This is a genomic window from Paraburkholderia sp. GAS206C, from assembly GCF_050435645.1.
Taxonomy (GTDB): domain Bacteria; phylum Pseudomonadota; class Gammaproteobacteria; order Burkholderiales; family Burkholderiaceae; genus Paraburkholderia; species Paraburkholderia phenazinium_B.
Genome location: NZ_JBNDKR010000016.1, coordinates 1 through 55,937 on the forward strand (window position 1 = coordinate 1; position 55,937 = coordinate 55,937).

Annotated in this window: 57 protein-coding genes (1 of these 57 running past the window's edge); 18 read left to right on the forward strand and 39 right to left on the reverse strand. The window is 59.7% G+C overall.

Going from position 1 to position 55,937, the window contains the following annotated elements; translation table 11 throughout:
• Window positions 1-38: 38 nt before the first annotated feature.
• Window positions 39-461, reverse strand: coding sequence for a DUF1275 family protein (locus tag P3T20_RS34255; RefSeq protein ID WP_429289195.1), 423 nt, complete (start codon window positions 459-461; stop codon window positions 39-41).
• A gap of 244 nt (window positions 462-705) precedes the next feature.
• Here P3T20_RS34255 and P3T20_RS34260 point away from each other — a divergent pair, with 244 nt between their 5' ends.
• Complete coding sequence (locus P3T20_RS34260) at window positions 706-1,395, forward strand: TetR/AcrR family transcriptional regulator (RefSeq protein ID WP_429289196.1); 690 nt, start codon at window positions 706-708, stop codon at window positions 1,393-1,395.
• A 9-nt stretch (window positions 1,396-1,404) separates the two neighbouring features.
• Here P3T20_RS34260 and P3T20_RS34265 read toward each other — a convergent pair whose 3' ends face one another.
• Window positions 1,405-2,115: a GntR family transcriptional regulator gene (locus tag P3T20_RS34265; protein ID WP_429289197.1), complete on the reverse strand. Its 711-nt coding sequence runs from the start codon at window positions 2,113-2,115 to the stop codon at window positions 1,405-1,407.
• Between the two features lie 368 nt (window positions 2,116-2,483).
• Between P3T20_RS34265 and P3T20_RS34270 the strand changes: the two genes are divergently transcribed.
• The 6 genes from P3T20_RS34270 to P3T20_RS34295 all read left to right on the forward strand — a co-directional run bounded on the left by P3T20_RS34270 (window position 2,484) and on the right by P3T20_RS34295 (window position 7,432).
• Window positions 2,484-2,885, forward strand: a complete 402-nt coding sequence (locus P3T20_RS34270) for a non-heme iron oxygenase ferredoxin subunit (protein ID WP_429289198.1) — start codon at window positions 2,484-2,486, stop codon at window positions 2,883-2,885.
• A 101-nt stretch (window positions 2,886-2,986) separates the two neighbouring features.
• Complete coding sequence (locus tag P3T20_RS34275; RefSeq protein ID WP_429289199.1) at window positions 2,987-4,234, forward strand: aromatic ring-hydroxylating oxygenase subunit alpha; 1,248 nt, start codon at window positions 2,987-2,989, stop codon at window positions 4,232-4,234.
• Window positions 4,235-4,321: 87 nt separating this feature from the next.
• The gene (locus tag P3T20_RS34280) at window positions 4,322-4,798 is read left to right on the forward strand and encodes an aromatic-ring-hydroxylating dioxygenase subunit beta (RefSeq protein ID WP_429289200.1); all 477 of its coding nucleotides are present in this window, start codon (window positions 4,322-4,324) and stop codon (window positions 4,796-4,798) included.
• Window positions 4,799-4,810: 12 nt separating this feature from the next.
• Window positions 4,811-5,986: an FAD-dependent oxidoreductase gene (locus P3T20_RS34285; protein WP_429289201.1), complete on the forward strand. Its 1,176-nt coding sequence runs from the start codon at window positions 4,811-4,813 to the stop codon at window positions 5,984-5,986.
• A gap of 125 nt (window positions 5,987-6,111) precedes the next feature.
• Window positions 6,112-6,924: an AraC family transcriptional regulator gene (locus tag P3T20_RS34290; protein ID WP_429289296.1), complete on the forward strand. Its 813-nt coding sequence runs from the start codon at window positions 6,112-6,114 to the stop codon at window positions 6,922-6,924.
• Window positions 6,925-7,141: 217 nt separating this feature from the next.
• Entirely contained in the window at window positions 7,142-7,432 is a 291-nt protein-coding gene (locus P3T20_RS34295; protein WP_074266539.1) for a hypothetical protein, read from the forward strand.
• 68 nt (window positions 7,433-7,500) lie between these two features.
• Here P3T20_RS34295 and P3T20_RS34300 read toward each other — a convergent pair whose 3' ends face one another.
• From P3T20_RS34300 to P3T20_RS34320, 5 genes are all read right to left on the reverse strand, one after another.
• Window positions 7,501-8,457: an alpha/beta fold hydrolase gene (locus P3T20_RS34300; protein WP_429289202.1), complete on the reverse strand. Its 957-nt coding sequence runs from the start codon at window positions 8,455-8,457 to the stop codon at window positions 7,501-7,503.
• Between the two features lie 129 nt (window positions 8,458-8,586).
• Window positions 8,587-9,351 carry a hypothetical protein gene (locus P3T20_RS34305; protein WP_429289203.1) on the reverse strand — a complete coding sequence of 255 codons (765 nt, stop codon included), beginning with the start codon at window positions 9,349-9,351 and terminating at the stop codon, window positions 8,587-8,589.
• A 231-nt stretch (window positions 9,352-9,582) separates the two neighbouring features.
• Entirely contained in the window at window positions 9,583-10,431 is an 849-nt protein-coding gene (locus P3T20_RS34310) for an SDR family oxidoreductase (protein WP_429289204.1), read from the reverse strand.
• A 72-nt stretch (window positions 10,432-10,503) separates the two neighbouring features.
• Window positions 10,504-11,265 (reverse strand): SDR family NAD(P)-dependent oxidoreductase, encoded by a 762-nt coding sequence (locus tag P3T20_RS34315; RefSeq protein WP_429289205.1) that lies wholly within the window; start codon window positions 11,263-11,265, stop codon window positions 10,504-10,506.
• Between the two features lie 36 nt (window positions 11,266-11,301).
• Complete coding sequence (locus tag P3T20_RS34320) at window positions 11,302-12,042, reverse strand: SDR family oxidoreductase (protein ID WP_429289206.1); 741 nt, start codon at window positions 12,040-12,042, stop codon at window positions 11,302-11,304.
• Window positions 12,043-12,341: 299 nt separating this feature from the next.
• On the opposite strand from P3T20_RS34320, the gene P3T20_RS34325 reads away from it, so the two are divergent.
• Complete coding sequence (locus P3T20_RS34325) at window positions 12,342-13,250, forward strand: AraC family transcriptional regulator N-terminal domain-containing protein (RefSeq protein ID WP_429289297.1); 909 nt, start codon at window positions 12,342-12,344, stop codon at window positions 13,248-13,250.
• Window positions 13,251-13,267: 17 nt separating this feature from the next.
• On the opposite strand, the gene P3T20_RS34330 is transcribed toward P3T20_RS34325, so the two are convergent.
• The gene (locus tag P3T20_RS34330; RefSeq protein WP_074266532.1) at window positions 13,268-14,182 is read right to left on the reverse strand and encodes a LysR family transcriptional regulator; all 915 of its coding nucleotides are present in this window, start codon (window positions 14,180-14,182) and stop codon (window positions 13,268-13,270) included.
• A gap of 211 nt (window positions 14,183-14,393) precedes the next feature.
• On the opposite strand from P3T20_RS34330, the gene P3T20_RS34335 reads away from it, so the two are divergent.
• Both P3T20_RS34335 and P3T20_RS34340 read left to right on the forward strand, forming a co-directional pair.
• Complete coding sequence (locus P3T20_RS34335) at window positions 14,394-15,260, forward strand: NmrA family NAD(P)-binding protein (protein ID WP_429289207.1); 867 nt, start codon at window positions 14,394-14,396, stop codon at window positions 15,258-15,260.
• Between the two features lie 91 nt (window positions 15,261-15,351).
• Window positions 15,352-16,374, forward strand: a complete 1,023-nt coding sequence (locus P3T20_RS34340) for an aldo/keto reductase (protein ID WP_429289208.1) — start codon at window positions 15,352-15,354, stop codon at window positions 16,372-16,374.
• Between the two features lie 62 nt (window positions 16,375-16,436).
• Here P3T20_RS34340 and P3T20_RS34345 read toward each other — a convergent pair whose 3' ends face one another.
• Window positions 16,437-16,835 carry a hypothetical protein gene (locus tag P3T20_RS34345; protein ID WP_074266530.1) on the reverse strand — a complete coding sequence of 133 codons (399 nt, stop codon included), beginning with the start codon at window positions 16,833-16,835 and terminating at the stop codon, window positions 16,437-16,439.
• 133 nt (window positions 16,836-16,968) lie between these two features.
• Window positions 16,969-17,565 carry a uracil-DNA glycosylase family protein gene (locus P3T20_RS34350; protein WP_429289209.1) on the reverse strand — a complete coding sequence of 199 codons (597 nt, stop codon included), beginning with the start codon at window positions 17,563-17,565 and terminating at the stop codon, window positions 16,969-16,971.
• Window positions 17,566-17,984: 419 nt separating this feature from the next.
• Between P3T20_RS34350 and P3T20_RS34355 the strand changes: the two genes are divergently transcribed.
• Window positions 17,985-18,746, forward strand: coding sequence for an SDR family oxidoreductase (locus P3T20_RS34355; protein ID WP_429289210.1), 762 nt, complete (start codon window positions 17,985-17,987; stop codon window positions 18,744-18,746).
• A gap of 205 nt (window positions 18,747-18,951) precedes the next feature.
• On the forward strand, window positions 18,952-19,323 hold the full coding sequence (locus tag P3T20_RS34360; protein ID WP_074266526.1) for a hypothetical protein: 372 nt from the start codon (window positions 18,952-18,954) through the stop codon (window positions 19,321-19,323).
• An 85-nt stretch (window positions 19,324-19,408) separates the two neighbouring features.
• On the opposite strand, the gene P3T20_RS34365 is transcribed toward P3T20_RS34360, so the two are convergent.
• Window positions 19,409-19,834, reverse strand: a complete 426-nt coding sequence (locus P3T20_RS34365; protein ID WP_429289211.1) for an organic hydroperoxide resistance protein — start codon at window positions 19,832-19,834, stop codon at window positions 19,409-19,411.
• A 489-nt stretch (window positions 19,835-20,323) separates the two neighbouring features.
• Window positions 20,324-20,662, reverse strand: coding sequence for a hypothetical protein (locus P3T20_RS34370; protein WP_429289212.1), 339 nt, complete (start codon window positions 20,660-20,662; stop codon window positions 20,324-20,326).
• On the opposite strand from P3T20_RS34370, the gene P3T20_RS34375 reads away from it, so the two are divergent.
• Entirely contained in the window at window positions 20,661-20,849 is a 189-nt protein-coding gene (locus P3T20_RS34375) for a hypothetical protein (RefSeq protein WP_429289213.1), read from the forward strand. The genes P3T20_RS34370 and P3T20_RS34375 overlap by 2 nt on opposite strands.
• Before the next feature lie 132 nt (window positions 20,850-20,981).
• Here the strand turns inward: P3T20_RS34375 and P3T20_RS34380 are convergent, their stop codons facing one another.
• The 5 genes from P3T20_RS34380 to P3T20_RS34400 form a co-directional block, all read right to left on the reverse strand.
• Window positions 20,982-22,118: an amidase gene (locus P3T20_RS34380; RefSeq protein ID WP_429289214.1), complete on the reverse strand. Its 1,137-nt coding sequence runs from the start codon at window positions 22,116-22,118 to the stop codon at window positions 20,982-20,984.
• The gene (locus P3T20_RS34385; protein ID WP_429289215.1) at window positions 22,115-22,648 is read right to left on the reverse strand and encodes a nuclear transport factor 2 family protein; all 534 of its coding nucleotides are present in this window, start codon (window positions 22,646-22,648) and stop codon (window positions 22,115-22,117) included. Before P3T20_RS34385 ends, P3T20_RS34380 begins: the two co-directional genes overlap by 4 nt.
• A 108-nt stretch (window positions 22,649-22,756) precedes the next feature.
• Window positions 22,757-23,143 carry a tautomerase family protein gene (locus tag P3T20_RS34390; protein ID WP_429289216.1) on the reverse strand — a complete coding sequence of 129 codons (387 nt, stop codon included), beginning with the start codon at window positions 23,141-23,143 and terminating at the stop codon, window positions 22,757-22,759.
• A gap of 63 nt (window positions 23,144-23,206) precedes the next feature.
• A complete protein-coding gene (locus P3T20_RS34395; protein WP_429289217.1) occupies window positions 23,207-23,707 on the reverse strand; it encodes an aromatic-ring-hydroxylating dioxygenase subunit beta in 501 nt (166 codons plus the stop codon).
• Entirely contained in the window at window positions 23,704-24,987 is a 1,284-nt protein-coding gene (locus P3T20_RS34400) for an aromatic ring-hydroxylating oxygenase subunit alpha (RefSeq protein WP_429289218.1), read from the reverse strand. Before P3T20_RS34400 ends, P3T20_RS34395 begins: the two co-directional genes overlap by 4 nt.
• Window positions 24,988-25,156: 169 nt before the next feature.
• On the opposite strand from P3T20_RS34400, the gene P3T20_RS34405 reads away from it, so the two are divergent.
• Window positions 25,157-26,077 carry a LysR family transcriptional regulator gene (locus P3T20_RS34405; RefSeq protein WP_074266518.1) on the forward strand — a complete coding sequence of 307 codons (921 nt, stop codon included), beginning with the start codon at window positions 25,157-25,159 and terminating at the stop codon, window positions 26,075-26,077.
• Between the two features lie 17 nt (window positions 26,078-26,094).
• Here the strand turns inward: P3T20_RS34405 and P3T20_RS34410 are convergent, their stop codons facing one another.
• The 6 genes from P3T20_RS34410 to P3T20_RS34435 form a co-directional block, all read right to left on the reverse strand.
• Entirely contained in the window at window positions 26,095-27,405 is a 1,311-nt protein-coding gene (locus P3T20_RS34410) for an MFS transporter (protein WP_429289219.1), read from the reverse strand.
• A 163-nt stretch (window positions 27,406-27,568) separates the two neighbouring features.
• Window positions 27,569-28,489, reverse strand: coding sequence for a LysR family transcriptional regulator (locus P3T20_RS34415; RefSeq protein WP_429289220.1), 921 nt, complete (start codon window positions 28,487-28,489; stop codon window positions 27,569-27,571).
• Window positions 28,486-29,220 carry an ethyl tert-butyl ether degradation protein EthD gene (locus P3T20_RS34420; protein ID WP_429289221.1) on the reverse strand — a complete coding sequence of 245 codons (735 nt, stop codon included), beginning with the start codon at window positions 29,218-29,220 and terminating at the stop codon, window positions 28,486-28,488. The genes P3T20_RS34415 and P3T20_RS34420 overlap by 4 nt, the downstream gene beginning before the upstream one ends.
• A 2-nt stretch (window positions 29,221-29,222) precedes the next feature.
• Window positions 29,223-29,759, reverse strand: a complete 537-nt coding sequence (gene hpaC, locus P3T20_RS34425) for a 4-hydroxyphenylacetate 3-monooxygenase, reductase component (RefSeq protein WP_429289298.1) — start codon at window positions 29,757-29,759, stop codon at window positions 29,223-29,225.
• Window positions 29,760-29,790: 31 nt separating this feature from the next.
• Entirely contained in the window at window positions 29,791-31,008 is a 1,218-nt protein-coding gene (locus P3T20_RS34430) for an acyl-CoA dehydrogenase family protein (protein WP_429289222.1), read from the reverse strand.
• Between the two features lie 61 nt (window positions 31,009-31,069).
• Entirely contained in the window at window positions 31,070-32,410 is a 1,341-nt protein-coding gene (locus P3T20_RS34435) for an MFS transporter (protein ID WP_429289299.1), read from the reverse strand.
• 388 nt (window positions 32,411-32,798) lie between these two features.
• Between P3T20_RS34435 and P3T20_RS34440 the strand changes: the two genes are divergently transcribed.
• Window positions 32,799-33,920 (forward strand): porin, encoded by a 1,122-nt coding sequence (locus P3T20_RS34440; RefSeq protein WP_429289223.1) that lies wholly within the window; start codon window positions 32,799-32,801, stop codon window positions 33,918-33,920.
• Between the two features lie 51 nt (window positions 33,921-33,971).
• Here the strand turns inward: P3T20_RS34440 and P3T20_RS34445 are convergent, their stop codons facing one another.
• The 8 genes from P3T20_RS34445 to P3T20_RS34480 form a co-directional block, all read right to left on the reverse strand.
• On the reverse strand, window positions 33,972-34,907 hold the full coding sequence (locus P3T20_RS34445) for a 3-hydroxyacyl-CoA dehydrogenase NAD-binding domain-containing protein (RefSeq protein WP_429289224.1): 936 nt from the start codon (window positions 34,905-34,907) through the stop codon (window positions 33,972-33,974).
• Between the two features lie 28 nt (window positions 34,908-34,935).
• Complete coding sequence (locus P3T20_RS34450) at window positions 34,936-36,141, reverse strand: acyl-CoA dehydrogenase family protein (protein ID WP_429289225.1); 1,206 nt, start codon at window positions 36,139-36,141, stop codon at window positions 34,936-34,938.
• A gap of 23 nt (window positions 36,142-36,164) precedes the next feature.
• Window positions 36,165-36,920: an acetoacetate decarboxylase gene (locus P3T20_RS34455; RefSeq protein WP_429289226.1), complete on the reverse strand. Its 756-nt coding sequence runs from the start codon at window positions 36,918-36,920 to the stop codon at window positions 36,165-36,167.
• Between the two features lie 86 nt (window positions 36,921-37,006).
• A complete protein-coding gene (locus tag P3T20_RS34460; RefSeq protein WP_429289227.1) occupies window positions 37,007-38,236 on the reverse strand; it encodes a CaiB/BaiF CoA transferase family protein in 1,230 nt (409 codons plus the stop codon).
• A gap of 92 nt (window positions 38,237-38,328) precedes the next feature.
• Window positions 38,329-39,258, reverse strand: a complete 930-nt coding sequence (locus P3T20_RS34465) for an enoyl-CoA hydratase/isomerase family protein (RefSeq protein WP_429289228.1) — start codon at window positions 39,256-39,258, stop codon at window positions 38,329-38,331.
• Between the two features lie 89 nt (window positions 39,259-39,347).
• Window positions 39,348-40,589: a PucR family transcriptional regulator gene (locus P3T20_RS34470; RefSeq protein ID WP_429289229.1), complete on the reverse strand. Its 1,242-nt coding sequence runs from the start codon at window positions 40,587-40,589 to the stop codon at window positions 39,348-39,350.
• Window positions 40,590-40,882: 293 nt separating this feature from the next.
• Window positions 40,883-42,502 carry a phospholipase D family protein gene (locus P3T20_RS34475; RefSeq protein ID WP_429289230.1) on the reverse strand — a complete coding sequence of 540 codons (1,620 nt, stop codon included), beginning with the start codon at window positions 42,500-42,502 and terminating at the stop codon, window positions 40,883-40,885.
• Window positions 42,503-43,171: 669 nt separating this feature from the next.
• Window positions 43,172-43,411 (reverse strand): hypothetical protein, encoded by a 240-nt coding sequence (locus P3T20_RS34480; RefSeq protein ID WP_429289231.1) that lies wholly within the window; start codon window positions 43,409-43,411, stop codon window positions 43,172-43,174.
• 473 nt (window positions 43,412-43,884) lie between these two features.
• On the opposite strand from P3T20_RS34480, the gene P3T20_RS34485 reads away from it, so the two are divergent.
• Window positions 43,885-46,662 (forward strand): sensor domain-containing protein, encoded by a 2,778-nt coding sequence (locus tag P3T20_RS34485; RefSeq protein WP_429289232.1) that lies wholly within the window; start codon window positions 43,885-43,887, stop codon window positions 46,660-46,662.
• 139 nt (window positions 46,663-46,801) lie between these two features.
• Window positions 46,802-47,593, forward strand: a complete 792-nt coding sequence (locus tag P3T20_RS34490; protein ID WP_429289233.1) for an SDR family NAD(P)-dependent oxidoreductase — start codon at window positions 46,802-46,804, stop codon at window positions 47,591-47,593.
• A 90-nt stretch (window positions 47,594-47,683) separates the two neighbouring features.
• Here P3T20_RS34490 and P3T20_RS34495 read toward each other — a convergent pair whose 3' ends face one another.
• The 5 genes from P3T20_RS34495 to P3T20_RS34515 form a co-directional block, all read right to left on the reverse strand.
• Entirely contained in the window at window positions 47,684-48,445 is a 762-nt protein-coding gene (locus tag P3T20_RS34495; protein WP_429289234.1) for a DUF4410 domain-containing protein, read from the reverse strand.
• Between the two features lie 165 nt (window positions 48,446-48,610).
• Window positions 48,611-49,966 carry an ATP-binding protein gene (locus P3T20_RS34500; RefSeq protein ID WP_429289235.1) on the reverse strand — a complete coding sequence of 452 codons (1,356 nt, stop codon included), beginning with the start codon at window positions 49,964-49,966 and terminating at the stop codon, window positions 48,611-48,613.
• Complete coding sequence (locus P3T20_RS34505; RefSeq protein WP_074266501.1) at window positions 49,963-50,676, reverse strand: response regulator; 714 nt, start codon at window positions 50,674-50,676, stop codon at window positions 49,963-49,965. The genes P3T20_RS34500 and P3T20_RS34505 overlap by 4 nt, the downstream gene beginning before the upstream one ends.
• Window positions 50,677-50,702: 26 nt before the next feature.
• Window positions 50,703-50,993, reverse strand: coding sequence for a hypothetical protein (locus P3T20_RS34510; protein ID WP_074266500.1), 291 nt, complete (start codon window positions 50,991-50,993; stop codon window positions 50,703-50,705).
• A 67-nt stretch (window positions 50,994-51,060) separates the two neighbouring features.
• On the reverse strand, window positions 51,061-52,059 hold the full coding sequence (locus P3T20_RS34515) for a hypothetical protein (RefSeq protein WP_429289236.1): 999 nt from the start codon (window positions 52,057-52,059) through the stop codon (window positions 51,061-51,063).
• A gap of 302 nt (window positions 52,060-52,361) precedes the next feature.
• Between P3T20_RS34515 and P3T20_RS34520 the strand changes: the two genes are divergently transcribed.
• On the forward strand, window positions 52,362-53,288 hold the full coding sequence (locus P3T20_RS34520; RefSeq protein WP_429289300.1) for a sterol desaturase family protein: 927 nt from the start codon (window positions 52,362-52,364) through the stop codon (window positions 53,286-53,288).
• Between the two features lie 12 nt (window positions 53,289-53,300).
• On the opposite strand, the gene P3T20_RS34525 is transcribed toward P3T20_RS34520, so the two are convergent.
• The 3 genes in view from P3T20_RS34525 to P3T20_RS34535 are tightly spaced (at most 11 nt apart) and all read right to left on the reverse strand, a layout consistent with a single transcriptional unit that may run on beyond the window.
• Complete coding sequence (locus tag P3T20_RS34525; protein ID WP_429289237.1) at window positions 53,301-54,842, reverse strand: efflux transporter outer membrane subunit; 1,542 nt, start codon at window positions 54,840-54,842, stop codon at window positions 53,301-53,303.
• Window positions 54,839-55,915, reverse strand: coding sequence for an HlyD family secretion protein (locus P3T20_RS34530; protein WP_074266496.1), 1,077 nt, complete (start codon window positions 55,913-55,915; stop codon window positions 54,839-54,841). The genes P3T20_RS34525 and P3T20_RS34530 overlap by 4 nt, the downstream gene beginning before the upstream one ends.
• 11 nt (window positions 55,916-55,926) lie before the next feature.
• Window positions 55,927-55,937, reverse strand: partial view of an MFS transporter gene (locus tag P3T20_RS34535; protein ID WP_429289301.1) — the 3' end only. 1,561 nt of this gene lie beyond the right edge of the window; 11 of the gene's 1,572 nt are visible here — the last part of the coding sequence; its start codon lies beyond the right edge, outside the window; its stop codon occupies window positions 55,927-55,929.

The following is a 55,937-nucleotide window of genomic DNA, read 5'->3' on the forward strand; positions in this document are numbered from 1 at the left end:
GGTGCTCAAAAGCCCTCTAACATAGATATTTCTGAACCTTAAAACCGGACATTTCTAAAAAGTCCCAACCCCGACATCTGAAAGAAGCCTCGACAGGCAATGCACGCGTACGCAAGGATTATGACAAGCTCCAGGATGAGGCAATAAAACGCGCAACTGGTCTGAGCCTTCCCTTTTCGCCTGGCTGCTAAATGATGACCCAACACCATCATTAAAAATCCAGCTACCGTCGACAGGTGCAATATGGCGTCGTGAATATTTGTGTGATGAATTATTCCAATAATGCCGATCATGGTGTTGACAGTCATCACGCCCAGCAGGACATGAAAGAGCAGCAGGTAACTTACACAGTCCATGCATCCACCCACGAAGCAGAGCGTGAAAACGGTCAATGCCCCTTCGTCCGGAAGCCATTTCCTGGGATGTCTCTGCATGATGCAAACCGGTTGCTTATCTGTCATTCGTACCTGGACCAAGGACGTTCAGTCAATATTATACGATTGAATAATTACGTCTGCTCAGGGTATAGGTATGCGATAAATGCGCGGGATGTGAACTCGTTGTCCAGGGTAATGGTCGGCTGGGTTGCACTATGGTGGTGCTACGAGAGGCGTTCTTTACTGTGCGGCCGTATAATTCCATTTGCGCGGCTCAACAGAGGCGCGGGCAATCGTTTCCGCAAAGTGGATTTTCAAAACTACAGCCATGAATAAATCAGAACACCCTCAGGGTGCTTTGCGGCGTCGCGGGGCACTGGGCCGGCCCGCAGGGGCTACTGAGAACCAGAAAGAAAGCATCCTGGACGCCGCGGAGGTCGATTTTTCTCACCGCGGATATGCGGGTACGACGCTACGCGAGGTTGCGGTGTCGTGTGGTGTGACCCAGGCGCTGATCACCTATTATTTCGGCACCAAGCAGCAGCTGTTTGAAGAGGTTTTTCTGCGTCGCGCGACGAAGATATCGGCTGACCGGGTGCAGCTACTCGAACAGATAGAGGCACACGGCGACAATGCCAAGCTCGAGCAAATCGTCCGTGCCTTTCTGAAGCCGATCGTTGACTTGCGCGCAACGGTTTCGGGACGGGCCTTCATCAGGCTGCAGGCGCGGCTCCACACCGAACCGCCGGAAGTGTCGTACAAGCTGCGTAGTCTGGCGTATAGCGAATCGACAAAGGCTTACGTGGACGCGCTGCGCAAGGTGTTGCCGGGATTGCCCGAAAAAGATCTGTACTGGCGTGTGACGCTAATGATCGGCGCCTATCTTTACGCATTCTCAGACAGTCACCGGCTAGAAGTGCTTGCCAAGGATATTTGCAATCCCGGAGATCCGGTCGAGGTGCTTGAGCAATTGACGAGCTTCGTGGTGGGCGGCCTGCAGGCGGCAGCTGCGAAATAAGCTTGCGCCTCAGGCAGACTCGCCTGCAGCCTCGGGTTGAACCAGTCCGGCGTTGGTCAGAGTCGCGGCACCCACGCCCAGTAGATGCGCGCGCGAAAGCGCAAAAGCGCGTCCCGCGTCTCCATCGAGAATGGCCTGAATGATTGCCTGATGCTCTTCGCCCGTTCCGGCCTCACGGCTGAATGGGCGGTGGCGGTTGATTGTGTGCCGGATGCGGTGCACGTGCCACATCAGATGCTCGTGAGTCTGTCGCATGACGGGGTTGTCAGCCCCTTCGACGATCGCGTAATGGAAGTCGTCATTGAGCTCGAAGTACCGGCGATGATTGCCTTTTTCCAAAGCAATCTGCATAAGTTCGGTCGTCTTGCTGAGCTTTTTCAGCACCTCGGGGGGCTGCCTGCGCGCGACGGATTCGGCGGCGGCGCCCTCGATCAATGCCAGCACCTCGAATGCACCAGTGATGTCCGAGGCATCGGGTGCCGTCACCACGGCACCGACGTGCGGTATCAGCTCGACTAGCCTTTCTGCTTCCAGAATCCGGAACGCGTCACGTAGCGGCGTGCGCGATACGCCAAATTCCTCACAAAGCAGGGGTTCCGGCAGGCGCTCGCCGGCTTGCCAGCGGCCTTCCACGATATCGAGCCGAAGCTGTTCCAGAATGGCAACATGCATCGACTCGCGGCGCGCAAGCGCGCGCCCGATTCGAGCTTTTACTGGCATTTCTCTCAACCCATCCTAGTCATGTCCGGATCATTGATGTTCTGGATAAGCTCCGGCGCAGACCGAAATTATACGGGCTCGCTCGCACACGCGACAGCCGAGCGGATCATTGCGCTTTCCTCCACAGGATGCAGTACCAGTCAGAACGCTCAGCCTGCTCGTCAGCCGGCAATCCGGTCCTTTTGCCCTCGCGGCACCCATCCGCCCAGATTGTAGCCGAATATTTATACATCGATATAAATATGCGGAAATCGAACGGTCTTCCTCTGGATCTCGCCCAAAAATGCCTTTAGAACCCCTGCAAATAGGGCTTCAGCTGAGCCGTAGTGCCAAAATAACTTGCGATCCAAAAAAATGCGATATACGATATGTCGAAAGAGCAGCACGGACACAAGCCGTTGTCGTCACGTCTGTTCGCCGCACTGCGGCTTTCCTTGGGAGGGGTGAACGTGTCCTGGCTGAATGTTGTGAAACTGTCCGAGCTATCGCCGGACTATCCGGCGGCCTGCAGTGTGGGGCGGCATCGAATCGCGGTGTATCTCGTCGGTGACGCCGTGTATGCAACGTCGAATATCTGTACTCATCAGTTTGCTCTGCTAAGTGATGGATATCAGGAGAACGGCGAAATCGAGTGTCCGTTGCATCAGGGGCGCTTTGACATCCGGTCGGGTAAGGCGCTTTGTTCGCCGCTGACTGTCGATCTGGCGACCTATGAGGTAGACGTCCGGGGCGACGAGGTCTGGGTGGACCTTCCGGACGCCGGAAATTAAGCATCGGCTCAGGCGCTCATCAACGAGTGCGGGGCAGCAACAGGGTGAACGCGGATGTCGCGAAAGGCGGCCCGCGCTCAATGTAACTTCAGGAGGCGAGGATGGGCGACGTAGTTTTACAGGATCAACGTATCCAATGGCCGGAAGCAGGCGTGAGCCGGGTTCCGTTCGAGATCTATACGGACGATGCGCTTTACGAAAATGAACAGGATGCCTTGTTCAAGGGGCCGATATGGAACTTTGTTGGCGTCGACGTGGAAGTGCCTGCCGTCGGCGACTTCAAGACAAATTTCGTCGGCGACACGCCCGTCGTGGTCGTGAAGAGCTCCGCCAACAGCTATAGCGCCTTCGTCAACCGTTGCGCGCATCGGGGTTCAACGCTGTGCTATGAGAAAACCGGTAATCGCGATGCTTTTACATGTGTCTACCATAACTGGTCGTACGATCTTGAGGGAAACCTGAAGACCGTTGCGTTCCATAAGGGTGTGCGCGGCAAGGGCGGCTTGCCCGAAGATTTCCGTACCTGCGATCACAATCTTCAGAAACTGCGTGTCCAAACGCTCTGCGGCCTCCTGTTCGTATCTTTCGACGAAACTGCGCCAGACCTCGAAGAGTTTCTTGGGCCAAAGATGTGCGCCCATATCCGGCGTATTTTTGCCAAGAAGATCAGGATTCTCGGTACGTTTTCGCAATACATGCACAACAACTGGAAGTTGTACATGGAAAACGTAAAGGACTCCTATCACGCAAGCCTGCTTCATACGTTCTTCACCACTTTCAAGCTGAACCGGCTTTCAATGCAGGGCGGCCTGATTCTTGAGGGCGATGGTGGCCACCACATCAGCTACTCGAAAATGGCGACCGACTCCGGTAGCGGTACAGATTACGAGAGCGGCGGCATTCGCGCGCAAAACGACGAATTTGCGCTGCACGATGGTCGGATTCTCAAAAGCTGGCCTGAATTCGAAGACGGCATCACGCACGCCATTCAAGGCATTTTTCCCAACCTGATCGTCCAGCAAATCCAGAACTCGCTTGCATTGCGTCTGCTCATTCCGCGTGGTGTGAACGGCTGCGAGCTCGTATGGATCATGTTCGGCTACGAATCGGATACTCAGGAAGAGACCGATATCCGCGTAGCCCTGAGTAACCTGGTGGGGCCAGCGGGCCTCGTTTCGATGGAAGACGGTGTGATCGGAAGCTTCGTCCAGCGTGCGATCGTCGGCAACCAAGGCCGTGAGACAGTGCTCGAAATGGGCGGGCGAACTGTTGAAAGCCAGGAATCACGCGTCAGTGAAGCGTCAGTCCGCGGATTCTGGCAGACGTATCGCAAGTACATGCAACTGTGACCTTTTCACGCAAATAGTTCTACAGTTCGCGCGGCGCCGCCGCGGTGCGCCGCGCACATAAGATCTACTTATTCAAGGAAGGCAATCGTGTCGGGATCCACCGAACTTTTTCATCGCGTAAGGCCGCTGTACGACGCCTACGCTGACTGCATCGACGAAGAACGCTATCAGGAGTGGCCTGACTTTTTCGAAGATGTCTGCTTTTATCAGATCACGACGCGAGAAGCGCGTCGCAAGTCGTTGCCTATCGGCATTATTCAGTGCAACAGCAAGGGCATGCTGATTGACCGGATCAACTCGATGAAAAAGGCAAATATCTTCGAGCCACAACGGTATCGACATTTGCTCGGTGCGTTGCACGTGGAGACCACCGAAGATGGGACGATCCGTACGCGCATGGGGTTTGCCATCGTGCGGATTATGGAGAGCGGAGACAGCATGTTGTTCCTTTCCGGCGTATGGCATGACGAAATCGTCGAGACTACGGAAGGTCTGCGCTTTCGCGAGAAGATCGCCGTACTCGATTCGAGCTGCGTGGACACACTCATTGTCGTACCCGTCTGAAATGGTGACACCATGAGCCGCGGCACCGAATACCCTATCGTTATCGTTGGCACCGGCTTCGCGGGTTATACAGTGGCCCGCGAACTACGACGTCGCGACCGGAACGTAGGTTTGTTAATGTTGAGCTGCGATGACGGCAACCAATATTCAAAGCCGATGTTGTCCAATGCTTTTGCCCAGAAGATGAGCCTGGCGCAATTGGCGGGCACGCCCAGGGAGCAGATGGCGAAACGGCTCAATGCCGAGATCGAGCCGAACCTGAGCGTCGAGTGGATCGATCCGGTCGCGCACAGTCTGTATCTGTCCGAGGGTGGGCAGATCGGGTACGGCAAGCTCGTGCTGGCAGTCGGGGCGCAGGCACGGGTTCCTCAGTTCGGTGGAAATGCCGTTAGCCGGGTGCTATCTGTTAACAGTCTTTCGGAGTACGAGACGTTGCTTGCCGCGCTTGACGGCGCGTCAAAGGTAGCGATAATCGGCGCAGGACTGGTGGGGTGTGAACTCGCAAACGATTTGCTCGCTGGAGGCTATAGCGTCGACCTGCTCGACGTGTCGATGCGTATGCTAGACCGATTCTTGCCGCCCGAAGCGGCCGACACGGTGACGCAAGCATTGGTCGCCGAGGGCGTACAGTGGCATCCCGGTGCGATCATCGAATCCATCGATACCGCAGAGACTGATGGACGCCAGCTTGTGATAACGGGCGACAACGGCCTTCATATCGTGTGCGATGTAGTGATTGCCGCAATCGGACTCATTCCGCAACCCGTCCGCGCCGAGCCGCCATTACAGATCAACCGGGGCATCGTTGTCGATCGCTATTTGCAAACATCCGCACCGGACATCTACGCAATCGGAGATTGCGCAGAACTGGACGGCAGCGTGTTGCCGTTCCTCGAGCCAGTTCAGCATGGGGCGCGAGCATTGGCCGCAACGCTGACCGGAGTGGCCACTCCGGTGCACTATCCCCCGATGCCTATCGACGTCAAGACTCCAGCGCACCCAGTACGCGTCGTCTTGCCTCCGGTCGGTACCCGTGGTGGGTGGCAGATGCAGAATAGCGATAGCAAGGGCGTGTACGCGATATTTGTCGAAGAGGGTGGAGCAATGGCTGGATACGCACTGTCTGGTGATCAGGTCAGTCGGGAAAGCGAGCTAACATCGGTATTTGAGGCGCGGATGTCTGCCTGATCGGTTGCAATAGCGAGCCTCGTCTTCGTGTTCACTGCATGTCGCGGCCCATGCGACATGCGGGAACTGGCGCTTGAATGTTTGCCAGCAGCAAACGTATCGCGAGTAAAGATCGCAGTCGAAAAATGACGTCCAATTCCTTCATCTCTGAGCTTAATCCCGACAGGAGCGATCGGCCCGCATTAGCGTTTCGGCTTCAGGTCAAGGAATATGAAGCGGAGATCCCGGTGCATCAGCACCGCAAGTGTCAACTGGTGCTTGCGCTGCATGGCGCGGTAACGTGCCAGGTGGACAAGGCATTGTGGATGGTGCCCCCGCATTGTGGCGTATGGATTCCCGGAGGATTACCCCACAGCAATCGCACAACGGCAAACGCAAAACTGTACTACCTCTTCGTCGAGCCCGACCTCGTTGATTTGCCGAAGCAGTGTTGTACGCTCGCGATTTCGCCGGTGGTGAGAGAGATGATCCTGCATCTGGCCAGCATTGATCAAGAATACGAACCAGATAGCCATACTGATCGTCTTGCACGTGTGCTGCTGGATGAGTTGGCACGAATGCCAATGGAAAGGCTTTGCCTGCCGGTCAGCGACCATCCAAAAATAACTGAGATTGAGAACGCGTTGCGTGCCAACCCAGGTGACCGCCGCACAATCGAGCAATGGGCCAGGCGTGTGGCGATGAGCGAGCGATCATTGGCCCGCTTGATCGTTGCCGAGACGGGGCTGACTTTCGGTCGTTGGCGGCAGTTGTTCCATTTGCTCTTCGCCATCAGAGAACTGGCGGGCGGGGCATCGGTACAGCGGGTATCCGGTGATCTCGGCTATGAGTCCGTGACTGCATTCATCACCATGTTCAAAAAAGCTCTTGGGCAACCCCCTGCACGGTACTTTGCGTCGATCTCGCGAATGAGGGAAACCAGCTCACCGTCTGAGTGACGGTCGGAACTTGCCCTCTGCGCATAGACAAACGAATCGCAGACGCCGTGAATCGGGCAGAAACGAGGGACATATGTAGCACCGTCTCAACGAATTACGTCGCGATCCACGGCCGTTTCATCCATCAACAGTCCTCATTCTCTCCTCACTTTCATCGACCAGAATGCATGTCAACCGATGCAGTCAATGCGCTGCGCCGGAGGTCAAGGAGAAAGACATGAAAGGGATTCGCCAGGCGGTAGTCGCCGCCGTATTAAGCGTCGGCCTCGTGAGTGTTGCCGAGGCTCATGTATTCGTCGGTTTGAGCGTCGGAGTGCCGGCGGTGCCAATGATGCCGATGGTGGCCGCGGTGCCCGTCGCGCCCGTGGCGGTCTATGCACCGCCGCCTGCGCCCATCTATTACGCGCCCCCGCCGCCCGTGTATGCGCCGCCCGTGGTCGTCGGTTATTACGGCCGCCCGGGCGGATGGTATGGGCACTATGGATATGGATACGGCTACTGGCGCTAATGATCGGACGCGCGGCGTAACGTCCTCTATCCCCGTTCGCCGCTTTTCGCGTCCTCAATTGCAGCACATCAGTGACGTGCAAATGAATCGATCGCACGCGCCAGTGCGACCGGGTATTGATACATCATCGCGTGTCCTCCGTGCTCAACCAGCAGAAGATGAGCATGCGGCAATAAGTGCGTGAGCGCCAAGGCGTTCTCTTTGGCGACGACGGCATCGTCGGTTCCCGACAGCATTAACGTATCGATACGCACCGAGCGCAACGCATCAGCGGCTGCATCGTCCGTTTCCCACTCTTTGAGCGAGGCGGATTGGCCATCCGTAACCGCGTTCGAAATGGCGGATGAGTGGTAGCCGGACGGCTTGAACATATCCTTGGCGAAGCACCGTTCGGCGTCTTGTACGCTTGGTGCCGGGAACAGAACGGCCATGATGTCGTTGAACGTGACGCCAGGGCTGCCCGCCAGTTTCGCCATGACGTCCGCAGGCACCGGCGAGCCGGCTCGGCCCGGCGCCAACGCACTCATCAGCACCATTTTGCCGATCGCCTTGGGCTTGTCGATCGCGAGTTGCTGCACGATCGAGCCGCCCATCGACCATCCGACGACCGTCGCATGCTTTAGCGCCAACGAGTCGATCAATGCGGCAGTATCGCTCGCCATGTCGTCGATGGTGAAGTTCGACGCGTCCGGCATCGAACGTCCGATGCCACGATTGTCGAAGACGATGACGTCATGGTGTTTCGCGAGTTCGGCGAGAAACGCTGCGTCCCATTCGGACACCGTCGCGCGATAGCCGGTGACGAGCAGAAGCGGACTGCCATGACCAAACCGGTAGTAGGCGAGCGGACCGCGTGGTGTGTTCGCGATCTGTTCGCGATGACCTGCATAGATCGATGACGTAGCAGACGGCGCCACGCACGCCGCTTCATGCGGATAGCTCACGGTTCGCGCGTGAGCGGCGGTTGACAGCGTGACACACGCCAATGTAATCGCGAGTGCCGTGGATCTTAGCGGCTTGTTCATATGGACGCTCCTTGACTCGATGATGATCGACGCAACACGTCAAGTGTATTGATCGACTATTAGCGTCGAATGAGGAGGGGAGTCGTCAGCCTGGGCCCCGATGTCTTTAGAGGGAGCATGTCATGCGCCCTAGGAGTTGCCGATGAACTTGAGTGCATCCATCATCGGCGTCTTCGATACATTGACCATGCCCTGGAAGGGTGTGTCGAGATCGAGGACAACGAACACGGCAGTTGTAGTCGATAGGGCGCAAAGAAGAAACACGACGCACATGCTCCAGTTTCTTGGGGCGCTGAAACCAAATATGCCGAATATGACCACCAGCCAGCCGACGAGGACCGCAATCAAAGGAGTTGGAATCAGGCCCTTTCTGTGTTCGAACGCGAGCCAGCGGCCGGCGAATATGTCGTCCCAAAGTTCCATCGCGTGGTCACGGAATCTCTCCTGTGAGGGGCCGGCAGCCTGCAAAGCGAAAATGCGTCCCTGGATGTCGTAAGTACTCTGGAGGATTTCTCGCGTCTCTGCCTCTGCGGGCGTTCCCGTTTTGTTGGAAAACAGAAAGGAGATCCATCGGCCATAGTCGTTTTTTATTTGAAGGCGCAGGCCGTCGGCCGACGGACCGAACTGGGACAGGGTTCGGTCTAGCCGGATCATCGTGACAGCATTGTGTTGGAGCGCGGTATTGACCAGGTCGAGCGAGGACTTCCCGGACGAAATCAGCAGACTCAGCACCAATGCCGACAGCGTCGCTACGAGACCAACGGCAATACGCATCGCGGCAAGCGAGGATTCCTCAAAGTGGTGATCTGCCAGTCTTGAGCGTACATACGACCCTAGCGCTGCGCTCGAAAGAACGAGCGCAAACACGAAGGCAGAAAAGACGTAGTGATCCATGTGGAAAATGGCCTCGTTCGATCACGCGGGTCAGCTAACTCTTGCCGAGCCACCTTGGCACCCATGCTGCAGAATATGTGGCCGGCAGCGTAATCCAGTGGCGCGCGTCGTTACTATGACGATAGTGCCGGATTCGAGCAAACGATAGGGATTTTTTGCTCGCTATTTACTTGAACGTTGGATTTCTCCGGTAAAGCAGCGCCCATCGCTGGGCGCTGCCCGCTTTTGACGTTACTCGGCAAAGTCCGTTGCTTCCGATGAGCCTTTCCACGCATCAAGGTCGCGTTGAACCGCTGCGGCTTTTTGTGCCGCCAGTTCGTTGGCGATCTTGCCGGCGAACAGGTGCACCGGCGGTTCGGCGACGTTCACGGCCTGCATGATCAACATGGCCAGCTTGTCCGGATCGCCGGCCTGATGACCGTGCAGCGTGCCCAGGTGCAGATCGAGCGACGCCTTTGCTTCGGTGTATTCATCAATCTGGCGTTTGGCCACTGCCAGCGCGCCACTCGACAAAAACTCCGTGCGCACCGGCCCCGGGTACACCACCGTTGCCTTGATGCCAAACTCGGCCACCTCGACCGCGAGCGACTCGGTCAGGCCCGCAAGCGCGAACTTGCTCGCCACATAACTGCCCCAGCCGGCGTAGCCGCCCTGGTAACCGACGATCGAAGCGATGTTGATGATATGCCCGCCACGCTGCTTGCGCAGATGCGGGAGCGCGTGCCGCAGTACCGTCAGCGGCGCGAACAGGTTGACTTCGAAATTTTGACGAAGCTCTTCTTCGGAGAGGGCTTCGACGGTTCCCTGCTGGGCATAGCCGGCGTTATTGACGATCACGTCAATCTTGCCAAACGTGTCGATGGTTTGCTCAATGGCCGAGCGTACGCTCTGGTCGCTGGTCAGATCCACTTGCAGTGGAAGAAATTGTCCCGAGGCGGGGCCGATGGCTTCCGTCAGCGACGCCACGGTTCGCGAGGTCGCCGCGACGTGATCGCTACGAGCGAGGAGTTGCCGCACGAGTCGTTGGCCGACGCCTTTCGATGCGCCAGTGACGAACCAGATTTTTGCAGAATTGCTCATGATAATTTCCTTGATAAATAAGTAGTACAGAATTAACCAAATGCTACGGTTTAAAAGAATCTGGTCCGAGTCTTACTTGAGCGCTACGCTCATACCGCCGTCCGCCATCACGACCGCGCCGACGATATAGCTGGCCTTCTCGGACGCCAGAAAGGCGATCACTTCAGCAATTTCCCGCGGGTCGGCCGCCCGCTTGATGGGCGAGTTTTTGCCGTGCTCGGCAAGGAAGGCCGGACCATCCTTGTGGATGTGATTCGTGATGTTCGTGACCGCGTCGCCGGATCCCACGGCATTGACACGAATGCCGTGATCGATCGCTTCGAGCGACATGGCGCGCGTCAACTGGGCGAGCGCACCTTTCGAAGCCGCGTAGGCGGCGATCAGCGGAAACCCCTGATAGCATGCATACGACCCAACGTTGACGATGGCACCGGTCTTCGCCGGCATCATCGCGCGCATAGCTTCGCGCGAGAACAGGAACGCACCGGTGGAGTTGACCGCCTGAATGCTATTCCAGTCGTCTAGCGTCATCTCGACAACCGGCTTGTTAATGATGATCGCGGCGTTGTTGACGAGAATATCTAGCTTGCCAAAGCGTTCCATTGCGGTGGACACGGCACGCACCGCGCTTTCCTCATGCGCGACATCGGCGATAAGCGGGACGATCCCCGGACGGCCCAACGCTTCGACGTTGGTGCCGCGTCCGACGGCGATCACGCTGGCGCCTTGTGAGTGCAGCAGTTCGGTGGTGGCGAGTCCAATGCCGCTAGCCGCTCCGGTGACGATAGCGACTTTGCCGGCGAACGGCTGGTTGGTGGATGCGGACGAAGTCATGATGAATATCTCCTTCGAGTTGAGGGATGAGAATGGTTAGAAAGGGCTCGCTGTCGGACGCACGACGATTTCGCTGACATCGACGTCAGCCGGCTGCTCGATCGCATAGGCGATCGAGCGTGCAATCGCGTCCGACGTCAGCGCAACGCGGCGGAAGTCGCGCATCGCTGCGCGCGCGGTGTCGTCGGAGATCGAATCGGCCAGCTCCGACTCCACGACGCCCGGGCAGATCACGGTCACGCGAACCTTGTCGGTTTCTTGCCGCAGGCCGTCCGAGATGGCGCGCACGGCGAACTTGGTGGCGCAATACACGGCGGCCGTCGGCGAGACGGACAGGCCGCCTATCGAGGACATATTGATGACCTGGCCGAACCCCTGGCGCTCCATGACCGGCAGGACGGCAGCGATGCCGTGCAGCACGCCGCGGATGTTCACGTCTATCATGCGATTCCATTCGTCCACTTTTGTCGCGCTCAGGGGTGACAAAGGCATCACGCCGGCGTTGTTGACGATCACGTCGATGCGGCCGAAGGCGTCCAATGCGAACTGGGCGAACGCGTTGACGTCGGCGCTAGACGTGACGTCAAGTGCCCGGTAACGAACAGAGCCGCCGCTCGTCTGGATCTCCTCGGCCAGCGCCGCGAGTCGCTCCGTGCGGCGCGCGCCGATCACGAGCTGATGTCCCTGGGCGGCGAGCAGGCGGGCCGCTGCTTCGCCGATACCGCTGCTTGCTCCGGTGATGAGGATGACTTTAGGTTGACTGGTTTGCGTTGCCACGCTGCGTTCTCCGTTTCGGCAATCTGTGCCGGTTGGTCCAAGGGAGAGGCAGCGAAGTTTGCGCATGAAGCGGCAAGGCAATCGCGGCGCGGTCTCCCGGGCGCTTCGGCTGCACCGTGCAACCGATGACTCATCTTATGAGCCGGGTGCCTGCGCGCGAATACACGCGACAATTGCGGCATTGCCTATTCCTATTGAAGTGGATGCAGCCTGTCGATCGCATCCAGTAGAATTCCTCCACCTGATCCGGTGAGAGAGGAGTTCTCGTGACCGTTGCCGACAACGCTGCTTCCGCAAGAATGGTGAGTCTGCTTGAGCGACTGGCGCCGAATGAGGGGTACACCCAGTCCTCGCTGGAGGGCGTGCGGTTCATGCGCTCGAACCGGCCGCTGGGGCGCACCCCCGTGCTGTACGAGCCCAGCATCGTGATCGTGTGTCAGGGGCGCAAGCTGGGTTTCCTGGGCGAAGAGGTGTACGTATACGATGCCCAGCACTATCTGATTCTGTCCGTGCCCCTGCCGTTCTCGACTGAAACCGAAGCGAGCGAGGCCGAGCCGATGCTGGCCGTGACGTTGCGTCTCGATCTGATCGAACTGACCGATCTGATTCTGGTGATCGACCGTTCCGGACGCCATCAGCAAGGCACACCGCTCGGGATCGTATCGACGCCGCTTCAAGGAGACCTGGCCGAAGCGACCTTGCGTCTGCTGCAAGCCCTGAGTTCACCGCTGGACGCCGAGGTACTGGGGCCTGCAATCGTGCGGGAAATCTGCTACCGGGTATTGATCGGGGAACGTGGTGCAGCGATGAGGGCCGCGCTCGCGCATCAGGGCCGCTTCGGGCGGGTGGCGAAAGCGCTGCGGCGAATTCACACCGACTATGCGCAGTCATTGGATGTCAGTAGTCTCGCGGAAGAGGCGGGGATGAGCGTTCCCGCGTTTCACGTCAACTTCAGAACTGTTACGTTGACCTCGCCGATTCAATACATCAAGTCGACGCGTCTGCATCAGGCGCGTTTGCTGATGATTCGCGACGGCTTGACGGCGGCCTCCGCGTCGGCGCGTGTCGGTTACGAGAGCCCATCGCAGTTCAGTCGCGAGTTCAAGCGCTTTTTCGGGCGCTCGCCGGTCGATGAAGCTCGGGATATGCGGGCATCGTTCGCGCTATCTCCAGCTGCAAAGATCGACGATTTCGCCGCATCTCATTGACCCATGAAGTCGATTTGCTAAGTTGTACTCGTCAAGGCGACGATAAAGTCAAGAAATACCCTTGTCTTGGCCGGCGTGTGGTGCCGCGATGGATGGTATGCATAGAGCGGGAAGCGCTCATCCGGCCAGTCTGGGAACAGGTTGACGAGCCGTCCCTCGCGGATCAGGGGCTCGGCTCCGAGCAGCAACACCTGCGCGACGCCGGAGCCTGCCAGACACGCATTGAGGAGCGCGCTCGGATCATTCACCGTGAGCCGTCCATTCGTTTCGACAACAAGCTTTTTGCGCTTGCGATGAAACTCCCACGGATACGGCTTTCCTGTTTCCGGGTTCCGGAATTCGAGGCACCTGTGCACACCGCGCCCCAGCTCTTGTGGCTCTGTTGGCCGACCCCGGCGAGCGAGGTATGAGGGTGCTGCGACTGTAACAACTGCAGTGTCCAGAAGCTTTCGCGCAACCAGACTGGATGAACGGGGTTTGCCAAATCGCAAGGCGAGATCGAAGCCGTCCACGATGAGGTCACCGAGCTGATCTCTCGCAATGAACTCGAGTTCAAGTTCAGGATGCGCATCCATGAATTCGTCGAGCTTCGGGCTCAGAGCGATTCGCAAAAAGGCCGGATCAAGGTTGATTCGCAGCTTTCCGCGTACTGTCGCGACGCCTCCTGCAGCGGCTGTGGCCGCTTCTTCCATTCCTCTTAGGTGCGGCATGACCTGCTCATAGAACCGTCGGCCCTCTTCAGTGAGGGAAACGGCGCGGGTCGTCCGATTGAAGAGCCGTATTTTCAACCGCTTTTCGAGCCGGGCGATTGCCCGGCTAACCCCGGGCGGTGACATGCCCATCAATTCGGACGCAGCTGCGAACGTCTTCGCATCGACGACGGCAGCAAATACGCTGATACCGCTGGAGAGATTTTCGCTAGGCGATCTCATTGGGCTGACCCTGGGTCAAAAACTGCACTATGACTCATTAGTGACTATCCGTCATTTCACAAGTGCCATTCATGTCATTCAGTTTCTTATCGAATTTGCCCACAATGCACCCCAACAGTACGTTTCAACCTCACTTCATTCCAATTTCCAGGGAGCGCGAGATGACCGTTCAACTTCCCTGCCGCGACTATCTATGCAAGGAGAAACTGCAATGTATGCAATCACAGGGATAACAGGAAAGGTCGGCGGTGCGGTGGCGCGCACGTTGCTCGCAGCGGGCCAACCGGTACGCGCGGTTGTACGCGATGCCGCCCGGGCACGGTGGTGGGCCGAGCAAGGATGTGAAGTGGTGACAGCCAGCATGGACGACGCGGCTTCCCTCACCGCCGCGTTCGAGGGCACGCAAGGGGTCTTCATTCTGCCGCCATCCGACTTCGATCCGTTGCCGGGCTTTCCCGAGGCACGCGCTGTCATTGACGCCGTGCGCGGTGCGCTTGAGTCCGCGGCACCCGGCAAGGTGGTCTGCCTGTCGACGATCGGCGCGCAGGCCACCGAGACCAATCTGCTCACGCAACGTACGCTGATGGAGCAAGCGCTTCATGAGTTATCGATGCCCGTGACATTCCTGCGGCCAGGCTGGTTTATGGAAAACGCCGCATGGGACGTTGCGCCGGCCCGTGACGAAGGGATGATCGCCAGCTTTCTGCAACCGCTCGACAAGGCTGTGCCGATGGTCGCAACCGCGGACGTCGGTCGAGTTGCCGCACAACTGCTTCAACAAACCTGGCGCGGCGTGCGTGTCGTCGAGCTTGAGGGGCCACAACGTGTGAGTCCTAACGATCTGGCCGAGGCATTTGCAAAGGTCCTCGGTCGTCCGGTTCGTGCGGAAGTGGTGCTGCGCGAAACGTGGGAGGCGCTGTTCCGCTCTCAGGGGATGAAGGAACCGTTGCCGCGTATGCGCATGCTCGACGGGTTCAATGAAGGCTGGATCGCCTTCGAAGGCGAGGAAGCGGACATCGTCAAGGGCGAAGTGGAACTGGAAACCGTCGTGCGAAGCCTTGTCTCCCAGGCAGGTTAGAGCAGGCGCACCCGGTGACGCGAGCAGGATGCCGCGTCACCGGGTGTTTTCCGCCATCGTTCATCAAGAGATTCATATCAAGAGGTTCGCTATGGAATACAGCACACTCGGCAGCTCAGGGCTGCGCATTTCCCGTCTTTGTCTTGGCGCCATGACCTTTGGTGCCGGTACCGGAATCTGGGGCGAAATTGCCGGTCTCGACCGTGCGCAGGCCACCCAGCTTGTTGCAATGGCCGTCGAGCGCGGCATCAACCTGATCGATACCGCTGACGCCTATTCGCAAGGACAGTCAGAAGCGGTCGTCGGACAGGTGTTGGCCGACCTCGGGCTCGACGAATCGCGCATGCTGGTCGCGACCAAAGTTCGGCTACGCACAGGAGCCGGTCACAACGACGTCGGGCTCGGCCGCTCGCACATCATGCGGTCGGTGGAAACGAGTCTTCGGCGCATTGGCCGCGATCATATCGACCTGTTTCAGTTGCACGACCGCGATGAACTCGTTCCGCTCGAAGAAACACTTCGCGCGCTGGATGATCTTGTCACGCAGGGAAAGGTGAGGCACATCGGCGTGTGCAACTTCAGCGCGGGCGATCTGGAGCGTGCACAGGGAATTACCGCCCGCACGCACCGGGCCCGCATCGTCAGCAATCAGGTTCACTATGCGCTGACGAGCCGCGACGTCGAACATGAGATCGCGCCCGTGGCAAAGGCGAATGATGTTGCGCTACTAGTGTGGAGTCCGCTCGCGGGCGGGTATCTGAGCGGTAAGTACACGCAGGGAAGCAGTGGCGAAGCGGGGCGTCGAACCAGGCTGAATTTTCCGCCGGTCGATCCTGCAAAGGCGGATCCTGTCGTGCGTGTATTGCGTGACATCGCCACGGAGTTGAACGCGTCGCCGGCTCAGGTGGCGTTGGCCTGGATTCTGCAGCGCCGCGAAATCTGTTCCGTCATCGTAGGCGCGCGCACGCACGATCAACTGAGCGCTAACCTCGACGCTCAGCAGATCGCCTTGAACGCAGAGCAGACCGAACGCCTGAATCAGGTTTCGCAGCCGCAGCTGCCATATCCTTACTGGATGCAGCAGTTCCACGACAAGGATCGAGTTGTAGGCTGAGTCAGTTCGTTCCGCTCTCGTTCAGTTTGCGTGATTCAGAGCGCTTGGGGGCACGGGCTCGATTAGTAGGCCCACCAGCCCGGGCCCCACATGCTCCAATTCCACGCCGCATTCTCATTCATCTCGGCGCTCATGCGCTCCTGGTCAAGGAAATGTTGCTGAAGTTGCTCCCGCTTGTAGTTGTCCCAGGCGTTTTCGTCGCCGATATACAGGCAGCCACATGAATAAGGGTCTGCATAGAGAAAGACGGCTTTTCCGTCCTTTACCTTCTGCACCACACGGTTCGGTGGCAACGTGTTCAGTTGCAAACGCTGCTGGTCTGTTGTCACCGGGACGATATGAAAGCCCGCTGCTGCAAGCAAGTCGTCTTTCTCGTTGGCCCGTTCTACCGGCGTGGCGCATCCGGAAATCAGTGCGCTCGCGATGAGCGCGAGAAAAAAGGCTGTCCATCTGAGCTTCATGATCGTCCCGTGCGTTAGGCTTTAAATGTTGGGGTACCTGGTACCGTGCACAGATTGACCATCAAAACTTAGCTGAAAATTACGGCAGTGTCCCGCGCTCTGACTCGTGGCGCCAGTGACCTGCCGCATACCGCTACGCAGAAGCAGACAACGCCTGCGCAACACGCTCACGCAACGTCGGCAACACCTCGGCTTCGAACCACGGATTGCGCTTGAACCACGCAATGTTGCGCGGCGACGGATGGGGCAACGGAATGATTTTCGGGCTGAAGTCTCTCCATCGCAGGAGCGTATCGGTCAGTGTCTCCCCGCATGCTTCGCCGAGTCCAAAGCGCTGTGCATATTGACCAATCAGCAAGGTGAGCTGGACCGAGCGCATCTGTGCCAACAGATCGTGATGCCAATGTGCAGCGCACTCGGGCCGTGGCGGCAAGTCGCCACTTGCGCCACGCCCTGGGAAGCAGAAGCCCATCGGCACAAGCGCAACTTTCGTGTCGTCGTAAAAGGTCGCATCGTCGAGGCCGAGCCACGTGCGCAAGCGGGTACCGCTTGCATCGCTCCACGGAACGCCTGACGCGTGCACTCGCGCCCCCGGTGCCTGGCCGATGATCAGAACCCGCGCGCTTTCGGATGCCGCGACTATCGGGCGGGGGGCGTGCGGCAGCACGGGCGCGCAGATCGTGCAGGCGCGGATTTCGTGCAACAGCGCATTCAGAGGGATTCGCTTCATAGGAACCGTTCGCAGTGTTTGCAGCAGTAGCGATGGAGAACAACTGGCCGCTGATCGAAAGGGTGAGGAATCGAAGGGTTGCGATGATTTGGCAGCCCATCATGGACGGCTTGCTGTCGATGCGTGTAGCAGTTTATCGTAAGCTCGCAAATGAGAGGGGCCGGCTCCCGGCAGATCGTAATGTTAAGCCACATATCGTCATTCCTCACGCGGAGGGCAACGTGCTCGTCATCGAAAGAGTTTTTCTAACCCGGGCCCGTATTTAATCTGCTTTGTCTTTGCATCGCACGATCGTTATTCTTGTCTGTCTGCGTTGGGGCGAATCGGCGAAGGCAGTCGGTGAGTAGCCAATGAGCCGCCAGCATTCAGCCGGTCCCAGCGCTCAATTGTTATCCCACCAACACACGAAGGTTCGCTAAATGAATACCGTCCCGCAGGCGCCGCTAATTCTGATAACGGGTGGTGGTCGTGGCGTCGGCGCAGCGACTGCGCGTCTTGCTGCCGCACATGGCTACGATGTGGCGATCAGTTTCGTCTCCGACGAAGCTGCCGCCCTTGCGGTGGCGGCCGATGTAGAAGCTGCGGGGCGTCGAGCGTTACCTGTGCGCGCAGATAGCGCGGACCCTGAGCAGGTCGCTCAGCTATTCGCCGCGATCGACCGTGAGTTCGGGCGGATCGATGTGCTGGTGAACAATGCCGCGATCATTGCACGGCAGTCCCGGCTGGAGGATCTTGAGTTCGAGCGGATGCAGCGCATCTTTGCTGTCAACTCGATCGGTCCTATCCTCTGTGCACAGCAAGCGGTGAAGCGGATGTCCTTTCGTCACAACGGACGAGGCGGCGCCGTGATCAACATCTCATCGGCGTCGGCGCGGCTTGGCAGTCCAAACGAATATGTCGACTACGCCGCGTCGAAGGGCGCCCTTGAGACATTCACTACCGGCTTTGCAAAAGAAGTTGCGCGGGATGGGATACGCGTCAACTGCATTCGCCCAGGGCACATCTACACTGACATGCATGCCAGCGGCGGAGAGCCGGGACGGGTGGATCGCGTCAAGGATTCGATTCCTATGGGAAGAGGCGGCCAGCCTGAAGAGGTTGCGCGGGCGATCCTATGGCTAGCCAGTGCCGAGGCTTCCTTCGTTACCGGCACGTTCCTCGACGTCACTGGCGGCAAGTGAGCAACTGCTGGAGCCGGCGTTCATCATCGCCATGTCGTGCCGTTCGCGCGCGGCCGGCACGTATGCCGATTTGTTCGACTTGGGCTGTATACGTCCTTTACCAAGGCACTCACACTCTTTACAAGGGATTTAGGTCGGGACCGATATCATCGCTCCGCTTGACGCTACTGGACCTCAGTCAGGCGTTATTGTCAGGAGTGAGAGCATGTTTGAAATCGGAAAAGAATATTCCCGGGAAGATATTCACAGGGTGACGGGCGGATGCAAGCAGGCATTTTTGCCTGTGAAGGGTGGCAAGGTAGTCGCCGCGCGACTGCGCCAAGATCTGAATCCCTACGCCCCAGACGTCATTGTTTGCGACAGCAGTGCGGCTTCACGTGCGGCGGGTCGAACGCTTGCGCGACAGACCGAACCCGTACCTGTCTTTGTGCGAACCGCGTCCGACCGCTTTCGTTATATGGGCGAATACGTCACTGAGGAATCACTTACCGCGCCCCTTGACTACGAAAAGTACGTCAAGAACAGCGGTTTTACGCTGGGTCAGATTTCTCGTGTGCTCAAGATGAAGCGCCGTTGACACGGCTTTCAGCGCTCCAAACCGAGTAAAGGGACGGCAGGTCACCGATCAGCGTGACCTGCAACGGATCGAACCGCTTGACGGCTTAGACGAGTGTCAGTGTCACGTCGATGTTGTTGCGTGTAGCGTTCGAATAGGGGCACACTATATGCGCGCGGTTGATCAGATCCTGGGCCGCTTCGCGCGACATGCCCGGCAACGAGATCTTCAATTCGACTTCGATGCCGAAGCCATTAGGAATGGGCCCGATACCCACGTTTCCGTTGACCGACACATTTGCCGGGACCGCGATTTTGTCGCGCTGACCAACGAACTGCATTGCACCGATAAAGCACGCGCTGTAACCAGCGGCAAAAAGCTCTTCGGGGTTGGTGCCTTTCTCGCCATTGCCACCCAACGCTTTCGGTCTCGTCAGCTTCAGGTCCAATCCGCCTTCCGGCGCGACGGCGCGGCCTTCGCGGCCTCCCGTCACATCGGCGTGAGCACGGTAGATAACGTTTTCAATCGACATCGTCAGCTCCTCGTCAATACATCGGATGAAGGGTGCGCCTCGCGGCACTCTGATGATAGTTCAGTGCGCCGTATTCTGGCTTTAGCCTGTTGATGGCTTTTTTTTGATCGCGTACGCTACTTCCAGGCGGCGCGAAGGCTGAACTAGCAGGAAGCGGCAATCAAAAAAACTCGGGGCGGGGAAGTGCAGCGATGAAGATGTCTCACAGATTAGAAAGCTCTAGTACGGCGGGACCGGTGTGGGGGCTTATCTTTGGCTTGCTCATGACGGCGATCGGAATGAGCCTCTGGTTTCATGCAACGTTGTCGATCGACAGCGGACGGCATGATGAATCGTTGGCCGTAGCGGCCACGCTTATTGGCCTTTTTTTGGCTGTATACGCAGGGCGCGAACTTCGCCGCAAACGTCGGTAGGTTGGGCTCCTGTGAGGAAGGGGAGTGACTAGGGACAGTCGTCTGTTCAATTGCGCATCACCCGGTAGACACGCATTCAGTCCAGAACCGCCCGCACCTCGCGGAGAATCTCTTCTGAGAGTTCAGAGTCATCAACCGCGCGAGCCAGAATGATGGCTCCGACGATGCTCGAAAGCGTATGGATCGCATCGCGACGAGCATTTTTCTTTTTTGCCTTTGCAAGTGGCTCGGTTAAGCCTTTGAGCGTACCCTCCACATGCCGCGTGAATGCAGCTTGAGCCGCAGGCTCGCGCGCAATCTCGCTCCCCAATGCTGCGATCAGGCATCCGTCTCCCCTCTCGTCGCGGTGTTGCTCAGTGAGATATCTGTCGACGTATTGAGTCGTTGGCTTACCAGACGCCGCACTTTCCTTCATGAAGTCGAGCAATCTGGCCGATGCATCTTCAATGCTCTCCGAAATCAGATTGCATTTCAAGGCGATCAAGGTCGATCAGCAGGAACAGCTATTGGTGGGCGTCGACAACAGCGCGGCTGAAATCGTTGGTCAGTCGCTGACGACGCCAGAACAGTTCATCGCACAGCATCGTCATCTTCTGGCGTAAGGGGCTATATGCCGACAGTCTCGGGTGACCGCCACGTCGTAGGGAACTGGACGAGCGCGACCGGATCCGGAGGATTCTCGCTTTTGCGGAAGAGAATCTTCCCGGATCGCGAATTATTAGGCGCCGGGATAATCACGTCGCAAGCGCGGCCTCAAAGCACGCTGCGACAGCACATACCCGTTCGTCGGCACCCTTGCGCCCGATAATCTGCAAGCCTGCTTTCAGCGACGAGTTGGCAACAGGTATCGGCATACTGAGCGCCGGATGACCACTCAGATTGAACGGGCGAATCAGCGACGACATGGCGATAACCGACATACCGTTGCGCGCAGCCTCAACTGTGATGGGCAGAGTAGGCAAGGTAGGCATGACAAGCACGTCCACGTCGGCGAGAGCGTGGTCGACTGCTTCCGTGAACCGGCGCCGCACTTGCTCCGCCGCCTCTAACTGCGCGGCCGTCGTCGCGGCCGCGAGGCGCAAACGCGCTTCGAGATCGGCACCGAGTCGACCGGCCCCTGCCAGGTGTCCGAAAGCGCGCGAGGTCTCCGCATTGATCACTGCGAGTCCCGCATCGAACGCGTCTTGAAGAAGGCGAAGCTCGATAGACCGCGTATTGCCTTCGACCCGATCGACCGCGTTCTGCACAGCCTTGAGTACGTCGGCGTCGGCCTCGACTGACACGCATGCGATGTTGATCCCTGTACACCGCTCGCTTGCGGCGCTGATACCGAATGTTGGGTCGATCCCCGCCATCGCAGCGATGAGCGTGCGCATGTCGCGGGCAAACGGGCCAACGCAGTCGAGCGACGATTCGGCGGGTGCGACGCCGACACGCGACACGCGCCCGAACGTGGGCTTGAGGCCAATCACACCGCAACACGTTGCGGGTCCGCGGATGGAGCCGCCGGTGTCAGTGCCGAGTGCCGCGTCCACGAGCTCGAGGCCGACCGCCGACGCCGAGCCGCTCGACGAACCCCCTGGAATGCGCGCTGGATCTTGCGGATTGCGCGGTGTGCCGGTGAAATCGTTGATACCTGTCATGCCGAACGCCAGTTCATGCATGTTCGCCTTGCCGACGATATGCCAACCCGCATCGAGCACGTTTTGCACCACATCGGCATGGCGTGCCGCAGGTGGGGAACCGGCGAGCGCCCGGCTTCCCGCGGTGGTCGGGTAGCCAGCAACGTCGATCGTGTCCTTGATCGCAATCGTCGGCGCGCTCGCGGCTTCGTTGGAACGTAAGGAAAACTGACTGATAAAGGCTGTCATGATGTCGTGTCGTTTCGAGGGTTGACGTGCCAGGGCGCGTCGAACAGACGCTCGGTGCGAAAATGCTGGATGAGCCACCGGTCGCCGTCAGGTGCGGGCGAGAAATCGACTTCGAGGCGCGCGGAGATCAGTTGTGCTGGAGCGTCGACGTAGCCGGACGCCTGAAGCATTACCCAGCGCCCCTTGGCCGACGAGCCCGCGACCTCGATTGTTTCCGCCGTCAGGAAGTGCACATTCGTGGTGAAGTGCGGGGTGGGTGGGAGATACCGCTGCAGCATCGTGACTATTTCTGCGCGTCCTTCCAGGCGACCGAATTTCTGCGCGTATTGGGAGCCGATACCTTCCCAGATTGCGTCATTGGCGAACAGCGCCGCCAAAGATTCACCGCTGCTGGCGGCTGAAGGAACGTCGCAAAGCGCCATATACCGCGAGATTGTCTTGCGCACAGCGCGTTCGGCTTCGAGTGCCGAGATGCGCGCCTGGAGTGCCTCGAGCGTGCTCTGCCCTTGAGGGCTGTCATTCCGTGTCATGTCGCTTCACTCCTGCGCATTCATTGCGGACGGTACGACCAATTCCCGACCAACACATGCTTTATCCCGTTAGCGCCACAGGTTGGGAGGCGCACGCCCCGTCAGCTGTCAGCGCCCGAGCGCCCGTGCCGTCTGACCGCCAATGCCGAAGTCAGTGTTGGGAATGTCCTTGATGATGACGCGCGTCGCCTCGATGGGGGCATTCAGTATCGCAGCGCCGGTGGCGGAGAGCGCAGAGATCAACGCCTGCTTTTGCGCGTCGGTGCGACCGGCAATCAGGATCGCGACAATGACCGGCAGGGATGGCGCCGCGCCGTTGGCTGCGCTCTTGCCGCCAATACCGAAGTGCGCCGCGGGCAACTCGCTGAGCAGCACGCGCACCGATTCGGCGGGCGCGCCGATCGCACGGACAGTCGCTTGCGTCATTCCGTGAACCAACGCCGCTTTGCTGGCATCGCTGTGACCCGCGGCCAAATAGACTTCGAGTGTAGGCATGAGAGAGATACCGGTTGTATGCATCGTCCGTCGGCTCACGGTCGACGCATTTTCATGGAGCAATCAAAGCAGGAAGCCGATCGCACTGAGCGCTTCGGTCGAATCGATCAAACGGATGACCTTTTCAACGAGGCGTGGTTCGCCACTCGCAAAGCTGACCGTGTGCGAGAGGTCTGCTGCAAAGATCGTCGTGACGCCACGCTTGTAAGCGACGATCACCTGCGCCGATTTCACTTCGACCACTTCCGAGGTAGTGCTTTCAAGCGTGAAGCGCGACACGGTGCGCACGGTTCGTGCGGCATCCGAGGCCGATGCGGAATAGCCCGACGTCATCCGTTGCACGCGCTTTTCACGCATATCCTGATCGTCATAGGCGTAGTTCAACGAGGCCGCGTAGTCGGTCGTGCTGGGATCGATCGGCACTACGTAGAAACCTGAGATGTCCCATAGATCGAGCCACGCACGGTAGTCGCGGCGGTCGAGCATCTCGGCTTCGCGCCAGATGAACTCGACGGCCCGTGCGAAGGTTTGCTGCGAGAAAGGGGTGTTCCGCTCATCCATCATGCCTGCTCCATCATTGCTCGCCACTGCCTGTACGCTTCGCGCATGCCCGTCTCGTCGGTGGCATGTGCGGTCTTCTCGCCGTTCGCCGCGGTGGTCTCGCGGTTGAGCCCGCGGTTCACCAGGATCGGCACATCGGGGCCGGCGTGCGAGCCGCGCTGGACGCGTTCCCACGCTTCCGCATCGTCCGGGCTGCCAAACCCGAAAGGACCCTGGAAGTGCTCATGAATACGCAGGCGAACGCGGTTCGCTTCATCGGGTCCGCCGTCCATCGCGAGCGCGACGTGGCGGATTTCTGTTTCCTCTGCAGACAGCGGCCGCAGTACGCGGAAGAACGCCATCGACAACGCCAGATTCGGAAACAGATTCAGATTGAAGCCGACGCCCATCAGCGAGCGCACGATGCGCCGGACTTCATCGGGCGAGTGACGCTCGGCCAGCTTCGTGGCGAGATCGTTGAAACGCTCGGGCAACGGCGCACCATCGTCGTGGTCGAGATCGACCAGCTCCGGCACGAGCACCGCAAGGCTATGGCCATTGCCGAGCGAGCGGCAGAAGGCGTCGTCGCTTGTCATGAAGCTGGTGATCACAGCGGCTGTTTCGTCGTCGATCGATTTCATCCACGACTTGTGAACAACCGGGAAGTGATAGAGATCAGTGGTGTTTTCCAGCTGGATTTTCCAGTTGCCCTTGAATCTGAACTTATGCTCGCCGTTCGCCTTGATCGGATAGCCGGCGCCCTGCTTCATAAACAGGTCAATCCACGGCTTGGCGCTGCCGAGAAAGTCTTCCAGCGGCTCGATCTCTTCGTTGAAGCTCGCGAAGATTAGTCCTTGATAGATACCCACGCGCAGCGATTTCAGCGGCAGTTCGTTTTTCTCGCAGACGCCTTCGTAGCCGTCGCCATAGGGCAGAGCGCGCAACGTGCCGTCAAGCGCGTACGACCAGCTGTGATAGGGGCACGTAAAGCCTTTTGCGTTGCCCTTGTGTTCCTCGCAGACGGTGGCGCCGCGATGGCGGCAGCGGTTTTGCAACACGTTCACCGCGCCGCTCTTGTCGCGTACCACGATGACGGGCTGACGCCCAATCGTCGTGGTGCGGAAATCGCCGGGGTTCGGCAGCTCGCTTGCGTGCGCGACCCAGATCCACGTCTTGTAGAAAATGCGTTCGAGTTCCGCTTCGAAGAGCGCCGGGTCGTAGTACATGGACGGTGCAATGCGGTCGGGCTGTACGCGACGATGCAGGGCGTCGGTGTTGATGATTTGATAGTGGGTGTCGCTCATCAGTGTCTCTGGGTTGTCACGGTAGAGTCGCTTGGAAGTTGTGTCGGGGCCGGGGGGGCGCAGTGTGCTGCGCGCTAGCGTTTTCACTAGTTTCGGCGTGTAGCCAATATCGGTCAAATCGATCTAAAATGAGTCGACGAATAAGTGACGCAAATAATAGGCTGCCCCCATGACTTCGCTTGACCATATCGATCTCAACCTTCTGCGGGTGTTTCAAGCCATCGTGGAAGAGCGCAGTTTGACCAAGGCGGGGGAACGTCTCGCGCTTTCGCAGCCAGCCGTGAGCTATGCGCTTGGCCGCCTGCGCACACTATTCGATGATCAGCTTTTCATCCGTACCCGCTCGGGCATGCAGCCCACGCCTATCGCGCTGGAACTCGCGACGATCGTGGGCCGTGCGCTCGACACCGTGCGCGAGGCGCTGCGCTACGCAGAGTCATTCGATCCGGCGGTGAGCACACGCACGTTTCGGCTATCGCTATCCGATGCGGGCGAAATGGCCTATCTGCCCGTCATCTGCAAGGCATTGCACGAACAGGCACCGCGTACCCGGCTCATCGTGCAGCCGATGCCCGTGGAGGAAATGGAAGATGCGCTGCGTTCCAGCAAGCTGGACTTTGCCATCGGCAATCTTCCCGAACTGATGGCGCGCACACGCCACCAGTTGCTGTTCGAAGAGGAATACGTATGTATGACGCGGCGACGCCGAGGCTTGCCGACGGGAAAGAAGCTCGATCTCGAGCATTTTCTTGGGGCGTCGCACATTCAGGTGCGTTCTCTCGAGCACAGTCACCACGCTTTGGACGACGCGCTGCGGGCGCAGGGCGTCGGTCGTAATATCGCACTCGAATTACCTCACTTCGTCGCGTTGCCGAACATCCTGATGGTGACGGATCTTTACGCGACGCTGCCAAAGCGTCTCGCGCAAATCCTGAACAAAGCCAAGGCATTTCAGATCTACGATCTGCCGGTTCGCTTGCCGGCGGCCTCGGTGACAATGCACTGGCACGAGCACTTTCACGACGAGGACGGCATTGTGTGGATGAGAAACCTGCTGATCGAGTCGGTGCGCAAATTCGACCAGTTATAAAGGAACGAGGCCCTGCACTACGTCGAGGCGCGTGTCTCGTGCGTGAAGCGCAGCGTGACGACGGTCACGAGCCCGAGCAGCATGAGAAAGAGCGAAACGGGCCAATACGCGTGGTAGTGCGAAAGCAGCGCAACGGCAATCAGCGGAGACATGCCGCCCGCGAAAATCGATGCCACCTCGTGCCCAAGTGCAACGCCGGAATAACGCACCTCGGTGCTGAATAGCTCGCCAACGAGCGCAGGCAGGGTGCCGATCATCGCGCCGTGGCAGACCGCCGTGCCGAGCACGAGTGCCAGGTAGATCAGAGGCGTGGAATGCGTGTTCAGCAGCCAGAAAAACGGGAATGCCATGACCATGAGCGATACGGCACCGATCAGGTAGACGGGCTTGCGTCCCAGCTTGTCCGAGAGCTTGCCCCATAGCAGCATGGCGCCCATTTCGACCACCATGGCCAGCATGACGGCGGTGAGCATGGTCGAGCTGGCGATGCCGGCGAACTTGCCGTAGACCAGTGAGAACGCGAGAAAAATATACGCACCGCCATTTTCCGCTACGCGCAGACCCATCGCGATCAGGATTTCCTTAGGATGCCGTTTGATTGCTTCCAGTACCGGCATATGCGATGTCTTGCCTGCGTGCTCCGCGTTTTCGAACTCGCGGCTTTCCGGCAGGTTGTAGCGGATATAGACGCCGAGCGCAAAGATCAGGACGCTCGCGAGGAACGGCAGGCGCCAACCCCAGGCGAGGAACTGCGCGTGGGGTAGCGCCTGCGCAGCGAGAAAGGCGCCTGAAGACAGAACGAAACCGCCGCCCACGCCCAGTTGACTCCACGCGGCGTAGTAGCCGCGCTTCGCCGGCGGCGCATTCTCGCTGATCATCAGCACGCCGCCGCCCCATTCGCCACCGGATGCCACGCCTTGCAGCAGGCGCAGTGCGACGAGCGCGGCCGGCGACCACAGTCCGGCCTGGGCATAGGTCGGCAATAGCCCGATCCCGAAGGTCGCGACACCCATGATCAACAAAGTCCACACCAGCGACGCCTTGCGGCCGTGGCGGTCGCCGATGTGGCCGAACACGATGCCACCGAGCGGTCTTGCGACGAAGCCGATGGCGAATGCAGCGAATGCGCCTAGCGTACCGATAAGCGGGTCGGCATTGGCGGGAAAGAATAGTTGCCCGAAGACAAGTGCCGCAGCGGTTCCGTAGACGAAGAAGTCGTACCACTCCATCGCATTGCCTGCGACGGAGGCGACGACGATCCGGGTAAGGGCCGTACTATTGGACGCCGCAGTTGCGATTGACGGGGTGGATGGTTGCACGGATGCCATGTTTGCTCGGGAGGAAAGAGTCGGGCGTCGCGACCTCATCGGGAGGGCTCCGCATGGCAAACAGTTTCGACGCGCCATTTCGGTGCGTCAAATTCGCCGAAAATGGAGCCGGGTATCAGTGCAGCAAATGAGTGGCGCGGCAAATGAGTTCTTGAAGCGGGTTTTAAAAGCCGGCCTGATGAAACATTCCGTAGATCGCTTCGCGCAACCACGCGATGCCCGGGTCGGCCGAGAACTGCGCATGCGAGTGCACCTGAATCTCGATGGGCGGGAGCGCGAAAGGCAACGGCAGAATCCGGAACGCCCCGTTCTGATTGAAGCGCTGGGCGATGCTCCGCGGGAAAATCACCGCGAGATCGGTGTGTCTGACGATTTCGGGCGCCACGACGAAATGCGGCAAGCGCAACACGACATCGCGCTTGAGATTCAAATCCTCCAGCCATTGCTCCACCATCCTGTGGCCGGTCGCGTTGGTGCTGGCATACACGTAACGCAGACCCGCGAGGTCTTCTTTGGTGGGCGCCGGCGTTTGCAAAGGATGGCCGGCTCGCACGACGCAAACGTGCTCGTCGACGAATAGCGTCTTGCTGACGCAGCCGGGATCGAGTCCCGGCACATAACCCAGCGCAAGATCGACCTTGCCGCTACGCATGGCGGCGGTCACCGATTCGACCGGAAAATTGGTGACTTCGATCCGGATGCCGCGCGCCGTGTGCTCGAGCATGGCGAGGATCGGCGGCAGGAAGTAGAACTCCGACATATCGGACATCGATACGCGAAAAACCCGTTCAGCCGTTGCCGGGTCGAATTTCGTGAGCTGCTGCACCGCGACGTTGATGATCCCGAATGCCTGGGCGAGTGGCGGATACAGGTGGGCGGCCGCGTCGGTGGGGGCCATGCCAGTAGGCGTGCGGACAAATAGCGGATCGTCGAACAGCGTGCGGAGTCTGCGCAGTGCATGGCTGACGGCCGGTTGCGTCAGGCCCAGGCGGTCTCCCGCAGCAGTCAGACTGCGCAGATCCCAGATGGCCATGAACACGCGCAGCAGATTCAGATCGGTATCGCCCGGGTTTGATTTGGTCATGACCTTCGATCGCTTGGCTCCTCGCGCAGATTACCGTAAATGCTGCGCATCGGGTAATGCGGGGTGCTCCCGCTATACGTCGGAAAGCGATCGAAGTCGCGCTTCATACGGGCGCGGACCGGAGAGGCCAAGGCGGCCGACAGGGCGAGCGGATCGTCGAATACCACCTTGTTGCGCTGCATTGCCGTGGCGCGCGGCAAGGCGAGGCCGCTGCGGTAGTCGACCCGCGTGTAGATCTCCAGCTCGCGGATGCCCGGAAGCTCGGCCATGAGCGGCGGATGGTGAATGAGGTAGTGCGTGAGCCAGGCATTGAAGTCGTCAGCTTCGCCTTCGTAGCTGACGAGATACGTGCATCGCTCGGCGGATTGTTGTGGTGCACCCGCACCTGCTGGCGTAGCGAATGTCCGCACAGCCATGACCTGCTGCGCGAAGAGGCTCTGATGTGAAGACGTACCCAAAATGTCGAGGGCGGCCTGGATGCAGCCGTCGCTTTCAAGCGCAGTCTCCAGCACGCCAAGGTCGTCGAAATACCACTGCAGGACGCAGTGCGGATGTTTCGAAGGCGCGCTCAGCAAGGGATCGCCACGCGCGGGTTCCACTGGACGATGGATCACAAGACGCCGCAGACCATCTATCGCATGCGTTGCGGCATGCAGGGACGCAGCGTCGATCGTGGGCGCACCGTCGGGCATATCCCCGACGGTGCCGATCAGAAAGAGGCAGACGTCCATGCTTACCTCGCCGTGCCGGCGCTGCCCGAAGGCGTCGCAATGCCAGGCCGCTCGAGGCGGTGGAACTGCCGTCCGAAATAGATTAAACCGTCGCCGTCCTCACGCATCGAAATGTGATTGATGCGCACGAACAGGACCGAGTGCGAACCTACCGCCTTGCTGTCGACAATCCGCCCTTCCAGTCTCGCGATGGCATTCGCCAGTACCGGCACGGCAGAGGAGCCGGCGGTCCATCCGCAATGTTCGAAACGCTCGTCCATCGAACAGCCTGTCATGCCGGCAAACGTGCGCGCTAGCTCCTGGCACTCCGCGGCCAGCACATTGATGCAGACACTGCGGTTTTGCCGCAGCAAGTCGTGTACGTAGCTGGTCTGGTTGATACACACCAGCATGGTGGGCGGTGTGTCCGTCACCGAGCAGACTGCGCTGGCGGTGATGCCGCAGCGTCCATGCGGGCCGTCCGTCGTGATGATGTTGACCGCTGCCGGCAGATACGCCATTGCGTCGCGGAACTGGCGCCGGGTGTCGTCGCTCGTCATGGTGTTGTCCTCGGTCATAAGGGGCTCCGCATCACGGATAGGGCGTGACGGGCGGAATGCCGACGAACAGCGCACCCGATGCATCGTAGGTGCCCTCGCCAAGAAACGCGTGTTGTGTCACCACGATCGAATCGCGCACCAGCCGCTGCAGACGATTCTCACGGTAGATCGCCGCAATCCCGGCCATCTGATACGCTTGCATCACGACCTCTGCGCCGACCTGCGCCGCATGTGTTGCGCTGAGCCGCAGGAGGTTCGCCTGAGCCGGCATCACGGGGTCGCCCGCCAGAATCGTGTGCCACGCGGCTTCCGCCGATTCGAAGAAGAAGGCCCGTGCGCTGCGCCAGTTGGCCTCTGCCTTCGCGAGACCTGAGCGGTAGTAGGCCCGGTCCGCCAGCCGCGGTGCGCCCGTGGTGGTCTGCGTGACGCCGGACATCTGCGCAAGCAGATCGAGCGCGGCGCGCGCCAGCCCGATGTTGACCGCGGCATGCACCTGGGCCTGATATGCGATGGCGGGGTATCGATAAAGCGGCTCGTCGATGAGCGCCGCGCCGCCGCGCACGAAGGTCCACTGGGCGTCGACGAACTTGTTCTGCAGACGCAGATCGTGGCTGCCGGTGCCTTGCATACCGACCACGTTCCAGTTTTCGACGATCTCGACCTCGCTGGCCGGAAAAACGGCTGTGAACGGTTTCCCGGCGCCCGCTTCGCCCGTGTTGGCCGGGACGCCGCCGATGCCCACTCCGATCCAGTCCGCGCCCTTGCAACCGCTGGCGAAACGCCATTGCCCGCTGACCAGGTAGCCGTGCGGAGCCTGTGCGGCCTTCTGAAGCGGATAGAGACCACCGGCAAACACCTGATCCGGACCACCCGCGTAGATGTGCGCCTGAGTCTCGAGCGGCAGCGCCGCGAGATAGGTATTCGCGGAACCGAACGCCGCCACCCACGCAGTCGAGCCATCGGCAATGGCGATACGTTCTAGTGTTTCCAGAAAACGCGGGGGCGGCAGTGCATCGCCGCCGAAGCGCTGCGGCGTGCTGGCGCGGAAAATACCCGCGCGTTTCATCTTTGCGACCATGTCACGCGGAACGTGGGACAACCGGTCGAATTCGTCCCGGCGACGCTCGATTTCCTCGATCAGGATATCCAGGCTGATCGGGCCTGAGTACTCTGGATAGTCAGTGGCTGAACTGCCGGGCTGGGCGTTGTAGACATAAGTCGACGCGCCTGAGCTTTGGAGGGTTTGCATGCTCGATACCTTGAATGTATTGATGAAGCGAATGGAGTCGCGGACTACCGCCGCTGTGGTGTCATTGAGCGTCCTGTCTCGCCTGCAGCCGGAGCGCCTTGGGGAAAGTCTCGGGCGCGAGACAGGTGGCGAGCACGGTAATCAGCCCAAGCACGCCGAGATAGAGGGCGACGGGCGTCGCACTGTGGTAATGCGCGAGCAGGGCAGTCGCGATCATGGGCGAGAGGCCTGCACCCAGCACCGATGAAATCTCCCGTCCAATACCGAGTCCCGAGAAGCGCAGATGGACCGGCAGCAATTCGCTGATGAAGGCGGGTTGCGCGCCTTCGAGTATGCCGAGCGTGATGCTGTTGGCGAGAATAAGAGCGGCCATGACCTTGACGAACTCGCCGGAGCTCAGCAACACGAAGTAGGGGTAAGCGACCAGAACAATTGCAATGGCGCCGACCAGGTAGACGGGCTTGCGGCCCACCTTGTCGGTAAGGTGTCCTGTGAACAGCGAGACCGGAATCATCAGCAGCATGGAGACCGTCAGGCCGCCGAGGAGCCACGACGATTTCAGGCCGATGAACTGACCGTAGGCGATCGAAAAGGCGAAGAAGATATACGATGCCGCGCCCTCGCCGAAGCGCAGGCCGAAGACCGTCAGCACCTGGCGGGGGCAACGGCGCAGCACTTCCGCAATTGGCAGACGGCTCTCTTTACCCGTGGCCCGGACTTCGGCAAACTCGGCGCTTTCCTCCACGGAGCGGCGCATCCACAGGCCGAGCACCACGAGCAGCGCACTGCAAAGAAACGGTAAGCGCCAGCCCCAACTCTGGAAATCATCGGGCGACAAGCGCTTGACGAGGAGGAACGCGAGCGTCGACAGGACGAAACCAAACGCTGCGCCGCCAGGGCTCCAGGCTGCGAGTGCACCGCGCTTCGACGCGGGGGCGCTCTCGTGAATCAGCAGGATGCTGCCGCTCCATTCGCCGCCCGCCGCAAGCCCTTGAAGGATGCGAAGCAGCACGAGCAATACCGGAGCCGCCAGGCCGACTTGCTGGTAGGTGGGCAGCAAACCCATGCAGACGGTCGCGGTTCCCATGGTCAGCAGGGTTAGCATCATGACCGTCTTGCGGCCGTAGCGGTCGCCAATGTGCCCGCACAGCACACCGCCGATCGGACGCGCGATAAAGCCCACCGTAAAGCCGCCGAATGCGGCAATCGTGCCTGTCAACGGATCGTTTCCGACCGGGAAAAACAGGCGGCCAAACACCAGCGCAGCGGCCGTGCCGTACAGAAAAAAGTCATACCACTCGAGCACCTGTCCAAGCACGGCAGTCGTCACGGCGCGACGCACCGTGCTGATGGGGCGGGCGGGAGTTGGGGGAGCAAGCGTCACTGTCGCGTCGGAGTTCATGGTATTGGGCACACACGAAGTTGGAGTTCCTGCTCGCCGGAGACCGGGGACAGCAGGCAGAAGAGGCATTCGGGAAACATGGCCGAACGATAGGCGTGGCGAAAAGGCCGGTCAAATTCGGGACAAAAATGAACGCTATGAGCCGGCTTCATGTCGGGCGCGCTGCACTTGCCGAATTTCTCCCGAATAAGTCACGCTTATTTGTCAGGCTGTTTTTGGCTGATTTGCTGCCGGGAATATGCCAACTTAGATTTCGGTTCACGGGGTGGGTCTTCGCCATGTCGAAGTGCCGCCCCGTTGCGCGTGCTGGGTGAACGCCAAATCTTCTGCCCAATCAGATTAGTTCGTCATGCAAACGAAAGCTGGATAAATCATATAAGGAAACATTGTGAAGAAGCTGCTCCTCGCTTTGGCTGGACTCTCGTTCTCTAGTGCTGGGGCCTGGGCCCAAAGCAGCGTGACGATTTACGGCATCATCGACGACGGTCTGACGTGGTCGAGTAACCAGGGCGGCAAGAGCGCCTTGCAGATGCAGAGCAGCATTTCGCAGGGCAATCGCTGGGGTTTCAAGGGCGCCGAAGACCTCGGAGGCGGTACGAAGGCGATCTTCAGGCTCGAAAACGGCTTTAACGTCAATACCGGCGCGTTCAGCCAGGGCGGCCGGGAGTTTGGACGACTGGCTTATGTCGGCCTGACCAACGACACATACGGCACGTTGACGTTAGGACGGCAGGGCGAGGAAATCGGCGACTATATCGGCGCGCTGTCGGCAAACGGTCTCTTGCCGGGTGGCATTCTGTTTCCGCACCCCGGGGACCTGGATAATAACGGCATCGACTTTCACCTCAACAATGCCGTCAAGTACGTCTCTCCAACCATTGCTGGCTTAACCGGCGTGGCGACCTACAGCTTCGGCGGCGTCGCGGGCGATGTCGCGCAGAACAGCGCGAAGTCCTTTGCGCTGCAGTATGTGAACGGCAGTCTGCAACTGGTGGGCGCCTATACCTCGATCGACCATCCGGCCACCGCCGTGACGGAGGGGGTATGGACGGCCACCAATACCGTCGACGGCAACTATGGACTCGCCGCCAGCAGCTACAAGGTGTTCGGGTTTGCCGCCACGTACACGTTCGGTGCGGCGAAGTTGAGCGCCGACTGGACGCACACGCAGTTCGGTGGTCTCGACCCGACGGTGGGGGCGAAGATCGACGGACACGTGACGTTCAATATCGGCGAAGTGGTTGCCAGCTACATGGTGACGCCGACGTTGCAACTGGGCGCTGCGTACAGCTATACGATAGGGAATGTCTCCGCGACCGGGCAGGAACCGAAGTATCAGGAGTTCGATGCGAGCGCGGACTATTTTCTCTCCAAGTCCACCGATGTCTACCTGTCCGGAACCTACATGCATGCTGGAGGCGGAGCGGTTGCCGATCTCGCGCCCGTGCTCGAACCGTCCAGCTCGCCGAATCAGGTGGCGCTGCGGATCGGGATCCGCAAGCGCTTCTAGTTCCATGGCACTCAGCAGTCGCGGCTGGGGTTTACCAGCCTCGTGACAACATCAGACTTCGTCTCGCCGAAGGGACAGGAGGCCGAGCAGGATCTCATCGCGATGCGCGGCCAGTTCATGCGTGGATCGCGATTGAGTCTGTTCGTGCACCCCTCGGATGATGGTTGCGCGAACCTCGGGGGTCAGCTCGGGCGCGCCGAGTGCGTGCCACCATGCGCTCATCGGTCCCGTGAACTGTTCGAAGAAATGTTCGATACCGCCATCGCCTCCGCCCAGATGAAAGAGCAGGCTCGGACCCATACCACCCCAGCGCAGACCGGGTCCCCAGGAAACAGCGGTATCCGCGTCGGCCACGCTGACCACGCCCTCCGAGATCAGATACACCATTTCTCGGTATAGCGCGGCTTGTAGCCGGTTAGCGATGTGCCCCGGCACCTCCTTATGCAGACGAACAGTGCGCTTTCCGAGACCGCTATAAAAAGCCGCGACACGTTCGATGGTCTCTTCAGATGTTTTGGCGCCGCCGACAATTTCAACCAGCGGTATCAGGTGTGGCGGATTGAACGGATGTCCAATCACGCACCGCTCAGGATAATTCTTGCAGGCCGACTGGATCTCGCTCATGGTCAGGCCGGAAGAACTCGACGCGATGATCGTGGTGGGCGCCAGGATATTGTCGAGATGCCTGTAGAGGTCTTTTTTGAAATCGATACGCTCGGGTCCATTCTCCTGGACCAAATCGCTGCCGGCCACCGCGTCGTCGAGATTCGCCGCGAACTCCAGTCGGGTGCGCGAGGCCCCTGGCGCGAGTCCCAACCTTTCCAATGCGGGCCATGCCGCGTCGATGAACGCCTCGAGCTTCACTTGGGCATCCGGCGCGATGTCCGTGGCGATGACATCCTTACCCTTGGCAAGGAACAAGGCGGCCCAGCTCGCACCGATGACGCCGGTGCCGATAATGGCAATGCGGTTGATGTCTTTGCTCATAACTAACAATCCTTCGAGTGGAGTGAGGTCAGACGAAAGCGCTAAAACCACTCACCGCCTTGCCGACGATCAGGGAGTTCATTTCGCGGGTGCCTTCGTATGAATAGAGCGCTTCGGCGTCGGCGAAGAAGCGTGCGACGTTATAGTCGAGCACGATGCCGTTACCGCCAAAGATTTCCCGCGCCCACGCGACGGTCTCGCGCATACGGGTCGTGCAAAATGCCTTGGCCAGTGCGGAATGCTGGTCCAGCAGTTTGCCCTGATCCTGCAACTGGGCCAGACGTACGACCATGCATTGTGACGCGGTAATATTGCCGAGCATCCTGGCAAGAAGATCCTGCACCATCTGGAACGATGCGATCGGTTTGCCGAACTGCTCGCGAGTCTGCGCGTAGCGCAGCGCGTGTTCGTAAGCCCCCATGCTGCAGCCGACCGCCTCCCATGCAACGTATTGACGGGTCAGCCGCAGTACCCGCGAGGTGTCGCGGAAGGACAGATCGCTCTGGAGGCGGTTCTCTTCTGGCACCCTGCAGTTATCGAGCGTGATGACGCCGTTCTGCACGACTCGCAGCGCGATCTTGTTCTCGATCTTTTCGACGGAAAAGCCCGGGGTGGTTTTGTTTTCGACGATGAAACCCTTGACCTGATTGTCATCGACATCGCGTGCCCAGATAATCGACAGGTCGCACCAGGGAGAATTTCCAATCCACCGCTTTTGGCCGTTCAGAATCCACGTATCCCCTTCACGCCTCGCCGTCGTCAGCAATCCGCCCCCGGCGCCGGACCCTACCAGCGGTTCGGTCAGTCCGAAGCAACCGACTTTTTCCAGCCGTGCCATCGGCGGCAGCCATTTCTGTTTCTGCTCTTCCGAACCGCCAAGATAGATCGAGCCCATCGCCAGTCCGCTGTGGACGCCATAAAAAGTTGCGATGGAAGAGTCGACGCGCGCCAGCTCCATGGCGATAAATCCATCGAAAAGCGTACTGCCGCCAGGGCAGCCATATCCTTCGAATCCGACGCCTACGATGCCGAGGTCCCGGATGCCGGGAATGAGTTCGAACGGGAACGCATCCTCGGCCCAAAATTTGTTGATCACAGGCGCGACCTGGCTCTCCATGAAGGTCCTTACCCGCTTAAGCAAAGCCCTCTCGGTATCGTTCAGAATCTCGTTAAGCAGATAGAAGTCGCTATCGGGAGCGGGAAGCGCGTGGTTAGGCTTTGAACTGGCAGTCATGGAGAGTTCCACTAGAGCGTTGATCAGGAGGCGTTCGAGGGATGGTGCAGATAGTCGTGCACGACTTCGGCGCCACCGATTGTGAGGTCGGTCAGGATATGGATCGCCGATAGGACCTCAAGTACCGGCAGCTTTGCGACCGGCGCGAAACAGTGAGGATGCAGCTCAAGGGAGGCCGGCCCGCTCCACGCACCTTTGACCGTGACGTCGGTGACGTAATACCTGACCAGTTCGCAGACCCGCGCCGACCCATCGACGTGAGGTAAGACTTTCAGCAGAAAGCCAGGCGCCGCGAGCGTCTTCTTGACGGCAGCGAGATCGAGTGGCTCGTACTTGTACGCCATGGTTGCGGTTGCAACGCGCACACCGTTGTAATCAAGGGTTCCCACCAGCGCGTCGTTGCGGATTTCAAGCTTCGGCTGGGCGAATACTTTAGGAAAGCCAAGTAACTCACGTCCGGAGGCGATACCGGCTCCGCTGTCGAGGTACATCGCGTGTGTGAAGCCTCCGGATACACCGTCGAAAGTCACTGGTACGACTTGACCCGATTCGGTGTATGAGCCGAGGCCGCTCGAGTCGGGCATCCTGATGAATTCGTACTTGACGATAGGTTCGGCAGGAAGCAGCGGTGCAGGGATGATTCTGGCCAGCGCTTGCGGATCGGTGCGATAGGTAATGATGATGAATTCGCGGTCGACAAACCGGAAAGGCGGTTTGGGATAGGCTGGGCTGCTGATCGGCATCGTGTAGGCTTGTGCGCGAATTTCGTCTTCAGTCATGTAAAGCTCCAGGTGAATGGCTCGGTAATGGCTTGCGCGTGCCTGGCAGCCAAGGGCGTTCGCGCAAACTGTCCAATGCGGTGGAATCAGGCCGCGCCTTCGAAGCGCGCGACAGTGCCTGCCTCGTGAAGACGTGCGATCTCGTCCTGAGTGAAGCCCACCTCTCGCAGGATCTCGGCGCCGTGTTCCCCGAGTTGCGGCGCGGCGCCCGGCTTCACTTTGTGTTCACCCATGATCTGGATAGGATTGCTGACCGTGCGCATGGCGGGCTTTCCCGGCAGATCGAGCGGCACGACGATGCCGTTGGCCTCCAGTTGCGGATCGTGAATGATCTCTTCGGCAATCTGCACGACGCCAAAAATCACGCGCGCCGCGTTAAGCGTTTTTTTCCAGAAGGCAAGCGGCTGGCTCGCGAATAGTGGATCGAGAATTTTGACCAACGCGGCTGCGTTATCGATACGTCGTTCGTCGGAAAATCTTGGGTCTTCCAGAAGCTCTGGCACACCGATAGCACGGGTAAAGGCGGCCCAGTCCTTGCGTTGCGCCGCAACCAGCAGAATCCAGCGACCGTCGGCTGTCTGGTATGGGTTCAGCAGTGCGTTGGGTGGATTCTTCCGGTCGTGCTGGGCGAAGAATCGACCGCCATTGAGACCGCCCTCGACCCACGCGGCTGCTGCCCAGATACCGTTGGCGATCAGCGAAGTCGACACATGGCTGCCTTTGCCGGTCCTGGTGCGTGTATAGAGCGCCGTGACGATCGCCGCATACAGTGTTGTGGCCGTGGCGTGGTCGCCAATCCCCGGAATAGGGAGTGTCGGAGGGCTACCGGCGTCGTGGGTAACTTCCATGAGGCCGGAGCGAGCCCAATACGCCGTGACATCGAAACCGGGTGTGTCGGCGTCGGGCCCTTCGGATCCATAGCCGGTAATGTCGGCGTAGATCAGCTTCGGGTTGAGCGGCGACAACGCCTCGTAGCTCACGCCCAAAGCGGCTTTCACACGTGGCGGGAAATTGACGACTACGACATCGGTCCATTGAACGAGGCGTGTCAGCACCTCCTTGGCTTCGCTGGACTTCAGGTCGAGGGCAATGCTGCGCTTGTTGCGGTTCGTCAATTGCCAGGCGTAGTTCGTGTTTGCCACCGGGTTCGGCGGCATGGCCGAGAAGAACCGGTACACGTCGCCCGTACCCGGCGGCTCGATCTTGATGACGTCTGCTCCGAAGTCCGCCAGAATCGTTGTTGCCGCAGGGCCGGCAATGTAGCTCGCAAGGTCGAGCACCTTGAGACCTGAAAACACGCGTTGTCCGTCGGTCATGGAAGTGTTCCCGATTTGGGGTTAGACGTTGACTATTTGCACTACTAAGCTTGACTGGATCGAGAGCTGGATCAAGGAAGAGCCGTTCCGTCTCAACGGCCCTGGAATCTCGGCGGACGCCTCTTCAGGAAGGCGGTGGTCCCTTCTTTCTTGTCCTCGGTCGCTGCGCATAGCGCGAAGAGTTTTCCTTCCAGCGCGAGTCCCTCCGGCAACGCTGAGTTGAGCCCAACGTTGACGGCATCCATTGCATAAGCGACGGCTAGCGGTGCGTTGGCGGCGATTTGTGCCAGAAGCGCCTCGGCGCGGGCGATCAGATTTCCGGCTTCTACGACTTCATCTACCAGGCCGATCCGATATGCCTCATCCGCGGATACCATCTCGCCGGTGAGGATGAGTTTCAGCGCGACACTCCTGCCCACGAGGCGAGGGAGCCGCTGCGTTCCGCCGAAGCCGGGGATAAGCCCCAGTTTGATCTCAGGCTGCCCGAACTTCGCGCCCGGACTGGCTAGCCGGAACGTACAGGCGAGTGCGGTTTCGCACCCACCGCCAAGTGCCAGGCCGTTCACTGCGGCAATGACTGGCTTGCCGAGGTTTTCGATGAGATTGAGAAGCGCTTGCCCCGCCCGCGTCTGGCGTTCGGCCTCGATCGGCGTGGCGGTGGCGAGCTCAGAGATGTCGGCTCCTGCAATGAATGCCCGGTTGCCTGCGCCGGTGATGATGACGCCGCGAATCTGCGAGTCCGCTTGTGCGTCGGCAAACGCTGCGCCTAGTTCTGCAATCGCCTTCCGGTTCAGCGCGTTCATTAGCTCGGGACGGTTCAGCGTCACGTAAGCCGTAGCATTTCTCTTTTCGTAGAGAACGGTGTCGAAGCAGGGGGCAGACAAATCTTTTGACATCGAAACGGACCTTCCGGGTTCATGGACGTCCAGCGCCTGCCCGGTCGGGCGACGCTCATTAATTTGCGCAGGCCCTGACTTTTTCTTACCCTGTACGTAAGTTCGAATCAACGGCAGCGAGCACATCGGATCTTAAAGTTATCCCGACCTGTCGCATATGTGATAACTCACAACGCAGTTAGCTATTTTTCCAATGCCGGTGCCTCCGGCCTGGTTTACCTGGCCGAGCCGTGCAGCTTGATTGCAATATCGAGCTTCGATATCCAGCTGGCGTCGTCGAGGCGTGCTCCGAGGATATTTTCAATTCGTTCGAGCCGATAGTTGAGCGTATTCGGATGAATGCCAAGAACGCTCGCGGTGACCTTTCTCCGTTGCAACTGGTCGAAGTAGGTCTTGAGTGTTTCGAGCAATTCGGGTTCGCTCGCGAGTTGTTCGACCAGAGAGACAAGGTAACGCAGTGCGTTTTTCGTACCGCGTACGCTTTCTTCGAGGACGATTTTCGAATACAACCACACGCTCTCTTCGCCTCCCTGAGCGCGGCCGAGACTGAGGGCACGGCTTGCTTCTTCCGCGGACATAGCCCAGCCTGCCGCGCCTTCGCCCATCAGGCCAACGCCGATTGCCTTGATTTCCGGGCTTGTTTCTGCGAGCGCTGCGATCTGTTTGCCCACCTGAAGATCGCTCATGCCGATCAGGTCGCCGAGCCGGGCCGGTATCCACAGGAGTAGTTTCCCGCCGTACCAGATGTCGAAGAGCGTATCGACGGGCAATTTGAGCCGTCGGGCGATGGCAACGACAATTCGGTCGAGTTCACTTTTGAACGTCGGCGAATTGCTGTCGATCGAGTGTACGTCGATGGCCAGCGCTATTCTGGGAATCGTTCCATCGAGCCGGAGGGCGGCTGCGGTTTTGGCGAATCCTTCGGTGTCTTCAGGGTAGTAAAAAATAATGCTGTGCAGCTGATATCGAAGGGATTCCCGCCAGCGGGCCTGTTTATATTGTTCATCCAGGTAGGTCTGGGAGATGATCTGCGCCAGAACGTCGAAGAACTCCATCAAAAACGGTGAGATCCGGAATAACAGTTCATCCCGCAACTCGTCGCTTTTCTCGTCCGGGTCAATATAAAAACACCATAACTCGCGGGACCCCAGCCGGAAAGCGCGCAGCAACGCATCGAGAGGCAATCCCTGGTAGACCCGCCGGCGCCCGTACTCCCGGAAGGCCTCCAGTCCTTCGGCCGATGGAGCGGTGCCGGACAACAGGGTGCCGAACCAAAGTTTGGCCGACCAGGCAACCGAATTGCGTATATCAAGTTTGGTTGGGGAATCCAGATCTGCATACAGCTTGATATTCATCAACGCTGCATATACCCGGTCGACGACTTTCCCATGGTCAAGGGCCACTTTCTCGGTCCACTCGCGCAGGGCCGGCGATATCTCCGGGATATTTTTAGTCATGCTTGGCATTCCTCGGTGATTATGTCGTCGACAGTCTACGGAAGTCTTGCCCCGGCGCGTGGTGCTGCCGGTGAAGCGAACGACCGTTTTTTCAGGTTGACCACGGTCGAGGTCTCCGCCACGCTATTTTGCACTACGTCGTATTGCTCGGGGTGCAACTGAAGAGTGATGGGTGCGAAAACGCACCGTCGAAGTCACTGTGACGATCAACAAAATTATTTTGACTTTGAACAACGATGATGCGTCTCTTTCCGAGGCGTGGGCCCTGGCTGGTTTTACCTGTAAGCCTGTTCTTAAAGCATCTGTTCCGAAACAAACGGAGCGAGAAGCCACATTTTCCACCGCGCTCCAAAGCTCACCTCGGGCTCGGACTTGTAGATCACCTCGGTGCCGTTTTCCATCGCCGTCCACTCCAGGGTCTTTCCGTCGCTCGCCAGGCTTAGGTGATAGGTCCCACTGCTTCGGATCCCATTCAATAGGGAAATGACCTGCTGGGAAAGCTGGTGGGAGTGCACGAACATCCCCATTTCTGTATTCTCGCGGGATGATCGTAAATCCATGTTCATCGATCCCACGAAGGTCGTATCGCTATCGATGACGACGATTTTGGCATGCGATCGACCGATAGAGTCCCGCTTGATCACTGTCTCTACATCTTTGTTGGCGTGTAGACCCTGCGAGCTCACCTCATAGATATCAATCCCCATTCGAAGCATGCGAACGCGGTATGTAGCATAAGCAGCGCTAGCCAGGGGCTCATCGTTCACGCCTACCGCATTGGTTATCAGCGTAACTTTCACGCCGCGGTCGCGCACCTTTTGCAGCGCAGCCATCCCTACTTCCCCCGGGACGAAATACGGCGAGACCAGCAAGACATCCGTATTCGCTTCGGATATCGCCTTTAAGACGCGCGACGTCACCGTGGACGCATCGTCTCCTTTCTCGGCGCGGCCGGAAACCTTCTCAGGCGTATCGGCAAAGGTTTCGACCTGACCGGAAAGCATGTTCAGCCGAGGCTGGTCTGCTTCCTGGCTGAAAGGAAGAAATCCGAGCTCATCTGCCACCGCCGCCGGTGCGCTGGCGAATGCGGTCTCGCCGGCGGTCTCGCGTTCGAATGACGCTTGCCGCGCGGCCAGGTCGTCGGGAGAGTTGTCGATGCTAGCCATTGGATACACCCGCGGGCTGTTCCAGTAGCTGTCGAAAATTGACTCAAGCCTCGGCACCGTATCTCCGGCTAGCAACAAGTCGAAATCGATGAAATTTCCAACATGGCTCTGAAAAAAGTACTCGTCAGCTATATTTCTTCCGCCAGCAACCGCAAACGCACCATCGGCAATGAAAAGCTTGTTGTGCATCCGGTGGTTTAGACGAGAGAAGTCATCCAGCGACAACGCCCATTTCATGAGCGCCGATGTCCTTCCGGCGGGGAAAGGGTTAAACAGCCTGATCTCGACGTTCGGAGTAGCCGACAGATCCAGGAGAAGCTGTTCACTGGTGTCCGTGTACAGGTCATCGACGAGTATGCGCACCCGGACACCGCGCAACGCAGCGTCCCTGACAGCTCTGAGCAGTGTTCTTCCTGTGGTGTCGTCCTGAATCAAATAGTACTGAAGGTCCAAGGTGTGGGATGCTCGCTTTGCAAGCGCGAGCCGGGTGTCCATGGAGATGCGGCTGAAAGGCATGGGCCTGAAGCTCGACCCTGACCCGGAAGGTGTGCTCGCCGTGGCGAGTTGTACTAGCGGATCTGCATCGTTTGCGGGCAATGCGAAGCTTTCTGCTTTCGCCGAGGGTGGCAGCGACGCGCAACCCTCGATTTGCGCCACTGCCAGAACAGAGAGGCAGACCAACGCTATCCGCGCGCCTACTCGAATTGATTTTCGGCCTCGCGTTGCCGGATAGCCTTGTAGTTGCATGGAACCCGAATTCCTGGATTGATCTGTTGTCCAGCGACGCAAGGATGACTGTACGAGCCATACCATAGTGCTCAATAGCTTTGGCACCAAGCCTATGGGTATGCTGCGGCCGGATCTCAGGCAAGCCCAAGACTTTTCAAAGCCAATGTTCAACATGATTCAAGCCTTCACTGTTATTTGGCTGAGGCACGTAACGTGTAACTCGAGGTCGCTGCGTCGCGGACTTGCCGCTAGCCAGACATAGTGGCAGTGGACCTGCTTGCAGACCGGTCCGCAGGAAAGGCGTGTATTTGGGAGCTAATTTGTTCCAGAGACAGCAGGCATGGAGCCATGGGGTGCGCCGTTCAGAAACATATTTGAATGAGACTTTGCTAGACCAGAAGTTACCGTCGTGAGTTCTCCTCACCCTGTACATAAGCGCAAGTTCACGGCAGTGAGCACATCAGATCTTAAAGTTATCCCGACCTGTCGCATATGTGATAACTCACAACGCAGTTAGCTATTTTTCCAACGCTGGTGGGTCCAGCCCAACTTGCCTTGCCTGCTTAACTCTCCGGGTGTTCGAATCTCCAGTGTCCGAGACAATTACCATTTAGGGTTTGTACTGAGTGAGTTCATGCCTCTTCTTTCCAATATGCCGATCGCATACCGCATTCGGGATATGCATCATCACGTGGCACCTGCATTTAAATCACCAGGACGCAAAACGATCCGTATATTTTTGCTGTTGAAGTTTTGATAGCCAACTGCCGATAACGAAGAGAGGCAGCCATCAGAGGTCGATTCATGAACTTCACCGAAAATCCGGTCCACAGCAAGTTGCGGGAGCGCAGGCTGCCGGGTGGCGCCATGGCGTCTTGCCTCGATACTCGCACGCATCTCCAACAGACGAGATCTTGCCGTATCCATTGCTCCGTTGAATTGCTGCACCCTGGCAGGGTGCCACGAATAGCGGGGCCTCGGTGAACTGGGCCGGTAGCACGGCTCGGCAGTGGCTTTCCCGGCACGGCACTGCGCTGCGGACCGTGCTGGTGAGCGTCATCGCCATCGGCTGTGTGGCGGCGGCAGCCTTCCAGATCTTCGCTTCCAGCGAACGGGCCGATGCCCGCATGGCCGCGGTCATCCAGGTCAAACAGGATCTTGACGTGCTGCAGGCGTTGCATGTCGACGCGAACACTGATTTTCTGAAGGGCCTCGGCACGAGCCGCTGGGCTTCCTACGCCTGGCCCATAGCACGGGTGGGTGAAGCGACGCGTTGCTACGACGACCTCGCGAAGCTCCTTGCGGGAACGCCTGACGCGCTCGCGACGGTCGCCAGGATGCGCGAGGCCAGCGCCCAGTGGGCGCAGCAACTGGACGAACTGACCGCAGGTGCGGTGAGCGTGCACGGCACGGCGGTCAACAGTTCGACGCTGCTTGCAGCAAACGAAACATTCAGCGTGATCGCCGTGGCGGTCGCACGACTGCGCGCACAGGAAGATGCACGCGCGCGGGCAGATGCCAGCTACGCCGCGCAGCGGCTTGCCATTGAGCGGACTGCCCTTGCCATCACTGCCGTACTGGCAAGCGGCCTGCTCGCTTACGGATTTACCGCCAATTACCGGATCTCACTTGCCCGCTCGCGCGCAAAGATCGTTGCGGACGAAGCGGAAAAGCGCTTTCGGGAATACTTCGAGAAACACCCGGTGGCAATGCTGATCTTCGAGGTCCAGTCACTCACCATTCTCGCGGCAAACGGGGCCGCGCAGCGTCAATATGCGTATGGTGCGGACGGTTTGAGCGGCATGCGCATCACCGCGCTTTTTCCGGCCGCTCAGCGCGTCTCGTTCGAGGAAAAGATAAAGCGATTCCACAGTTGGGCGGAGGGCAGCGAGGCCAGTGACACCTGCTTGCATATGCGACGCGACCTGAGCGTGATCACCGTGCAGATGTCCTATCATTTCCTGCAGTACGGTGGTCACGACGCCTGTTTCATCACAGCCATCGATGTGACCGAACGCGAGCAGGCCAAGCAGGAAATCCAGCAGGCCAAGCAGATGCTGGAGACGGTCATCAACAGCGTGCCGAACCGTATCTGCTGGAAAGACCGCGATCTGCGATATGTCGGATGTAACCGGCCGTTTGCTGCCGACGCCGGCTTCACCGAGGTCGAACAGGTCGCTGGTCTGGGTGACTTCGACATGCCGTGGAAGGAGTCATCAGCACAGCTCATCAATCTCGACGCCCAGGTCATGCGAACGCGTGAGCCTCTGGTGTCGCAGGAAGAAAGCCTGCGAATGCAGGACGGCAGCCTGCACTGGCTGTGCATAACAAAAGTGCCATTGTCCGACGCGCAGGGGAACGTGACAGGAGTGCTGACCTGCTACGAGGACACCACCTCGCAGAAACGGGCCGAACTCGCGTTGCGTTTGCGAAGCCGCGCGCTGGACGCAAGCGTCAACGCCGTGCTTATTACACGTGTGACCGCCACGGGCGGTGCGGTTATCGAGTACGCGAATCCTGCTTTCGGGCGGATTACCGGTTATGCGCCGGAAGACGTTCTTGGGCGCGATGGCGCATTCCTGCTGGCACGTGATCGTTCGCGGCCTGGCTTTGATCAACTGGGTCACGAACTGGCCGCGCAGCGGGAAGTCAGCACCTTGCTGCACAGCACCCGGGCCGACGGCTCCCTGTTCTGGAATCAGCTCTACATCGCGCCGGTGCGCGATGAGAGCGGTGCGATTACCCACCACATCAGCGTGCTGAACGACGTTACCGAACTGGTCGAATCGAGAGATCGGTTGCATATGCAGGCCCGCAGCGATGCACTGACGTCACTGCCCAATCGTGCCGTGTTGCGCGAGTGGATCGAACGTGCCGTCCGGCATGCACAACCGGGCGAGGTGGCTTTCGCAATCCTGTTCATGGATATCGATCATTTCAAGGACGTCAATGACACGCTCGGCCACAGAGCCGGTGACGGTCTGCTGCAGCATGTCGCAAGAGAACTGCGAACCTGTGTTGGGCCAGATGATCTGGTGGTGCGTTACGGCGGGGATGAATTTGTCCTTGCTGTTGCCAAACCGGAAACCGATGATCGTCTGAAAGGCGTGCTGTCATTGATACACGCGTGCCTGAAAGAACCGGTTTCGCTCGAAAATGTCCTCGTGCACGTGCAGATGAGTCTCGGCATCGCCTGCTTTCCCGATGATGGGCACGACGTAGAAACCCTTCTCAGGCACGCCGACCTCGCCATGTACCGCGCAAAGGCGTCGGGGCCCAATGCCATCCAGCGCTTCGACCTGAGTTTTGCGCAGGCAGCGCAGGTGCGTACGACATTGTCGCGACGCATGCGCATCGCACTCGAAAGCGGTGGATTCAAGCTCGTCTACCAGCCGCAGGTCGACATACAGTTGAACCGCATTACTGGCGTCGAGGCGCTGATCAGATGGCACGATGCCGAGTTGGGGCACGTCAATCCCGCCTCCTTCATCCCCGTTGCAGAGGAAAACGGGCTGATTGGCCCAATCGGCCAATGGGTGCTCGAGCAGGCCTGTGTGCAGGCCAGAGCGTGGCAGCAGGTGATGCCTGGACTGCGCATGTCAGTCAACGTTTCCCCACTCCAGTTCGTGCGGGGCGATTTCCTGCAGGTCGTCCAGCGTGCCCTTGCGGGAGCGAGGTTGCCGCCCCGGTTACTGGAACTGGAGATCACCGAAAGTGTGCTGGTGGCGCCCGGCGCGACGGAGGTTCTGAAGGACTTGCGCGAACTGGGCGTGGGCATCGCGATTGACGATTTTGGTGCGGGTTATTCGAGCCTTTCCTACCTGCGGACATTTCACGCCGACCGCCTCAAGATCGATATGTCGTTTGTACGGGGCATCAGTCTCAACCGTGAAGACGAGGCGATTATTACTGCCATTCTCGCAATGGGCCGCAGCCTTGGGCTGTCTGTCGTTGCAGAAGGCGTGGAGACTGCGACGCAATTGTCCTTCCTCGTAGACCTCGGGTGTGATTTCGTGCAGGGCTATTACTTCGCGAAACCCATGCCGGCACGCCATGCGATGACATATATGGCCGGATTCAAAACTCCCTTGAATGATTCTGCAAAACCGGCCGCTGAAGTCGGCCAAGAGCCGGTTGTGGGGTTCGACGTCAATCGGAGTGGTGCACGACGATCGTAAGGAGCAGGGTCTAGTGGACCGATGCACTACACGCCGCTGGCCGCCTCAAATCGTCTATATTGACTTCTTGAGACGTAACCTCTCATGCTGATGCATCTACTGTTGCCTGCATAACAGCAGGCAGAAAAACGGGGGCGTTATGAGTGAGCTGACAGGGAAGGGCGCGATCGTAACCGGTGGCGGACGCGGTATCGGGCTGGCATGCGCACGGTTGATTGCGCAACGCGGCGGATCCGTAGCACTGCTGGGCGAGGACCGCGAAGTGCTGGAACAGGCAGCCGTGACGTTACGTGCCGAAGGACACAACGTCATCGCGATCGCCGCCGATGTTTGCATCGAGGACCAGGTTGCCGCCGCGATGGAGCAGTCCGCCGCATTTCTGGGTTCGATCGACATACTGGTCAACAATGCGGCGATTCAGCCCTATGGCACTGTTGCGTCCATGGGGTCCGCCGAGTGGGACCGCGTTATCGGTGTCAATCTGCGAGGTACGTATCTGGCATGTCATCATGCGTTACCGCACATGCTCAAACTGCAACGCGGTTCGATCATCAACATCGCCTCAGTTCAGGCCCTTGCTAACCAGGCCCGGGTTGCCGCCTATGCGACGTCGAAGGGTGGCATGCTTGCTTTGACGCGCTCTCTCGCAGTCGATTTTGGTCCTGCCGGCATACGCGCAAATGCAGTCTGTCCGGGCTGCATCGATGCGCCGATGACACGCTTTTCGGCCGCTGAAACCGCTCCTGGGCGAGAGGAAGAAATCCTTCGGGAGTGGGGTAAAGCACAGCCGCTCGGCCGTATTGGGCGCCCGGAAGAAGTCGCCGAGGTCGTCGCGTTTCTGGCCAGCGATCGTGCAAGTTTTTGCACAGGTGCGGAGTTCAGGGTTGACGGGGGGCTGATGGCGAGCCTCGGCGTAGCACTGCCGGAGTGACGAAGACCACGGCTGACATCCTGGGCCGGTTCGATACGTGCCCTGTACTCCGCACGCATCCGGCCAGATGCCGCCAGTTTGAGACTCGCGTCAGTCGATACGTTTAGCCGACATCCACCCGTTTGCGGTGTTTGCCGCGGCAATCTGCTTCGCGATCGAATCGCCCAGCTTTTTCGCGTCACCACTCACGCCGTCCTGCTTCACCTCGGACACGCCATGCAATGCCGTGCCTGTCGCTGCAGCCGTTGCAATATGACCAGCCGCTGCACCGACCCCCGCTGTTTCCGCGATGCCCGGCATATGGCCGCTGTCGGCGTTAGCGGAAAAGCTTTGCAATGCGATCGGTGTGCCTGCGGCGGGCTTATACAGGATCTGGACCGACGCACTCACTTCGCTTTTGCCAGCCCCAAGACCAATCAGGATGCGACGGCGACGCTTGCCTTCGTCGATCGTCTGGAAGCTGCCTTCGACGACCAGCGCGTTCTGGTTCGCCGGTGCGGGGCCATCCACGCGCACCGCGTGCAGGCCCATCGATTGCAGTTCGCGGACGATTTCGTTAGCGACCTGTTCGCGCGTATCGATCGCGGTCTGAGCCTGCTTTTGCGCAGACGATTCGCCGCTCATCGCCGATCCAATTTTCTGTGCGATGCCGCTGTCCATTTTCACCTGCTCGGGCGTGGCGTTAAACGAATACACATAGATGACGTCAGCACGAACGTGCGGCGCAGCGCTGGTTTGCGTTGTGCCGTTGATGCCCGAGGCGCAGCCAGTCAAGAGTAGCGATCCTGCCACGAGTGCCATGCCTGCGAAACGTTTTGCATTGCCAACGAGGGATTTGAATGAGGTTTGCATGTCGATCCTGTCATCGGCACCGTGGCGCCGGAAAATGTCGGGGGGAGGTGTGCCGCAGCACGCAGACGTGAGTATGGGAGGAAGTGGCGCCGCACACCATTCAGGAATTGTGTCGCGCGATGTCGCCGGGACTCGTCGCACGCGGGCAGGGGATGCCCGCGTTTTTTATGAAGAATGCCGGTTTAGCGGCAACGTGACGTGCACCTCGAGACCGCCGCCTTCACGCGCGCGAAACTGAAGCGAGCCCCCGTGCAGGCGTGCGATGCGCTCGACGATGGCGAGCCCGAGACCTGTGCCGCCCGAATGCGTCCGTGCGTTCGTGCCGCGGCTGAACGGCGTCTTGAGCTTCTCCATTTCCCCGGCGGCAATTCCGCTGCCGCGGTCGCAGACGGCGACGCATGCGACATCGTCTTCGGTCCACGTGCGCACGGCGAGACCTGTGCGCCCATAGACAACCGCGTTCTGCATCAGGTTCATCAGGAGCCGCATCAGGCTCACGGGCCGGTACGCGAACACGGGGACTTCGCCGAGCGATAGTTCGAACTCGTGTCCGAGCCCCGCGAAATCCGCCGCGAGCTGACCGATGAGCGCGTTGAGATCGCCTGGCAGCGGCGCCTCGCGCTCGCCGCTGCCGGCGTAATCCATGAACTGCTGGAGAATCGTGTCGATGTGGTCGAGATAGCTTTCCGCCGACGCCACGAACGTATCGTCGGCGCCGCGCGGAATCGCCATCGCCATCGCGAGACGCAGCTTGGTGAGCGGCGTGCGGATGTCGTGGGACACCCCAGCGAGCATCAGCGCACGCGTCGCTTCGGCCTGCTGCAACGCCTGGGTCATCTGGTTGAACGCGCTACTCACCTGGGCGATTTCGGTCGGCCCGTCGGTCGGGAGAACGACGGGCGCTTCGCCCGCGCTCACGTGTCGCGCGGCGCGCGCCAGATCTTTGAGCGGTCGGTTGATGTGCAACTGGATCAGATAACCCGTTAGCGCGGCCAGCAACGCGAGGCCCACGGAGAGCACGAGCGTCGTGGTAATGCCGCTCGCCTGCGCATCTTCGGTCATCGGCAACGCAATCCAGCAGGGCGCGCCGGCTACGTGCACGCGAATCCAGAGCCGCTCGCCATCGCCGGTCTGCCAGCGCACCAGCATGTCGGGCGGTAGATAGTGCTGCAGTGCGCCGACGAAGACGTCGCGTTGCCACGTGCGAAACAGGCGGACCGGGCTGCGCGGCGGTTCGACGCCAAGATGTTCGGGCGTCTCTGTCTGAGCGCCGAGGCGCGCGGCCGCGGCGCGGCCTTCGTCGGGTGGCATGGCGGCCAGCACGCCATCGAGCGTCTTGACGTAGTCGGCAAAGATGATCGCAGCACGGTCGATGCGCGGGCGCTGCACGAAATGCAGCAGCACCGCAAACGAGCATGCCTGGGTCAGTGCGACGAGCGCCACCAGCAGCACGATATTGCGCGCCAGCAGCGAACGCGGCAGCCATCTGCTGCGCCGGTTTGAACGCGCAGGCGTGCTCACGAGTCGATGCCTGCCACGAGCATGTAGCCGACGCCCCAGACGGTTTTGATGAAGCGCGGTTTCGACGGATCGTCTTCGACGATCTGGCGCAACCGCAGAATCTGCACGTCGATGCTGCGATCGAGCGCGTCATGGTCGCGGCCGCGCGCCCGCGCAAGCAGGTTTTCGCGGCTCACCGGCCGGTTCGGCGACGACCCCAGCGCGTGCAGCAGCAACATCTGCGCGGAGTGCACCTCGACCGGCTCGCCACGATGCAGCAGCGTTTGCGTACCGACGTCGAACTGGTATTCGCCGAAGCGCAGCGTTTGCGAGGTCACGGTCGGCACGCCCGCGGCCATTTTCTGGCGGCGCAGCAGTGCACGGATGCGCGCGACGAGTTCATCAGGGAGAAACGGTTTCGCGAGGTAATCGTCGGCACCGGTTTCGAGGCCGACCACGCGGTCGACCGGGTCGCCTTTCGCGGTCAGCATGAGGATGGGCAGCGTCTGCCCTTCGGCGCGCAGCCGCCGGCATATCGTCAGCCCGTCTTCCGGTTCCATCATCAGGTCCAGCACGAGCAGGTCGTACGGCTCGCGCTGCAGGTAGCGGTCGAGCTGCTTGCCGTCGGCGACGACGCGCACATGGAACCCGTGGCCGGTCAGAAACCGTTGCAGCATGTTGCGCAACTCGGCTTCGTCGTCCAGCACGATAATCCTGTTCACCTGCTCCATGACGCGTCTCCTGGCTTCATTGGCATTCAGCGTGACATTGCTTTCTGTTGCATCAGTGCCTCGATTTGCGGCAGCGTGACATAACCGACGTGCTGCGTATCGATTTCGTCGAAATGTTTCGCGACCATCGGCATACCCGCAGCCGCCTGTTCCCGCGTCAGCTTGCCGTCGCCCGTCGTGTTGGCACTGGCAAAGCGGGCCTGCAATTGCTGCATCGCACGCTCGCCGCGCGGGGTATCCGCAGGTGGCAGTGCGCTCTGAGCCGAAGCCGTTGCCGAAACAATACACAAGACAAGAACCGCGATCATCTTTTTCATCATTTACTCCGTGGTGTGGCCGACGCTCATGGCCGGCAGGGTTAATTCATTGATCTGATGTTTGCCGTTACGCCCAGTGCGCCGGCACCCAGAAGCGCCCAACCCAGTGGCCGGGCACGAATACAGCAGGACGCGGCGCGGGCGCTACATACACAGGACGCGGCGCGACATACAGCGTGCGGGACTGCGGCGCGATGAACACGACACGCGGCGGAGGCGGCGCGACGTAGACCACCTTGGGCGGGGGCGGTGCAACGTAGACGGTCTTCGGTGCAGCAGGTGCAACGTAGGCGACGGGCGGCGGTGGCACGTATGCAACCGGAGGCGCGACGACCACGGGTGCCGGCGCCACGACCACCGGTGCGGGTGCGACGGCGACTGGTGCCGGCGCGACCACGACCGGTGCGGTACCCACGGCAACCGTAGCGCCCACCGTCGTGACAGTGCCACCGGTGGTCACTGTGCCGCCGTGCACAACCGTCGTGCCGCCGCCCGTCGTGACCACGCCAGCGGCCACGCGTGTCGCGCTGCCCGAATGCGTGACGGTTCCACCATCGGTGCCCGTCACGGTGCCGGAACGGGTGCAGGTGGAACCGGCGCAGTCTGTCGATGCCGTGTGACTAGTGGTGTTGCCATTCGCGGCAGTGATCGTGCCCGAAGACGAATACTGACCCGGCGCGTTGCGCGTCACGCTGCCCGACGTCGTGGCGCTGTGACCGTCCGAGCCGGTCAGGGTGCCGGTGTGGTCGCACGTACCGCCTGCGCAGCTTGTGTCACCCGAGTGCTGGACCTGGCGTCCGTTAGGGCCGGTGGCTGTGCCCGAATTCGAAAACTGGCCGGGAGCAGTGCGAGTGACAGTGCCGGTGTTGGTGGCGATACCGCCATAGGGATTCGCGACGCCGCCTGCGTGCGTACAGCTGCCGCCCGTGCAGGAGCCGTAATGTGCGCCGTTGTAGGTGCCGTGCGGCGTGTAGGCAGTGCCATGACCCGACCATCCGGCGAAGGCGGGCGTGCTGAGGGCGATGAGCAGCGCAGCGCTGGCTGCGGTGAGGTGGCGGAGTTTCATGAGGTGTCCTTCAAGGTTCGGTTCAGTCACGCACTGCGGCGTGGCAACGGGACGAACTATAAAAGGAGCTCGCGAAATAATCGCCCGGTAAAAGATGTCGCGGTGTTACACCATGGCGGCGCGCCGCCAGCAGCCGGGCTGCGCGGCCGGCTTGCCGTCGCGGCAGGAGTTCCGTGACATCTGGCGACATGGTTTACGCGTGGTTTTTGGCCGGGCAGCCCACTACATTAGCTTCACCCGACGCGATAGCGGCTTTACCCGCAGACGACGCGTCTCACCTCTCAACCCGTTATCTGCCCATCATGTTGACTACTGGAAAAATCGCGCTTTTTGTTACGTTGTTCGTCATTGGCGTCTCGCTGATCGAGGCATGGGTGCTCACCCGCATACAGCGCAATAGCGCCTCGCCGTTCGACTGGTATGAAGTATGGATTTCGCTGGCGGATGTAGCCGGCCGCAAGCTGCTCGCGCTGTTGCCGCTTTCGCTCGCGACGCCGGTCTTCGCCCTTGCCTGGGATCACCGGATCTTTACCGTCACGCTCAACAGCGCGTTGATGTTGTTCCTGCTCTTTATCGGACAGGAGTTCTGCTACTACTGGTATCACCGTGCGTCGCACCGCATCCGCTTTTTCTGGGCGACGCATGCGGTTCATCACTCGCCGAACCAGTTGACGCTTTCGTCTGCTTATCGCCTCGGCCTGACCGGCAAACTGACTGGCTCGGCGATCTTCTTCGCACCGCTCGTGTGGCTCGGCGTGCGCCCTGAAATCGTGCTGGCGACGCTGAGCTTTAATCTGCTTTATCAGTTCTGGCTGCATAACACGTGGACGCCGAAACTTGGCTGGCTTGAATACGTGTTCAATACGCCGTCGGCACATCGCGTGCACCACGCATCGAATGTCGATTATCTCGATGCGAACTTTGGCGGCGTGCTTGTCATCTTCGATCGCCTGTTCGGCACCTATGTGGAAGAACGCGCCGATGAGCCGTGCCGTTACGGTCTCACGACACCGACGCGCTCACGCAATCCGCTTGTCGTCGAATTCGAGCACTGGGTTAGTCTTGCACGGGATATCGCGTCGGCGCGTAGCGTGTGGGCTGCGATCTGCTATGTGATATTGCCGCCGGGCTGGCGCGCTGATGGTTCCGACGAAACAACTGAGGCACTGCGTCGGCAGAGCCTGGTTGCAGCGCGTACCGTTCCGGTCAGTACTACGCAGGGACGGTGAGCAATGCTCTCATCAACGCGACACGTCTTGCCTGGCATAAGTCGACTCCCAGCCACCGCCAAGCGCCTTGCAAAGCGTGATCAGATTCGCGTCAGCGGTTGCCTTGCTTTGTTCGAGATTGCTTTCGCCATCGAGCAACTGCCTCTGTACGTTCAGCACGTCGAGATAATCGAGTGCACCGGCCTTGTAACGCTGCTGCGCGACCGACAGTGCGCGCTGGTTCAGAGCCACCACCTCCGTCAATCGGTCACGCCGCTGCTGTTCGGCATCGTAGACCACCAGCGCATCGTCCACCTCGCGCCACGCTTCAAGTACGGTGCGTTGATAGACGATCGCGGCTTCCTGTTGTTGCGCCTCACGCAGATGCAATGTCCCCTTGAGCCGTCCGCCTTCGAAAATCGGCATCGTGATGGAGGGTCCGACAACAAACTGCCCCGACGCCCAGTTGGCGAGGCTCGAGAGCTGCAGACTCTGAAAACCTGCGCTGCCATTCAGCGAAATGCGCGGATAAAAATCGGCCTTTGCCATACCGATCGAGGCAGTGGCAGCATGCAGCTGTGCCTCCGCTTGCCGGATATCCGGTCTGCGTTGCACCAGCTCCGACGGAAAGCCGATGGGTACCTGCGCAGGCAGCTCGGGGACGTCATGCGGCTCGCTCAGTGTTTGCGCGAGCGCGCCTGGCTCTTCGCCGAGTAATACGCCAATCGCGTTGATCGTGGTCTCGCAGCGCGATTCGAGCGTCGGGATCAGGCTCTCGATCGAAGCCACCTGCGCGGAAGCGTTGGCCACGTCCAGATCCGTCGTCACGCCTTCGCGTACCTGGACTTGCGTGAGTTTCGTGGTATCGCGAGCAAGTTCGAGGTTTTGCTTCGCAATGCGCAGCAACGACTGTGTATCGCGAAGCTCGATATAGTCTCGCGCGAGTTCGGCGCGGGCTGACAGCAGCACAGCATTTCGATCCTCGTAAGAAGCTTGCGTCAAGGCAGTCGCAGCTTCCACTCCGCGTCGATTGCGGCCCCAGATATCGAGTTCCCAGGAGGCGTCGAAGCCCGCCTGATAGAGGTTGTACGCCGGCGAACCCTTGGAGCCCGGCAACGGCGCGACGCCAAGCGGCGTATTACCCGAAGCGGATTGTGACTGCGTTTCGGTCGGACTAACCCCGAGCAGCGACAGGATGCCGTTCGGACTTCCGCGCTCGCGGTCATACGACGCAGCGCCGTCCAACGTGGGATATTCTGCTGCACCTGCGACGCGCTGCTCAGCCCGGCTTTGGCGAAGGCGCGCCGATGCCGCGGCCACATCGAGGTTCGCATTGGCCAGTTGCTGTTCGAGCGTATTCAAGGTGGGATCGTTGAACAGGGTCCACCAGTCCGTATCGAAGTCGGTCTCGACAGCCTTGCTTGGAGCCTGCGCCGCCTGAGTGCGATCGAACACTTGCGGCGGCGTGGACGTCACGGGAGGTTCGAAGTTCGGCCCAACCGTACAGCCCGCTATCACGAGGCACGCCAGTATCTCCAACACCAGCGCGCTGAAAGAAAAGCCGTTCGTATTCATTTTCTCTCTCCTGCTTCGGCCAGGGTATCGCTATGCTGACCCACGGCAACTTCCGTTTCGACAGACAGCCCCACGCTCAGCGCAGACGCTGCCTCCTGACCTCGATCGATCGTGATCTTCACCGGCACGCGTTGCACCACCTTCGTGAAGTTGCCCGTCGCGTTGTCGGGTGCGATAGGCGCGAAGGCCACGCCGGTTGCAGGCGCGAGGCTATCGACACGACCATGAATCACAACGCCAGGAAAGCTGTCGACCTTGATGCGTACGCTCTCGCCAGGGCGCATGTTGGTGATCTGGTTTTCCTGGAAGTTAGCAACAACGTAAGCGTCCGAAAGCGGCACGATCGCGAGAACCGGCGCACCTGGCGTCACGAACGCTCCAACCCGTGCGGAACGCCGTCCAACCTTGCCGTCCACCGGGGCGCGAACCTCCGTATAGGACAGATTGAGCTGTGCCTGATCGAGCGCCGCTTCGGCGCGTGCGAGTGCGCCGGCTGCCTTATCGCGTTGGGTACGCAATACGTCGAGATTCTGCTCGGTCGACGCCAGCGCGGCCCGGTCGTGTGCCTGTTGCGCGAGTTGCTCGGCGAGCGTGCTCGACGCGTGCTGTTGCTCTTGGGTCGTTCCCGCACCTGCGTCCGAGAGGTCCTGATATCGCGAGGCGTTGGCTCTTGCAAACCCGATCGACGCATCGTCGGATTTGAGCGTCGCGCTCGCTTGCTCGACCAGCGAGGGCTGCCGCGCGATCTCGGCGTCGTAGTTCGCAACGGACGCCTTTGCCGCTGCCACGTCCGCTTCGGCACTCATCAAAGCGGCCTTGAAGTCACGATCATCGATACGGACCAGCAATTGCCCGGCCTTGACCGACTCGTTGTCGTTGACGAATACGTCGGATATCTGACCGGCGATACGCGGCGCCACCAAAGTGAAATCGGCTTCAACGTAAGCGTCGTTAGTGGATTCGGTATTCGAGTTGCCGGTCAGGCTTGTGCAAGCCCACGCACCAATGCCGGCCGCAACAAGCAACGCGGCAACACGAATAATCCTGAGGGGAGATTTAGCAGCGGATGACATAAGAACCGTCCTTAGCGTGAAG

Bases quoted from the DNA above. Each gene is read 5' to 3' on its own strand.
- P3T20_RS34265 (WP_429289197.1), bottom strand. From the start codon at position 2,115: ATGCCAGTAAAAGCTCGAATCGGGCGCGCGCTTGCGCGCCGCGAGTCG.
- P3T20_RS34300 (WP_429289202.1), bottom strand. From the start codon at position 8,457: ATGAACAAGCCGCTAAGATCCACGGCACTCGCGATTACATTGGCGTGT.
- P3T20_RS34390 (WP_429289216.1), bottom strand. From the start codon at position 23,143: ATGCCTACACTCGAAGTCTATTTGGCCGCGGGTCACAGCGATGCCAGC.
- P3T20_RS34450 (WP_429289225.1), bottom strand. From the start codon at position 36,141: ATGACTGCCAGTTCAAAGCCTAACCACGCGCTTCCCGCTCCCGATAGC.
- P3T20_RS34415 (WP_429289220.1), bottom strand. From the start codon at position 28,489: ATGACCAAATCAAACCCGGGCGATACCGATCTGAATCTGCTGCGCGTG.
- P3T20_RS34525 (WP_429289237.1), bottom strand. From the start codon at position 54,842: ATGAATACGAACGGCTTTTCTTTCAGCGCGCTGGTGTTGGAGATACTG.
- P3T20_RS34465 (WP_429289228.1), bottom strand. From the start codon at position 39,258: ATGTGCTCGCTGCCGTTGATTCGAACTTACGTACAGGGTAAGAAAAAG.
- P3T20_RS34430 (WP_429289222.1), bottom strand. From the start codon at position 31,008: ATGCAAACCCTCCAAAGCTCAGGCGCGTCGACTTATGTCTACAACGCC.
- P3T20_RS34315 (WP_429289205.1), bottom strand. From the start codon at position 11,265: ATGACTTCGTCCGCATCCACCAACCAGCCGTTCGCCGGCAAAGTCGCT.
- P3T20_RS34345 (WP_074266530.1), bottom strand. From the start codon at position 16,835: ATGAAGCTCAGATGGACAGCCTTTTTTCTCGCGCTCATCGCGAGCGCA.
- P3T20_RS34460 (WP_429289227.1), bottom strand. From the start codon at position 38,236: ATGACCGACGGACAACGCGTGTTTTCAGGTCTCAAGGTGCTCGACCTT.
- P3T20_RS34350 (WP_429289209.1), bottom strand. From the start codon at position 17,565: ATGAAGCGAATCCCTCTGAATGCGCTGTTGCACGAAATCCGCGCCTGC.
- P3T20_RS34420 (WP_429289221.1), bottom strand. From the start codon at position 29,220: ATGGACGTCTGCCTCTTTCTGATCGGCACCGTCGGGGATATGCCCGAC.
- P3T20_RS34505 (WP_074266501.1), bottom strand. From the start codon at position 50,676: ATGGAGCAGGTGAACAGGATTATCGTGCTGGACGACGAAGCCGAGTTG.
- hpaC (WP_429289298.1), bottom strand. From the start codon at position 29,759: ATGACGAGCGACGACACCCGGCGCCAGTTCCGCGACGCAATGGCGTAT.
- P3T20_RS34400 (WP_429289218.1), bottom strand. From the start codon at position 24,987: ATGAGCGACACCCACTATCAAATCATCAACACCGACGCCCTGCATCGT.
- P3T20_RS34260 (WP_429289196.1), top strand. From the start codon at position 706: ATGAATAAATCAGAACACCCTCAGGGTGCTTTGCGGCGTCGCGGGGCA.
- P3T20_RS34470 (WP_429289229.1), bottom strand. From the start codon at position 40,589: ATGACTAAAAATATCCCGGAGATATCGCCGGCCCTGCGCGAGTGGACC.
- P3T20_RS34335 (WP_429289207.1), top strand. From the start codon at position 14,394: ATGTATGCAATCACAGGGATAACAGGAAAGGTCGGCGGTGCGGTGGCG.
- P3T20_RS34330 (WP_074266532.1), bottom strand. From the start codon at position 14,182: ATGAGATCGCCTAGCGAAAATCTCTCCAGCGGTATCAGCGTATTTGCT.
- P3T20_RS34495 (WP_429289234.1), bottom strand. From the start codon at position 48,445: ATGCAAACCTCATTCAAATCCCTCGTTGGCAATGCAAAACGTTTCGCA.
- P3T20_RS34325 (WP_429289297.1), top strand. From the start codon at position 12,342: ATGGTGAGTCTGCTTGAGCGACTGGCGCCGAATGAGGGGTACACCCAG.
- P3T20_RS34530 (WP_074266496.1), bottom strand. From the start codon at position 55,915: ATGTCATCCGCTGCTAAATCTCCCCTCAGGATTATTCGTGTTGCCGCG.
- P3T20_RS34515 (WP_429289236.1), bottom strand. From the start codon at position 52,059: ATGAAACTCCGCCACCTCACCGCAGCCAGCGCTGCGCTGCTCATCGCC.
- P3T20_RS34435 (WP_429289299.1), bottom strand. From the start codon at position 32,410: ATGAACTCCGACGCGACAGTGACGCTTGCTCCCCCAACTCCCGCCCGC.
- P3T20_RS34355 (WP_429289210.1), top strand. From the start codon at position 17,985: ATGAATACCGTCCCGCAGGCGCCGCTAATTCTGATAACGGGTGGTGGT.
- P3T20_RS34275 (WP_429289199.1), top strand. From the start codon at position 2,987: ATGGGCGACGTAGTTTTACAGGATCAACGTATCCAATGGCCGGAAGCA.
- P3T20_RS34490 (WP_429289233.1), top strand. From the start codon at position 46,802: ATGAGTGAGCTGACAGGGAAGGGCGCGATCGTAACCGGTGGCGGACGC.
- P3T20_RS34285 (WP_429289201.1), top strand. From the start codon at position 4,811: ATGAGCCGCGGCACCGAATACCCTATCGTTATCGTTGGCACCGGCTTC.
- P3T20_RS34405 (WP_074266518.1), top strand. From the start codon at position 25,157: ATGACTTCGCTTGACCATATCGATCTCAACCTTCTGCGGGTGTTTCAA.
- P3T20_RS34410 (WP_429289219.1), bottom strand. From the start codon at position 27,405: ATGGCATCCGTGCAACCATCCACCCCGTCAATCGCAACTGCGGCGTCC.
- P3T20_RS34445 (WP_429289224.1), bottom strand. From the start codon at position 34,907: ATGAGCAAAGACATCAACCGCATTGCCATTATCGGCACCGGCGTCATC.
- P3T20_RS34365 (WP_429289211.1), bottom strand. From the start codon at position 19,834: ATGTCGATTGAAAACGTTATCTACCGTGCTCACGCCGATGTGACGGGA.
- P3T20_RS34310 (WP_429289204.1), bottom strand. From the start codon at position 10,431: ATGAGCAATTCTGCAAAAATCTGGTTCGTCACTGGCGCATCGAAAGGC.
- P3T20_RS34395 (WP_429289217.1), bottom strand. From the start codon at position 23,707: ATGATGGATGAGCGGAACACCCCTTTCTCGCAGCAAACCTTCGCACGG.
- P3T20_RS34340 (WP_429289208.1), top strand. From the start codon at position 15,352: ATGGAATACAGCACACTCGGCAGCTCAGGGCTGCGCATTTCCCGTCTT.
- P3T20_RS34375 (WP_429289213.1), top strand. From the start codon at position 20,661: ATGAAGTCGAGCAATCTGGCCGATGCATCTTCAATGCTCTCCGAAATC.
- P3T20_RS34360 (WP_074266526.1), top strand. From the start codon at position 18,952: ATGTTTGAAATCGGAAAAGAATATTCCCGGGAAGATATTCACAGGGTG.
- P3T20_RS34380 (WP_429289214.1), bottom strand. From the start codon at position 22,118: ATGACAGCCTTTATCAGTCAGTTTTCCTTACGTTCCAACGAAGCCGCG.
- P3T20_RS34475 (WP_429289230.1), bottom strand. From the start codon at position 42,502: ATGCAACTACAAGGCTATCCGGCAACGCGAGGCCGAAAATCAATTCGA.
- P3T20_RS34290 (WP_429289296.1), top strand. From the start codon at position 6,112: ATGACGTCCAATTCCTTCATCTCTGAGCTTAATCCCGACAGGAGCGAT.
- P3T20_RS34270 (WP_429289198.1), top strand. From the start codon at position 2,484: ATGTCGAAAGAGCAGCACGGACACAAGCCGTTGTCGTCACGTCTGTTC.
- P3T20_RS34370 (WP_429289212.1), bottom strand. From the start codon at position 20,662: ATGAAGGAAAGTGCGGCGTCTGGTAAGCCAACGACTCAATACGTCGAC.
- P3T20_RS34520 (WP_429289300.1), top strand. From the start codon at position 52,362: ATGTTGACTACTGGAAAAATCGCGCTTTTTGTTACGTTGTTCGTCATT.
- P3T20_RS34510 (WP_074266500.1), bottom strand. From the start codon at position 50,993: ATGAAAAAGATGATCGCGGTTCTTGTCTTGTGTATTGTTTCGGCAACG.
- P3T20_RS34385 (WP_429289215.1), bottom strand. From the start codon at position 22,648: ATGACACGGAATGACAGCCCTCAAGGGCAGAGCACGCTCGAGGCACTC.
- P3T20_RS34255 (WP_429289195.1), bottom strand. From the start codon at position 461: ATGACAGATAAGCAACCGGTTTGCATCATGCAGAGACATCCCAGGAAA.
- P3T20_RS34455 (WP_429289226.1), bottom strand. From the start codon at position 36,920: ATGACTGAAGACGAAATTCGCGCACAAGCCTACACGATGCCGATCAGC.
- P3T20_RS34305 (WP_429289203.1), bottom strand. From the start codon at position 9,351: ATGGATCACTACGTCTTTTCTGCCTTCGTGTTTGCGCTCGTTCTTTCG.
- P3T20_RS34295 (WP_074266539.1), top strand. From the start codon at position 7,142: ATGAAAGGGATTCGCCAGGCGGTAGTCGCCGCCGTATTAAGCGTCGGC.
- P3T20_RS34480 (WP_429289231.1), bottom strand. From the start codon at position 43,411: ATGGATACGGCAAGATCTCGTCTGTTGGAGATGCGTGCGAGTATCGAG.